General features: G+C 37.6%; 51 protein-coding genes, 3 tRNA genes, 3 pseudogenes and 1 other annotated feature (1 of these 58 running past the window's edge). Of the genes and pseudogenes, 28 read left to right on the top strand and 29 right to left on the bottom strand.

The genetic code is table 11. The annotated features are described in order from the left end of the window. The 13 genes and pseudogenes from A3I9_RS0103625 to mnmA all read right to left on the bottom strand — a co-directional run. A pseudogene (locus A3I9_RS0103625) lies at positions 1 to 476 on the bottom strand (primase C-terminal domain-containing protein); its annotated part reaches 336 nt to the left of the window's first position; the annotation flags it as partial. A gap of 168 nt (positions 477 to 644) precedes the next feature. After that, positions 645 to 1,160 carry a hypothetical protein gene (locus A3I9_RS0103615; protein ID WP_018377717.1) on the bottom strand — a complete coding sequence of 172 codons (516 nt, stop codon included), beginning with the start codon at positions 1,158 to 1,160 and terminating at the stop codon, positions 645 to 647. Positions 1,161 to 1,270: 110 nt separating this feature from the next. After that, positions 1,271 to 1,999, bottom strand: a complete 729-nt coding sequence (locus A3I9_RS0103610; RefSeq protein WP_018377716.1) for an ABC transporter ATP-binding protein — start codon at positions 1,997 to 1,999, stop codon at positions 1,271 to 1,273. Then, entirely contained in the window at positions 2,000 to 2,992 is a 993-nt protein-coding gene (locus tag A3I9_RS0103605) for an ABC transporter substrate-binding protein (protein ID WP_018377715.1), read from the bottom strand. It abuts the gene before it with no gap. A 13-nt stretch (positions 2,993 to 3,005) separates the two neighbouring features. Beyond that, positions 3,006 to 3,737 (bottom strand): ABC transporter permease, encoded by a 732-nt coding sequence (locus A3I9_RS0103600; protein ID WP_083903922.1) that lies wholly within the window; start codon positions 3,735 to 3,737, stop codon positions 3,006 to 3,008. A 4-nt stretch (positions 3,738 to 3,741) separates the two neighbouring features. Beyond that, complete coding sequence (locus tag A3I9_RS0103595; protein ID WP_018377713.1) at positions 3,742 to 4,020, bottom strand: thiamine-binding protein; 279 nt, start codon at positions 4,018 to 4,020, stop codon at positions 3,742 to 3,744. A 623-nt stretch (positions 4,021 to 4,643) separates the two neighbouring features. Then, on the bottom strand, positions 4,644 to 4,895 hold the full coding sequence (locus A3I9_RS0103590; RefSeq protein WP_018377712.1) for a Veg family protein: 252 nt from the start codon (positions 4,893 to 4,895) through the stop codon (positions 4,644 to 4,646). A 3-nt stretch (positions 4,896 to 4,898) separates the two neighbouring features. Further along, the gene (dnaB, locus tag A3I9_RS0103585; protein ID WP_018377711.1) at positions 4,899 to 6,251 is read right to left on the bottom strand and encodes a replicative DNA helicase; all 1,353 of its coding nucleotides are present in this window, start codon (positions 6,249 to 6,251) and stop codon (positions 4,899 to 4,901) included. Positions 6,252 to 6,281: 30 nt separating this feature from the next. Continuing rightward, complete coding sequence (gene rplI / locus A3I9_RS0103580; RefSeq protein ID WP_018377710.1) at positions 6,282 to 6,734, bottom strand: 50S ribosomal protein L9; 453 nt, start codon at positions 6,732 to 6,734, stop codon at positions 6,282 to 6,284. 9 nt (positions 6,735 to 6,743) lie between these two features. Beyond that, positions 6,744 to 8,702, bottom strand: coding sequence for a GGDEF domain-containing protein (locus A3I9_RS0103575; RefSeq protein ID WP_018377709.1), 1,959 nt, complete (start codon positions 8,700 to 8,702; stop codon positions 6,744 to 6,746). Between the two features lie 86 nt (positions 8,703 to 8,788). Continuing rightward, positions 8,789 to 10,702, bottom strand: a complete 1,914-nt coding sequence (mnmG, locus tag A3I9_RS0103570; RefSeq protein WP_018377708.1) for a tRNA uridine-5-carboxymethylaminomethyl(34) synthesis enzyme MnmG — start codon at positions 10,700 to 10,702, stop codon at positions 8,789 to 8,791. Positions 10,703 to 10,705: 3 nt separating this feature from the next. Then, the gene (locus A3I9_RS0103565) at positions 10,706 to 11,164 is read right to left on the bottom strand and encodes an NUDIX hydrolase (protein ID WP_018377707.1); all 459 of its coding nucleotides are present in this window, start codon (positions 11,162 to 11,164) and stop codon (positions 10,706 to 10,708) included. A 144-nt stretch (positions 11,165 to 11,308) separates the two neighbouring features. Continuing rightward, a complete protein-coding gene (gene mnmA, locus A3I9_RS0103560; protein WP_018377706.1) occupies positions 11,309 to 12,433 on the bottom strand; it encodes a tRNA 2-thiouridine(34) synthase MnmA in 1,125 nt (374 codons plus the stop codon). 237 nt (positions 12,434 to 12,670) lie between these two features. On the opposite strand from mnmA, the gene sdaAB reads away from it, so the two are divergent. From sdaAB to A3I9_RS0103535, 5 genes are all read left to right on the top strand, one after another. Then, positions 12,671 to 13,342 (top strand): L-serine ammonia-lyase, iron-sulfur-dependent subunit beta, encoded by a 672-nt coding sequence (gene sdaAB, locus A3I9_RS0103555; protein ID WP_018377705.1) that lies wholly within the window; start codon positions 12,671 to 12,673, stop codon positions 13,340 to 13,342. A gap of 11 nt (positions 13,343 to 13,353) precedes the next feature. After that, positions 13,354 to 14,232, top strand: coding sequence for an L-serine ammonia-lyase, iron-sulfur-dependent, subunit alpha (gene sdaAA / locus A3I9_RS0103550; protein WP_018377704.1), 879 nt, complete (start codon positions 13,354 to 13,356; stop codon positions 14,230 to 14,232). After that, a complete protein-coding gene (locus A3I9_RS0103545; RefSeq protein ID WP_018377703.1) occupies positions 14,229 to 14,801 on the top strand; it encodes a histidine phosphatase family protein in 573 nt (190 codons plus the stop codon). The genes sdaAA and A3I9_RS0103545 overlap by 4 nt, the downstream gene beginning before the upstream one ends. A 126-nt stretch (positions 14,802 to 14,927) precedes the next feature. Next, positions 14,928 to 15,530, top strand: a complete 603-nt coding sequence (locus tag A3I9_RS0103540; protein WP_018377702.1) for an NADPH-dependent FMN reductase — start codon at positions 14,928 to 14,930, stop codon at positions 15,528 to 15,530. 16 nt (positions 15,531 to 15,546) lie between these two features. Continuing rightward, on the top strand, positions 15,547 to 17,958 hold the full coding sequence (locus A3I9_RS0103535; protein WP_018377701.1) for a flavocytochrome c: 2,412 nt from the start codon (positions 15,547 to 15,549) through the stop codon (positions 17,956 to 17,958). Here A3I9_RS0103535 and A3I9_RS0103530 read toward each other — a convergent pair. The 9 genes from A3I9_RS0103530 to yfmF form a co-directional block, all read right to left on the bottom strand. Then, positions 17,909 to 18,439, bottom strand: a complete 531-nt coding sequence (locus A3I9_RS0103530; protein ID WP_018377700.1) for an Ig-like domain-containing protein — start codon at positions 18,437 to 18,439, stop codon at positions 17,909 to 17,911. The genes A3I9_RS0103535 and A3I9_RS0103530 overlap by 50 nt on opposite strands. Positions 18,440 to 18,656: 217 nt before the next feature. Next, on the bottom strand, positions 18,657 to 19,262 hold the full coding sequence (apf, locus tag A3I9_RS0103525) for an aggregation-promoting factor (RefSeq protein WP_018377699.1): 606 nt from the start codon (positions 19,260 to 19,262) through the stop codon (positions 18,657 to 18,659). 134 nt (positions 19,263 to 19,396) lie between these two features. Beyond that, positions 19,397 to 20,203: an energy-coupling factor transporter transmembrane component T family protein gene (locus A3I9_RS0103520; RefSeq protein WP_018377698.1), complete on the bottom strand. Its 807-nt coding sequence runs from the start codon at positions 20,201 to 20,203 to the stop codon at positions 19,397 to 19,399. Continuing rightward, on the bottom strand, positions 20,196 to 21,038 hold the full coding sequence (locus A3I9_RS0103515) for an energy-coupling factor transporter ATPase (RefSeq protein ID WP_018377697.1): 843 nt from the start codon (positions 21,036 to 21,038) through the stop codon (positions 20,196 to 20,198). Before A3I9_RS0103515 ends, A3I9_RS0103520 begins: the two co-directional genes overlap by 8 nt. Continuing rightward, on the bottom strand, positions 21,014 to 21,853 hold the full coding sequence (locus A3I9_RS0103510) for an energy-coupling factor ABC transporter ATP-binding protein (protein WP_018377696.1): 840 nt from the start codon (positions 21,851 to 21,853) through the stop codon (positions 21,014 to 21,016). Before A3I9_RS0103510 ends, A3I9_RS0103515 begins: the two co-directional genes overlap by 25 nt. Next, a complete protein-coding gene (gene pgsA, locus A3I9_RS0103505; protein ID WP_018377695.1) occupies positions 21,854 to 22,393 on the bottom strand; it encodes a CDP-diacylglycerol--glycerol-3-phosphate 3-phosphatidyltransferase in 540 nt (179 codons plus the stop codon). A 9-nt stretch (positions 22,394 to 22,402) separates the two neighbouring features. Beyond that, positions 22,403 to 23,239 (bottom strand): cytoskeleton protein RodZ, encoded by an 837-nt coding sequence (gene rodZ / locus A3I9_RS0103500; RefSeq protein ID WP_026217311.1) that lies wholly within the window; start codon positions 23,237 to 23,239, stop codon positions 22,403 to 22,405. 77 nt (positions 23,240 to 23,316) lie between these two features. Further along, the gene (gene yfmH / locus A3I9_RS0103495) at positions 23,317 to 24,612 is read right to left on the bottom strand and encodes an EF-P 5-aminopentanol modification-associated protein YfmH (protein WP_018377693.1); all 1,296 of its coding nucleotides are present in this window, start codon (positions 24,610 to 24,612) and stop codon (positions 23,317 to 23,319) included. Continuing rightward, complete coding sequence (yfmF, locus tag A3I9_RS0103490; protein ID WP_018377692.1) at positions 24,612 to 25,862, bottom strand: EF-P 5-aminopentanol modification-associated protein YfmF; 1,251 nt, start codon at positions 25,860 to 25,862, stop codon at positions 24,612 to 24,614. Before yfmF ends, yfmH begins: the two co-directional genes overlap by 1 nt. A 74-nt stretch (positions 25,863 to 25,936) precedes the next feature. Here yfmF and yaaA point away from each other — a divergent pair, with 74 nt between their 5' ends. Together yaaA and recF are read left to right on the top strand one after the other, a co-directional pair. Continuing rightward, positions 25,937 to 26,308 carry a S4 domain-containing protein YaaA gene (yaaA, locus tag A3I9_RS0103485; protein ID WP_018377691.1) on the top strand — a complete coding sequence of 124 codons (372 nt, stop codon included), beginning with the start codon at positions 25,937 to 25,939 and terminating at the stop codon, positions 26,306 to 26,308. Between the two features lies 1 nt (position 26,309). Continuing rightward, positions 26,310 to 27,407 (top strand): DNA replication/repair protein RecF, encoded by a 1,098-nt coding sequence (recF, locus tag A3I9_RS0103480; protein ID WP_018377690.1) that lies wholly within the window; start codon positions 26,310 to 26,312, stop codon positions 27,405 to 27,407. A 38-nt stretch (positions 27,408 to 27,445) separates the two neighbouring features. Here recF and guaB read toward each other — a convergent pair whose 3' ends face one another. Together guaB and trpS are read right to left on the bottom strand one after the other, a co-directional pair. Beyond that, complete coding sequence (guaB, locus tag A3I9_RS0103475) at positions 27,446 to 28,927, bottom strand: IMP dehydrogenase (protein WP_018377689.1); 1,482 nt, start codon at positions 28,925 to 28,927, stop codon at positions 27,446 to 27,448. Between the two features lie 674 nt (positions 28,928 to 29,601). Beyond that, complete coding sequence (gene trpS / locus A3I9_RS0103470) at positions 29,602 to 30,624, bottom strand: tryptophan--tRNA ligase (protein ID WP_018377688.1); 1,023 nt, start codon at positions 30,622 to 30,624, stop codon at positions 29,602 to 29,604. Between the two features lie 124 nt (positions 30,625 to 30,748). Then, positions 30,749 to 30,980: a binding site (T-box leader), on the bottom strand. 100 nt (positions 30,981 to 31,080) lie between these two features. On the opposite strand from trpS, the gene A3I9_RS0103465 reads away from it, so the two are divergent. The 3 genes from A3I9_RS0103465 to A3I9_RS0103455 all read left to right on the top strand — a co-directional run bounded on the left by A3I9_RS0103465 (position 31,081) and on the right by A3I9_RS0103455 (position 36,322). Continuing rightward, positions 31,081 to 31,953, top strand: a complete 873-nt coding sequence (locus A3I9_RS0103465; RefSeq protein WP_018377687.1) for a YitT family protein — start codon at positions 31,081 to 31,083, stop codon at positions 31,951 to 31,953. A 103-nt stretch (positions 31,954 to 32,056) separates the two neighbouring features. Next, the gene (locus A3I9_RS0103460; protein WP_018377686.1) at positions 32,057 to 33,676 is read left to right on the top strand and encodes an ABC-F family ATP-binding cassette domain-containing protein; all 1,620 of its coding nucleotides are present in this window, start codon (positions 32,057 to 32,059) and stop codon (positions 33,674 to 33,676) included. Positions 33,677 to 33,721: 45 nt separating this feature from the next. Next, entirely contained in the window at positions 33,722 to 36,322 is a 2,601-nt protein-coding gene (locus A3I9_RS0103455) for a YfhO family protein (RefSeq protein WP_018377685.1), read from the top strand. A 73-nt stretch (positions 36,323 to 36,395) separates the two neighbouring features. On the opposite strand, the gene A3I9_RS0103450 is transcribed toward A3I9_RS0103455, so the two are convergent. After that, positions 36,396 to 36,468, bottom strand: a tRNA-Asn gene (locus A3I9_RS0103450). A 5-nt stretch (positions 36,469 to 36,473) separates the two neighbouring features. Beyond that, positions 36,474 to 36,545: transfer RNA gene (locus A3I9_RS0103445), tRNA-Glu, on the bottom strand. A gap of 103 nt (positions 36,546 to 36,648) precedes the next feature. Here A3I9_RS0103445 and A3I9_RS0103440 point away from each other — a divergent pair. Continuing rightward, a tRNA-Arg gene (locus A3I9_RS0103440) sits at positions 36,649 to 36,722 on the top strand. A gap of 18 nt (positions 36,723 to 36,740) precedes the next feature. On the opposite strand, the gene A3I9_RS0103435 is transcribed toward A3I9_RS0103440, so the two are convergent. After that, complete coding sequence (locus A3I9_RS0103435; protein WP_018377684.1) at positions 36,741 to 37,409, bottom strand: YoaK family protein; 669 nt, start codon at positions 37,407 to 37,409, stop codon at positions 36,741 to 36,743. Between the two features lie 28 nt (positions 37,410 to 37,437). Next, positions 37,438 to 37,917 (bottom strand): 23S rRNA (pseudouridine(1915)-N(3))-methyltransferase RlmH, encoded by a 480-nt coding sequence (gene rlmH / locus A3I9_RS0103430; protein ID WP_026217310.1) that lies wholly within the window; start codon positions 37,915 to 37,917, stop codon positions 37,438 to 37,440. Positions 37,918 to 38,109: 192 nt separating this feature from the next. Here rlmH and A3I9_RS0103425 point away from each other — a divergent pair, with 192 nt between their 5' ends. Then, positions 38,110 to 39,303 (top strand): S1C family serine protease, encoded by a 1,194-nt coding sequence (locus A3I9_RS0103425; protein WP_018377682.1) that lies wholly within the window; start codon positions 38,110 to 38,112, stop codon positions 39,301 to 39,303. Positions 39,304 to 39,453: 150 nt separating this feature from the next. On the opposite strand, the pseudogene A3I9_RS13145 reads toward A3I9_RS0103425, so the two are convergent. Further along, positions 39,454 to 40,733: pseudogene (locus tag A3I9_RS13145) on the bottom strand (transposase). A gap of 145 nt (positions 40,734 to 40,878) precedes the next feature. Between A3I9_RS13145 and A3I9_RS0103410 the strand changes: the two are divergent. From A3I9_RS0103410 to ftsH, 16 genes and pseudogenes are all read left to right on the top strand, one after another. Next, positions 40,879 to 41,649, top strand: coding sequence for a ParB/RepB/Spo0J family partition protein (locus tag A3I9_RS0103410; protein ID WP_018377679.1), 771 nt, complete (start codon positions 40,879 to 40,881; stop codon positions 41,647 to 41,649). A gap of 190 nt (positions 41,650 to 41,839) precedes the next feature. After that, positions 41,840 to 43,216 carry a chromosomal replication initiator protein DnaA gene (gene dnaA / locus A3I9_RS0103405; RefSeq protein WP_018377678.1) on the top strand — a complete coding sequence of 459 codons (1,377 nt, stop codon included), beginning with the start codon at positions 41,840 to 41,842 and terminating at the stop codon, positions 43,214 to 43,216. Between the two features lie 151 nt (positions 43,217 to 43,367). Continuing rightward, positions 43,368 to 44,504: a DNA polymerase III subunit beta gene (gene dnaN / locus A3I9_RS0103400; protein WP_018377677.1), complete on the top strand. Its 1,137-nt coding sequence runs from the start codon at positions 43,368 to 43,370 to the stop codon at positions 44,502 to 44,504. 76 nt (positions 44,505 to 44,580) lie between these two features. Beyond that, entirely contained in the window at positions 44,581 to 44,778 is a 198-nt protein-coding gene (locus tag A3I9_RS0103395; RefSeq protein ID WP_018377676.1) for a DUF951 domain-containing protein, read from the top strand. A 121-nt stretch (positions 44,779 to 44,899) separates the two neighbouring features. After that, positions 44,900 to 45,301: a helix-turn-helix domain-containing protein gene (locus A3I9_RS0103390; RefSeq protein WP_018377675.1), complete on the top strand. Its 402-nt coding sequence runs from the start codon at positions 44,900 to 44,902 to the stop codon at positions 45,299 to 45,301. 84 nt (positions 45,302 to 45,385) lie between these two features. After that, on the top strand, positions 45,386 to 46,501 hold the full coding sequence (gene ychF, locus A3I9_RS0103385; RefSeq protein WP_018377674.1) for a redox-regulated ATPase YchF: 1,116 nt from the start codon (positions 45,386 to 45,388) through the stop codon (positions 46,499 to 46,501). Positions 46,502 to 46,573: 72 nt separating this feature from the next. Then, positions 46,574 to 47,143: an aminoacyl-tRNA hydrolase gene (pth, locus tag A3I9_RS0103380; RefSeq protein ID WP_018377673.1), complete on the top strand. Its 570-nt coding sequence runs from the start codon at positions 46,574 to 46,576 to the stop codon at positions 47,141 to 47,143. Then, positions 47,143 to 50,625: a transcription-repair coupling factor gene (gene mfd, locus A3I9_RS0103375; protein ID WP_018377672.1), complete on the top strand. Its 3,483-nt coding sequence runs from the start codon at positions 47,143 to 47,145 to the stop codon at positions 50,623 to 50,625. The genes pth and mfd overlap by 1 nt, the downstream gene beginning before the upstream one ends. A 139-nt stretch (positions 50,626 to 50,764) precedes the next feature. Next, positions 50,765 to 50,845: pseudogene (locus A3I9_RS13695) on the top strand (helix-turn-helix domain-containing protein); the annotation flags it as partial. 645 nt (positions 50,846 to 51,490) lie between these two features. After that, a complete protein-coding gene (locus tag A3I9_RS0103365; RefSeq protein ID WP_018377670.1) occupies positions 51,491 to 51,781 on the top strand; it encodes an RNA-binding S4 domain-containing protein in 291 nt (96 codons plus the stop codon). After that, on the top strand, positions 51,750 to 52,121 hold the full coding sequence (locus A3I9_RS0103360; protein ID WP_018377669.1) for a septum formation initiator family protein: 372 nt from the start codon (positions 51,750 to 51,752) through the stop codon (positions 52,119 to 52,121). The genes A3I9_RS0103365 and A3I9_RS0103360 overlap by 32 nt, the downstream gene beginning before the upstream one ends. After that, positions 52,118 to 52,231: an SP_0009 family protein gene (locus A3I9_RS13795; RefSeq protein WP_018377668.1), complete on the top strand. Its 114-nt coding sequence runs from the start codon at positions 52,118 to 52,120 to the stop codon at positions 52,229 to 52,231. Before A3I9_RS0103360 ends, A3I9_RS13795 begins: the two co-directional genes overlap by 4 nt. Positions 52,232 to 52,247: 16 nt before the next feature. Beyond that, entirely contained in the window at positions 52,248 to 53,528 is a 1,281-nt protein-coding gene (locus A3I9_RS0103350) for a serine hydrolase (protein ID WP_018377667.1), read from the top strand. Then, on the top strand, positions 53,525 to 54,799 hold the full coding sequence (gene tilS / locus A3I9_RS0103345) for a tRNA lysidine(34) synthetase TilS (RefSeq protein WP_018377666.1): 1,275 nt from the start codon (positions 53,525 to 53,527) through the stop codon (positions 54,797 to 54,799). Before A3I9_RS0103350 ends, tilS begins: the two co-directional genes overlap by 4 nt. A 6-nt stretch (positions 54,800 to 54,805) precedes the next feature. Continuing rightward, entirely contained in the window at positions 54,806 to 55,348 is a 543-nt protein-coding gene (hpt, locus tag A3I9_RS0103340; protein ID WP_018377665.1) for a hypoxanthine phosphoribosyltransferase, read from the top strand. A 20-nt stretch (positions 55,349 to 55,368) separates the two neighbouring features. Next, positions 55,369 to 57,327 (top strand): ATP-dependent zinc metalloprotease FtsH, encoded by a 1,959-nt coding sequence (gene ftsH, locus A3I9_RS0103335; RefSeq protein WP_018377664.1) that lies wholly within the window; start codon positions 55,369 to 55,371, stop codon positions 57,325 to 57,327. Positions 57,328 to 57,671 lie beyond the last annotated feature (344 nt).

Raw genomic sequence — 57,671 nt, 5'->3', positions numbered from 1 at the left:
GAATGAGTGGTCACGTAGGCTGGTTCTTCCAGGACAAAATAAGCCTGGTAGCCTCTCTCTGATTTCAGGATAAGCGTTGGCATAAATCCCAAATCAATGGCCGTTGTCAGAATATCTCCAGAGGTGATCTCATCAGCTGAAGAGGTCATATCAAAGTCAATGTAAAAGGTGCTAATCTGTCTTAGATTCTCTTCCGTATGGCCACGTGTAATCTGGCGTTTCTCGTCACTGTAGGTACCAAACCGATAAGCGTTGGGTGTCCAGTGAGTAAAACGATCCTGGTTCTCCATAATAGCTTCCATCGATGTTAGAACAAGACCACGTGCCTTAATCATATTGGCTTTAGAACGATAGGCGAAGATGGCTCCTCGATTCCCTTCTTCAGTTGAAGGTACCGGTTTGAGATGACTATTTCTGAATTTATAGTTTCTTAAACCCTCTTTTAAAATCAAGCGGTAAACATTATTTAAGTTCATCTGTTTCCTTACTATCCAACTAAAAACAAAAAGAATTTTATTAACAATATCAATAAGCTGAATAAGATTAATGTTAATAATAAAGGCATTCCATAAATGGTAAAACGCTTCTTATGGATTGGTTCTTCCATAAAGATTCTTTCATCTTGTGAATTAATACGGTTAACATCAAAATTCATCATTACAATTCTCCTCGATATTTGCCAGAGCGAAGCTATTGGGTAGTAACCTCTTAGGGTAAGGATTCCCTTTCTTCAGATTGCTTTTTAGATAAAAGCACGGTTTAACTGTTTGAACGTAGTCACTTCTTTTCCGCCCTCGTATCAGCTGTTTATAAGATAATGGAAGCCGCTTTTCAATCTCTTTGAATTTAAAACCTAAAGTCAAGTAGGTTGTGACAATTTTATGAACATATTCCTTGTATTCCTGGTTTCTAACTCTATGACGAATACTCTCATCCTCTAGCGTTATACTTTTCTGATACTGGATATATAATCCCCTCATCTGTTCAATCTTATTCTGCCAGTTAGGATTATAAGGTTGACCAGAGTATTTATTGATCAACTGATGAACAGGTTCTTTGAACTTCATCTGAACAAAATCAAATTCTCCTAAATCAGTCAGAGGATCGATAAAACCCAATGGATCACTTTCCAATAGTTTTTGATAAGCAAATTGATCCATTTCAAACCCTCCCTACAGTTTTAGGCAAACAAAAAAAGAGAGAACAGCAAATCTGTTCTCCCTCATAGGGATATATTTGATTAAATCTAAAAACTCTTACCACTTACTTCTTATTTCTTCAATCCTAATAGACCGAGAATCTCTTGTTTGTAATGAAGCTTTGCCATTTCAGGGTCTGCCACCTCTTTCCAATCCATGCTCAATTCTGCCACAATCTGTCCGGGTTTATGATTGAGAACATAGATACGGTCACTCAATTCCACCGCCTCATCAATGCTATGCGTAATTAAAAGAGTAGTTAACTTCAACTGCTTATGAATCCCTAAATACCAATCATGCAAGGTCATTTTAGTGATTTCATCCAAGGCACTAAATGCCTCATCCAAAAGAAAGATATCCTGTCCAAAAAGATAGGTTCGCAATAAGGCTATCCGCTGTCGCATTCCGCCACTTAGCTCATGGGGATAGGCATCACGCACATTGGACAGCCCAAATTCTTCCAAAAGGCCATCTGCCTGTTGGATAGCTTCTTTTTTCTTCACCCCACGCAAAATAAGTGGAAGAATAACATTTCCCAAAATGGTCTTGTGTTCCAGCAGCAAATCTTTTTGGAGCATGTAACTGACCTTGCCTCTGGGATTTTCCACCCCATCCACAAGAACCCTTCCCTCACGAACAGGCAAAATCCCCGCAATCAGATTAAAGAGGGTCGTTTTTCCCACGCCGCTAGGCCCTACAATGGAGACAAGCTCTCCCTCATTGACATAAAGAGTGATATTTTCTAGTGTTGCCACTTCGTCATAGGCAAAACGTACATTTTGCAATTCAATTTTTTTCATTTAATCTAAATAATCGTTTGAAAATCCTTGGTCTTTCAAATCACTTTCTAAGATTCCTTGTTCCTGTGCCCAAGCATAAAAGGCATTCCAACGGTCTGCATCAAACTCTCCCCATTTATCAGGGTTAGAAGCGTACTGACTGGACAAATATTTTTGAGAAGCCACGACAAACTCCTTTTGATTTTTCAATTCAGGAGCATGTTTGATGAGAATATCCGCACTTTCTTCTGGGTTCTCAATCGCAAATTGATACCCTTTCTTAATAGCTTTTAAGACCTTTTTCGCTTCATCAGGATTCTCTTTCAGATAGTCATTATTAGCAATAATGACAGGTGAATAGTAGTCAAATTCTTCCGCAAAATCCGTCAAGTAGAAGAAATTCGTCTTCATCCCTTCCTTTTCTGCCATGATACCATCCCAACCGTGGTAAATCCAAGCAGCATCAAACATTTTATTAGCAATCGGCGTGATAGAATTGGCATCGGTGTTTGGAACCTTTTCGACCTTTTCAAAATCACCGCCTTCTGCCTTGACCAAGGTTTCTAGCATTCCGAGTTCAATCGGGTCATTCCAAGTTCCATATTTTTTCCCCACCAAATCTTTAGGAGATTGGATATTGGCATCTGCATCTGAAATAATGCCAGAAGTATTATGCTCTACAACGGCCGCAACCGCTGTAATTCCTGCACCTTTTTCTAATTTCTTTGCCATTGAATCTTGGAAATAAATCGCAAAAGGTGCCTTGCCGTTAATGACCAAATCAGACGAACTATCCTCTGATGGTAATTTGATATCGACTTTCACCCCTTCGTCTTCAAAATAACCTTTTTCCAGCGCCACATAAAGACCTGTGTGATTGGTATTCGGTGTCCAATCAAGGATAAAATCAATCGTTTTTTCTTTCTTGGCATCTGTTGCAGTGCTCGCACAAGCTCCCAAGGTAAAAAGTGAGGCCGCCATCAAAGCAAGACCAGTTAATGTTACATTCTTCATTGTTTATTCCTTTTTATTTTGTTGTTGGTTTCCACTTAATGACCCATTTTTCACTCATTTGGACCAGTTTCATCGCAAGAAGACTAATGACTGAGATCCAGATGATAATAGCAAACATGGTGTCATATTGGAACAGCTTTTTGGACTGAATCATATAAACTCCTAGCCCCTCAAAACCACCTAGCCATTCCGAAACGACAGTAGTAATAAAAGCATAGGAAACACTGACCCGTAATCCAGCATAGAAATAAGGCAGAGCATTTGGTATCTTAAAATGCCACAAGACCTGCCAAGGTTTGGCCCCCATCAACTGAAAGAGCCTGAGCGTGTCCGCATCACATTGTCGAAATCCATCTAAGATATTAACAATAATAGGAAAGGTCGTGGTCAATATAATCAGAACAATTTTAGGTAAAATTCCATATCCCAACCATAATACTAAAATAGGAGCTAGTGCAATAGTAGGAATGGTCTGGATAATCACCAAAATCGGATAGAGCATCTCATTAACCCAACCAAATCGGTCCATGACAAGGGCCAACACACAAGCAATCACAACCCCTAGCGAAAGCCCCATTAAGGCCGTCTGCAAGGTAAAAAGACTATGTTGCCATAAGAGTTCTCGGTCACGTACAAAAGCCTGAACAATTTCAAGGGGAGTTGGTAATATGTACTTAGGTAAGAGTTTGAGAAATCCTGCGAGTTGCCAGATGACAAGTAACAGGACTATCCCCAAGCTACTCATCTGTTTACGAATGATATTTTTCAATTTTCTCCTCAATAGACAAAATCTGTCCGTAGTTTATTTTCACATTAGCAAAGATATTCTCAGCTTCACTGCCAGCCAGCTCAATCGCAGTCTTCAAGATAGGAAAGAGTTCCTCCCACTCTCCCTCAAGAACCGTTTCAAATGGTGTGACCACCTGCTTAACTGGCTGTTCCTGCAAATACGCAATGACTTTGTCAATCACAGCGATTCTGTCACTACTTGACAAGGGCAAAATCTGTAAGGCAATACTGGCTTTCATCTCATTTCTCCTTTCTTTGTTCATCAAAAAAGCACTTCTCCATATGGAAAAGTGCATAACAATAGTGTCATTCTTTATCGTTCCCTACGCTAGCATTACCTAGATCAGGTGCGGTCGAAGCTTACACTTCCTCTCAGACTGTACACAGACTCCCATATATTCACATCATAACGAAAAGGCTTGCAAAAGTCAAGTTAAACCTCTTTTCATGCATACAGCGATTTCTTCCCCCAAGGTCAATCATGAAGTGCCTAAAATATTCTTTGTTTACTCTCTAAATAAGTCCTCGGACTTAGCTAACTCTGATATACTTTAAGAGCTAGGCTCAAACAACCCACCGGATTGAACTCGCTTTTGAATTTTTAGACTTCTGGTCAACTCTTATTTTTTTCATTTTTAGGCAAGAGGCTTTGACAGTCTTCTGAATAACTTGCTCTTTCCCATTTTTAAGAACTGGTCTGAAACAGTCTCCTAGACTGTTTCAATCCCACTGACTTCATACTCTCTTTCTATTGCCTTTCACAGTTCCCCAAACTGTAGAAGCATAAAAAACAGTCCACCGGACTGAATACTCGCTTTCTCATTTCCAAACTCGTGAAAAAACAGTCCACCGGACTGTTTTTTTAATCTAGATAATGAATCAAAATCTTTTCTGTCAAAATATCTGAATAGGTATAAGACTCCACAAAGGTATTATTTGGATCCTCGAATTCCACAATAAAGAGAGATTGGTAAACTTCAATAATCCGGCCTTGTTTATTCTTCTCACGTTTTCGTCCATTTTCAAGGGTTAATTCAACTACTTTTCCCTCATGTTCCTTGATTGCTGCCTTAATATCCTTCATTTTCGCAACATCTGTAAATGCATCACTCATTGTTTAATTTTCCTCTCTCTTTGAAATACTTGAAAACTTATTGTACTCTTTCTGGAACATCAATTCCACAGACCCGCGCGCACCCGAACGGTTCTTCTCGATAATGACTTCCACTGTATTATTAGGGATACCTCCTTCTTCTTCACCATCATGGTAATAGTCATCCCGGTGGAGGAAGGCTACGATATCCGCATCCTGTTCAATAGACCCTGACTCCCGCAAGTCAGATAGCATCGGACGCTTGTCCTGACGTTGCTCAATTGAACGGGATAGCTGACTCAAGGCAATCACAGGAACTTTCAATTCTTTTGCCAAAACCTTTAACTGTCGTGAAATCTCAGAAACTTCTTGCTGGCGACTTTCACGACCATTTCCAGTAATCAATTGCAAATAGTCAATCAAAATCAAACCAAGATTTCCGGTTTCTTGTGCTAATTTTCGAGCCCGTGACCGAATTTCAGTGATTCGGATACCTGGCGTATCATCAATATAAATACTTGCTCGCGCCAAATTCGCCTGTGCAATCATCAACTTTTGCCATTCATCATCAGATAACTGACCAGTACGAATAGAGCGTGAATTGATCACTCCTTCAGAGGCCAACATCCGGTCTACTAAACTCTCCGCACCCATTTCTAGTGAGAAGATTGCGACTGTCTTACCGAGCTTTGTCCCAATATTTTGCGCAATATTTAAGGCAAAAGCAGTCTTACCAACCGCAGGACGAGCTGCTAAAATAATCAACTCTTCCTCATGAAAACCAGTTGTCATCGTATCCAAAGCTGGGTAGCCAGAGGCAATCCCAGTAATAGCAGACGTCTGTTGTGAACGAATTTCAAGGTTTTCAAAGTTCAGGTTAAGGACATCATCGATCTTTTTAAATCCAGAACGACTTGCTCCTTCACTAACATCAATTAAAGCCTTCTCAGCATTGGCAATAATGGTATCTGAATCATCTGCTCCATCATATGCTTGGTTGACAGACTCTGTCAACCGATCAATCAGCTTACGCAGATTGGATTTTTCAGCAACAATCTTCGCATAGTACTCTGCATTAGCCGACGTCGGAACAGAGTTAATGACCTCCGCCAAGTAACCGAGACCACCAATATTCTCGAGGTCTCCATGGCTATCCAAGTAGTTTCGCATGGTCGTTGCATCAATGGCTTCATTACGCTCTGACAAAGCGACCATAGCACTAAAAATTAGGCGATGTGCATACTTGAAAAAGTCCTCTGCCTCAATATATTCACGAACAAAGACAAGCTTGCTCTCATCAATGAAAATTGCACCTAGAACAGACTGCTCTGCCAAAATATCCTGTGGCTGCATCCGCAATTCACCTAATTCTGCCATCAACTCACCTCCCTGCTTAGATTGGCTTTTTTACATATCTTTAATTCGTAAATTGATTATACCTGTTACATCTTGATAGAGTTTTACTGGTACATCTACTAAACCAACGGCACGAATTGGATGCTCCAACTGAATGTGACGCTTATCGACCTTAATTCCAAACTGCTTGTCCAATTCTTCAGCAATTTTCTTGCTCGTAATTGAGCCAAAAGTCCGTCCATCTGGTCCAACTTTTTCTACAAATTCAACAAGAGTCGCTTCATCTGCTAATTTTGCTTTAATACTTTCAGCCTCTGCCACCATTTCAGCATGTGCTTTTTCTTTCGATTTTTGTTGACCGCGAAGCTCACTAATGGCTTGATTAGTCGCTTCTTTTGCCAATTTTTTCTTAATTAAGAAATTCTGAGCATACCCAGTTGGCACTTCTTTAATTTCCCCTTTTTTCCCTTGTCCCTTAACATCTGCTAAAAAAATAACTTTCATTTTTGTCTCCTATCCTTCTACTTCTTCTTGGATTTTTTCCAAAAGGCGATTTCTCACTTCTTGGATAGATTGATTAGGAACCTGTGCAGCAGCTAGATTAAAATGTCCGCCTCCGCCCATATTCTCCATAATTCGTTGTACATTCACCTGACTACGACTACGTGCAGAAATCGCCACATAGCCGCCGATATTTCTCGTCACTACAAAGACTGCTTCAATTCCAGCCATATCAAGCATTGCATCTGCGGCTTTACTTGGAATAATATTGTCATAAGAATTGAGATCATCTCCGCAAACAAGAATGATATTTTCTCGTACCCGAACACCACGTAAAATCAACTCATTGATTTGACGATATTCTTCAAAATCTGTTGCCATAAATTTATGAATCTCTAAGCTATCACTGCCACGCGTCCGTAAATAACTCGCAACATCAAATGTCCGACTTGTCACACGTGCTGTGAAATTCTTGGTATCCAACATAATTCCAGCCATTAATAGACTAGATTGCAATCGATTCAATTTATGGAATTTATCATTCTGAAACTGAATCAACTCTGTCACCAATTCACTGGCTGAACTTGCTCCACTCTCAATGTAAGTCAAAATAGAATTACTTGGAAAATCCGTATCTCGACGATGATGATCCACAACAACTACCTGACTAAATAGCTCATAGAGCTCTTTTGATAAGGTCAATCCAATCTTTGAATGGTCGACCATAATCAACAACGATTGGTCTGTCACGCGTTTCTTAGCTTCCTCAATTGTCATGAGATTCGAGCAATTCTCTTCTTTCAGCTTACGAATTGCCCGATCAATATCTGGAGCCAATTCATTTTCATTGTAAACAGTATAGGCATTGTTCATCACATTTTGAGCAAAATACTGCATCCCAACAGCTGATCCAAGTGCATCCATATCCATGTTTCGATGACCAACCACAAAAACAGCATCCACCGTTTTTAACTTATCAGAAACAGCTGTCATCATCGCTCTCGTACGAGTTCGTGTACGTCTCACAGCCGAGGCTGAGCCTCCACCAAAAAAGATTGGCTGCTTGCTTTCGTCATTTTCCTTGATAACCACTTGGTCTCCGCCTCGTACTTCAGCCATATTTAGATTCTGAAGGGCAACTTCCCCAATTTGTAAATGGTTATCATTGCCATAGGCAAGTCCCATGCTAAGAGTTAATGGCAGATCAAGATTTTTAGCTTCCTCACGAAACTTGTTGACAACAGAAAATTTCTCTTCAATCAACTTCTCCAAAATGGCATAATCTGTAAATAAGTAGAAACGATCCATCGTCCCACGACGATAATAAATCCCGTTTTCATGAGCAAATTCTGACACAAACTGAGCTAGGAAAGTATTCACCTGACTAATCTGTGAATCCGACAAACTGTCCTCCAACTCATCATAATTGTCCACAGAAATAATTCCAATAGTCGGTCGACTACCAATTAAATTAGACGTTGCAATATACTCTGTTGAAGCATCAAAAAAGTAAAACAATCCTTGGTTGTAGTCCACATGCACCGCATAACGTTTACCAGAAAAATTAGCATAATTCCGGTCTTCATCCAAGGCAACATCAACAATCTCGCGAAGCTTCTTTTGGTCAAACTCACCATTTTCTTGTGCGAAAATCAATTCCGCGTAGGGATTAAACCATTCAACATGGTTGTCTTCCTTACGAATTTTAATAACCCCAACAGGCATCTGATCTAAAAGCTGCATCAACCCTGAATTTGCTTGATCATTCAAGTATTCGATTTGGTCAATTTCACTAATTTCATAGGATTTTTTCTGAAAAACAAATAAACTAACCAAAGCAAGTAGGGTTAAAAATAAACTAATATGCAACATCACACTGTTAGGATACAAACCATTTACAATTGCTACTAAGCCAAATAAAATGAGACCAATCATGACGAAATGAATGGTTGAAAATCGAAATTTTTTCATTATAAACCTCTGCCTGCCATTCTACCACAAAATAGGTAAAAAAGCTAGTTGGCACACGTTTCTAGCGAGAATAAAAGACAGCTTTATTAGCTGTCTTTTGCTTGTTTTTTAGAAATAGAGCGGCTACGCCCTTCAAGATAAACCATCAAAATAGAAATATCTGCTGGATTGACCCCTGAAATCCGACTAGCTTGTCCAATGGTTTCAGGATTGATTTTCTTGAATTTTTGACGAGCTTCCGTTGCAATAGAATCAATGTCATCCCAGTCAATATCAGCAGGAATCCGTTTTTCTTCCATCCGTTTCATTTTAGCAACTTGATCGAGAGCCTTTTCGATGTATCCCTCATATTTGATCTCGGTTTCCAAAAGTTCCACCACCTTGGCATCTAAATCCTCTGCCACAGGGCCAATAAACTGAGTAACTACCTCATGAGTAATATCAGGGCGACGCATGAATTCTTTAGCTGTCAAGGCATCTGTCAAGGGTTTAAACCCCAATTTAGCAACTTTTTCATTCGTTTCCTTTACAGGTTTCAATTTAATAGTTGACAACCTTGTCAACTCATTGTCAAATTGATGTTTCTTGATTTCAAACTGTTGCCAGCGTTCATCATCTACCAGGCCAACTTCCCGACCAAGCGGTGTCAAGCGCATATCTGCATTGTCATGCCGTAAGATGAGACGGTACTCTGCCCGACTTGTCAATAGGCGGTAAGGTTCCAAGGTCCCCTTGGTTACTAAGTCATCAATCATGACACCAATATAAGCATCGCTTCGCTTCAAGATCAATTCAGGTTTGCCTTGCACCTTGAGTGCTGCGTTAATTCCAGCGACAATTCCCTGACCGGCAGCTTCTTCATAACCGGATGTTCCATTGGTTTGACCTGCTGTAAAGAGCCCTGAAATCAATTTTGTTTCTAAAGTAGCCCTCAGTTGATGAGGAAGAACAATGTCGTACTCAATCGCATATCCTGTCCGCATCATCTCCGCATTTTCAAGTCCCTTGATAGAATGCACCAAGTCACGTTGCACATCTTCCGGTAGACTAGTCGACAGTCCTTGGATATAGACTTCATCTGTATCACGGCCTTCTGGCTCTAAGAATAATTGATGCCGTTCCTTATCTGCAAAACGGACAATTTTGTCTTCAATAGATGGACAATAACGTGGACCTACCCCTTTCACAATACCTGAAAACATAGGTGCTCGGTGCAGATTGCTATTGATAATATCGTGGCTAGTCTGATTGGTATAAGTTAGCCAGCATGGGATTTGGTCTTGCAAGTAATCTTCATCTTTGGATAAGAATGAAAAATGATTTGGTTTTTCATCACCAGGTTGGATTTCTGTCACTTCATAATTGATAGAAGAAGCCTTGACACGGGGTGGCGTTCCAGTCTTGAAACGTCCAATTTCAAGCCCCAATTTCTTCAAATTATCAGCTAAAGTCACAGAGGCCAAACTATTATTTGGACCAGAAGAGTATTTGAGTTCTCCTAAGATAATCTCTCCACGCAAAGCGGTCCCCGTTGTAACAACAACCGCAGACGCTCCATATGTTTGACCTGTCGCCGTCACAACACCGATGACCTTGCCTTCTTCCACTAAGATATCATCAATCATGGTTTGACGAAGGGTCAAGTTTTCCTGGCGCTCTACTGTCTTTTTCATCTCACGCGAGTAAAGAGCCTTATCTGCTTGCGCCCGAAGAGCACGTACCGCAGGGCCTTTTCCTGTATTGAGCATCTTCATTTGGATGTAGGTTTTGTCAATATTTTTGGCCATTTCTCCACCAAGAGCATCAATCTCTCGAACAACGATTCCCTTAGCCGAACCCCCAATGGATGGATTACAAGGCATAAAGGCCAACATATCCAAATTGATGGTTGCAAGAAGCGTCTTACAACCCATCCGAGCTGCAGCGAGACCAGCCTCGACCCCTGCATGGCCTGCACCGATAACGATGACATCATAGGTTTCCACAAAATTCTCTGTCATTTTCTATAGTTCTCCGTCTTTATTGATAATATGTTGTAACTGACCATTCCAGTTTTGGAGGGCCGTTTTGAGAAATGGAGGCTGAACGTCTATCTTTTCTAACTCAGTGAAAGGCACCCATTCACAGGTACGCCGACCACCCCACTCTTCCATATAGGGATTTGGTTCTTCCAGAGGTTCAACCAAGTAGTGAAATTCTATCTGATGAAAGGCTCTTTCATCAATTGTGAAGTGATTTTCCACCACAAACGCTAACTCTTGAATAGCAACAGTGATGCCAATTTCTTCCTTGACTTCACGTTTGACTGCCTCTTCTGTTGTTTCACCAAACAAAATGGCGCCGCCAATCGAGTAATAGGTCCCTAAGGGTGACTTAGCTAGATAAATATGATTATCTCGCACTATCAAAGCTGTCGCTCGTACACCAAAACTACCCTGTTCATTCATCGTTCTGAAATCCATTTTCTCACCCCCTAAACACAAAAATAGCCAAAACTCTCGAAAACTGTACGCCAAAAAAGCATACAATTCCCATGAGCTTTGACCATCATGAATATTGTTAAGATTATTTTATCAAATTAACATTAAATGTCAATAGAATGGAGTTTAAATATACTGACAAGCCACTCCATCTTTATAAGCCATATCAATCATACCGCCACCTAGACATTCGTCTCCATCATAGAAAACAACTGCTTGACCTGGTGTAATGGCACGTTGGGGTTCATCAAAGATTACTTCGGCTTTATCACCAGTTACCTTTACAGTAACTTTACTATCTGGTTGACGGTATCGGAACTTCGCAGTACATTCAAAGTCTAATTCTTCTGGTGTTTCACGTGTAAAGTGTACTTGACTAGCCTGTAAAGAAGTTGACATGAGGGATTCATGATAGAATCCTTGTCCTACATAGAGGATATTTTGCGACAATTCCTTCCCTACTACAAACCAAGGAGCATTATCTCCTCCTTGTTGACCACCAATACCTAGTCCGCCACGTTGACCAATCGTATAATACATGAGTCCAGCATGCTCACCCATATCTCGACCATCAACAGTCATCATGCGACCTGGTTGCGCTGGTAGGTACTGGCTAAGAAATTCTTTGAAATTCTTTTCCCCAATGAAACAGATTCCTGTAGAATCTTTTTTCCTAGCCGTTGCTAGTCCTGCACGCTCTGCGATTTCACGAACTTCAGACTTTTGTAAATGTCCCAAGGGGAACATGGTTTTTTGCAGTTGTTCTTGTGATAGCTGGCTGAGAAAATAGGTCTGATCTTTCCCATTATCCACACCACGTAACATTCGTACTGTACCATCTTCATCACGCGCCACCTGTGCATAATGCCCAGTCGCTACATAATCCGCTCCCAAAGTCATAGCATAATCCAAGAAAGCCTTAAACTTGATTTCCTTATTACACATGACATCTGGATTTGGTGTACGACCAGCCCGGTATTCTGCCAAGAAATACTCAAATACGCGATCCCAGTATTCTTTTTCAAAGTTAACAGAATAGTAGGGAATCCCAATCTGATCCGCTACAGCTGCCACATCTTTGTAATCTTCTGTTGCCGTACAGAAGCCATTTTCATCTGTGTCATCCCAGTTTTTCATGAAAATGCCAATCACATCATAGCCCTGCTCTTTTAATAAAAGAGCCGTAACCGATGAATCGACACCTCCACTCATACCAACAACAACACGAGTTTTAGAGTTATCTACACTCATAATTTTCTCCCATCTTTTCGTAGAAATAACGATTTGAAGGTCGTATTTCAAAATTTGAATTTCAAAAAACGATTTGAAGGTCGATTTTGAAGGCGTACTTTGACGCACGTGCTATTATATCAAGATTTTATCAGAATTCCAACTAGATAAGAGTAAAGTTTTCATTTTTTATCCCCTAGTTTCCTACTTCGCTTTTTGTTATAATGAAAGCAAGAATTTCTATTATCGAGGAAAGTTATGACAAATCTAAAATTTCAGTCTGTATTTGATATTATTGGTCCTGTTATGATTGGTCCTTCTTCCAGTCATACAGCCGGAGCAGTACGAATTGGAAAAATCGTTGCCTCCATTTTTGGAGAAGACCCATCCGAAGTTGAATTTCAACTCTTTCACTCCTTCGCTAAGACTTACCGTGGACACGGAACAGATGTTGCCCTAGTTGCTGGTATTTTAGGTATGGATACCGATGATGCACGCATCCCAGATGCACTGGATATTGCTCGTGAGAAAGGGATTAAAGTTTATTGGAAAATCAATAAAGAAAGCAATACCCCTCACCCAAATACCACTCGCATCATTATTAAAAATGAGCACAAAACGATTTCCGCGACTGGTGTTTCTATCGGGGGAGGCAATATTCAAGTCACCGAACTGAATGGTTTTGCTGTTAATCTTAATATGAATACCCCTACCCTCATTATCGTCCACCAAGACATTCCAGGCATGATTGCCAAAGTCACTGATATCCTGTCAGAACACGGCATCAATATTGCTCAGATGAATGTTACGCGTGAAAAAGCAGGTGAAAAAGCGATTATGATTATTGAAGTTGATTCTCGTCAATGTGAAGAAGCTGTCCTACAGATCGAAAAAATCCCTCATCTGCATAATGTTAATTTCTTCAACTAGAAAGGATGCTCATGTTTTATTCTATAGAAGACCTACTTCAACAAGCACAAGAGCGATTTGAAGGCAATATTGCTGAATTAATGATTACGACTGAAATTGAAATGACAGGTCGAACACGTGACGAAATATTGACACTCATGTCAAGAAACTTGACAGTTATGCAAGACTCTATTTCAAATGGCCTTAGCGAGAGTAAATCTCTCTCTGGTTTGACAGGAGGCGACGCTGCAAAACTCGATCGCTATTTAAAGTCTGGCAACACCTTATCTGATACTAGTATCCTGACTGCTGCTAGAAATGCCATCGCTGTCAACGAATCAAATGCGAAAATGGGCTTGGTTTGTGCAACCCCTACCGCCGGGTCTGCTGGTTGTCTACCTGCTGTTTTAGGTGTCGCTACTGAAAAACTAGGATTAGATCATGAACAACAGCTAGAATTCCTATTTACTGCCGGTGCCTTTGGCTTAGTCATTGCCAATAACGCCTCTATATCTGGTGCAGAAGGAGGATGTCAAGCAGAGGTCGGATCAGCCGCAGCCATGTCAGCTGCAGCGCTGACAGTTGCAGCAGGAGGAAATGCCTTCCAAGCTAGCCAAGCAGTTTGCTTCGTCATCAAAAATATGTTGGGACTCATCTGCGATCCAGTTGCAGGACTAGTTGAAGTGCCGTGTGTCAAGCGAAATGCTATGGGAGCAAGTTATGCTTTGGTCGCTGCAGACATGGCTTTAGCTGGTATTGTATCTAAAATTCCAGCAGATGAAGTGATTCATGCAATGTACCAAGTTGGTTCAAGTTTACCAACGGCCTTTCGTGAAACAGCAGAAGGTGGCTTAGCAGCAACACCAACTGGAAGACGTCTAGCAAAAAAAATCTTTGGAGAAGATGCATGACCTTGACCACTATCTACTTCATTCGACATGCAGAACCTAACTCCCATAATCATGATGACTTCTTGCGTGAATTAACTGATAAAGGTTTACAGGATAGTAAAGAACTTGTCAACCTCTTTTCAGAAATCCTCATCGATGCTGTTTATTCCAGCCCCTATAAAAGGGCTGTTGATACTATTACCCCTCTTGCCCTATCTAAACAAAAATCCATTCATCTCGAAAATGATTTTCGAGAAAGAAAAATTACAGATAAATGGATTGAAGATTTTACTAGTTTCACTGCAAAACAATGGGCTGATTTTTCCTACCGATTAGAAGGTGGAGAATCTCTTTCCCAAGTCCAAAACAGAAATATCCAAGCTCTCGAGAAGGTTTTACAGGAACATAAAGGACACACTGTAGTCATCGGAACTCATGGCACAGCCCTTTCTACTATTATTCAATATTATCAGCCAACATTTGGACTTTCTGATTTTCAAAGAGTAAAACATTTATTTCCTTGGATTGTCTGCTTACAATTTAAAGGTTTATCATTTCAGTCGCTTTCTGAAATCCCTCTAAAACCTTAGATACTCTCTAAGGTTTTTTCTCTTCTTTAAAATATGTAAAAATTGACAAAAAATTATGAAAAGGCTTGCATTCCAGGCTTAATTGGTGTATAGTGAAGGCAAAAGAGATTGAGAGGTATTTCACAAATGAAATTAGTAGCTATTGTTGGAACAAACTCTGAACGTTCAACCAACCGAAAACTCCTTCGATTTATCGCAAAACACTTTGCGAATAAGGCAGAGATTGAGCTCTTAGAAATCAAAGACCTCCCTGCTTTTGATGAACCAGAAAATCGAGTAGCACCAGAAAAAGTAGAGGATTTTAGCCAAAAAATTCTAGCAGCTGACGGAGTCATCATCGCAACACCTGAATATGACCATACGATTCCTGCTCCTCTTTCCAGCGTGTTGGAATGGATTGCCTACACCAATCGAGCTCTCATTAACAAACCAACCATGATTGTTGGGGCTTCCCTAGGCTCACTCGGTACTTCACGTGCCCAAGCTCACCTACGGCAAATCTTAGATGCTCCTGAATTAAAGGCTCGTGTCATGCCGGGAACAGAATTTCTTTTAGGACACTCCGAACAAGTTCTAGATGACAATGGCAATCTAAATCATCCAGAAAAAGTAGCGGAATTAGAAGAGCATTTCGCAGAATTTCAAGCCTTTGTTAGTTTGACGAATCAGTTGGTCCAGCAGTCTGACACAGACCGAAAAAAGAGCTTCAAATGGGAAAATGGAAAATAAGAAAGGAGAATAAAAGATGAAATTAATCGCTATTGTTGGGACCAATGCCAAAAAATCCTACAATCGTAAGTTGCTACAGTTTATGAAAAAACACTTTGCTCAAAAAGCAGAGATTGAAGTGATGGAGATCGCTGATGTACCGATGTTTAATGAAACAGATGATCAAACACATACAACTGTCATACAAGCCTTCAATACAAAGATTTCAGAGGCAGATGGGGTTATTATTGCAACACCCGAACACAATCACTCCATCCCTTCTAGCTTAAATAGTTTACTCGAGTGGCTATCCTTTAACATTCATCCGCTAGATGGTAAACCTGTCATGATTGTAGGGGCTTCTTATGATGTACAAGGTTCCTCACGCGCCCAGCTCCACCTTCGTCAAGTGCTTGATGCACCCGGTGTAAATGCTATCGTCATGCCAGGTAGTGAGTTCTTATTAGGACGCGCTCATCAAGCCTTTGATGACAACGGAGACTTAAAACACGAAGGGACTGTTGATTTCCTAGACAGTTGCTTCTTCCGATTCCTGCGTTTTGTCAGCGTTGCAAATCAATTAAATCTCCCAGAGGAAGTGAAATTTGAACCAGGAACCTACCAAGTAACCACCGAAGGTCACAATGGTAAACTACCAATGGAGGTGACTCTATCTGAAGAACGTATTGAAAAGATTGACATCGACTCTTCTGGCGAATCTTCTGGTATTGCTGACATCGTCTTTACCCGTGTCCCCGCAGAAATTATTGAAGGACAAACTCTTAATGTGGACGCTGTATCAGGTGCTTCTGTCACCTCAAATGGTGTACTAGATGGTGTTGCCCGTGCGATTAAATTAGCCGGTGGCAATCCAGATGTCCTTCGCAAACGTCCAAAAGCCCCATCAGCCCTTGATACCGAAGACAAAGTTTATGAGACAGATGTTGTCGTTGTCGGTGGTGGTGGTGCAGGACTCTCTGCAGCAGCTACTGTTCTTCAAGCAGGAAAACAAGTCATCCTCGTTGAAAAATTCCCTGCTCTTGGTGGGGATACTGTCCGTGCAGGTGGACCTATCAATGCACCTTGGCCCGAATGGCAAAATAGTTTTGCAGCAAATCCTGGTGAAGCACACAATTTGCAAGAATTACACGACATTGACGAAACTACCATTGACCCTGAATTCTTAGAAGATTTCCGTGCCTTAAAAGTGGAGTTAGAAGAGTATCTAAAAAATCCAAACTATCTCTTTGACTCTACACTCCTCTATCGTATTCAGACCTATATCGGAGGCAAACGAAAAGATCTACAAGGTCGCGAAATTCATGGCAACTATGACTTGATTAAGATCTTAACCGAACGCGCTCTTGAATCTGTCAAATGGTTAGAAGAAGTTGGAGTTGAATTCGACCGCGAAGAAGTGACTATGCCAGTAGGGGCCCTCTGGCGCCGTGGACACAAACCAAAAGTACCAATGGGCTATGCCTTTATCTCCGTTCTTGATAAATACGTCCGCGAACAAGGAGGGACTATTCTAACAGACACTCCTGTTAAAGAACTAATCGTAGAAGATGGAACTGTCCGTGGTGTTATCGGAAAAGGTCGTAATGGACAAACGATTACCATCAAAGCAAAAGCTGTCATTCTAGCTTCTGGTGGTTTCGGAGCAAATACTAAAATGTTGCAACAATACAATACCTACTGGACAGAGATTGATGACGATATCAAAACCTCTAACTCACCAGCCATTACAGGGGACGGAATTGTCCTTGGACAAAGTCTTGGAGCTGATTTAGTTGGTATGGGGTTCAGCCAAATGATGCCCGTTTCTGACCCACAGACAGGAGCTCTCTTTTCAGGTCTACAAGTACCACCAGCCAACTTTATCATGGTCAACCAGGAGGGCAAACGGTTCGTTGATGAATATGGCAGTCGCGATAAACTATCACAAGCAGCAATTGACAATGGCGGCCTCTTCTATCTGATTGCTGATGATAATATTAAGAAAACAGCCTACAATACAAGCGATGAAAAAATTGAAGCACAGGTTGTAGCAGGAACTCTCTATCGTGCTGATACCTTAGAAGAATTAGCAGAAAAAATTGGTGTGAATGCAGATACTTTTGTAATGACTATTCAACGATACAATCAATACGTAGATGCAGGTTTTGACCCAGAATTTAATAAAGGAGGATTTGATTTGAAATGTGAAAAAGCTCCATTTTACGCAACGCCTCGGAAGCCTGCAGTTCACCATACCATGGGTGGTCTAAAAATCGATACCACTACCCATGTCATCCATACCAACGGCCAACCAATTGCTGGCTTATATGCTGCTGGAGAAGTCGCAGGAGGCCTTCATGCAGGTAACCGTCTAGGAGGAAATTCCCTCACTGATATCTTTACCTTTGGTCGCATTGCTGGTCAAACAGCAGTTGAAGAATGGTGTTAACCTCATTGTCATATATATTCAGAAAACTAACAGGAATAAATCTGTTAGTTTTTTTTTTACACAAAAATACCCCTAATCTTAATTCAGGGTATGGTATTCTTACAATAAGATCTGTATAAGTAATTTTAATTTGCGATCCAGAAATCACTTCACCATTTGCAACAAGATTTCCATCAGTATCTCTTAATTCAAATGTTTTTGTACCTACAAACTGAATCACTTTAGGTATTGTAACAACTGTTGTGTCCCCTTTTTTGACATCACTATTTGTTAAATCAAAGTCAGCATTAATTCTAAACTGTTGCCATTGATCAATCTCAGGTGGGGTTAATTCCTTTCCATTTCGGTCAGTAATATACATTTTAACAATTGTATTATTATGTTCATCGGCACTTACAGTATCCGTTTTTGTAAAGTATGTTCCGAATACGAAAACAATTGACAATAAAAGAAATCCGATTATATTTTTAATTTTATCCATATCATTCTCCTTTTTATAGAATAACAAAAAGCATATTTTTATTATCATTTTTATATTACTATATTAATAAAGGATTCGTCAACTATTTTTTATGTTGTAAAATATCATCTATTACGTACAATCACTTTTTTGCACTATTAAAAAAAGAAATTTTTAACTTTCAACTCATTTTCTCTTTTCTCAATTCAAAAAAAAAGAAGTCCTTCAGGACTTCTACTTAATACCAACCGTTTGCATTGTGGAATGCTAAAGCAGCAGTCCATGAACCATAGCGGCTAGCTACATAAGCGTCAGCTACACGTTCTTGATTTTCAGGAGAAAGATCTCCATTTAAATAAGTTATTGTCAACTGATAGCGACCATAGAATTGACCATTTTGAGCAGTGTAGGAACCACCCGACTCACGTCTAGCAATTTCTTCTTTGGCAGCTGCTTCTGTTACACTGGCATCCGATGAGCTTGTAACACTCGTCGTAGGAGTAGTCGGCTCTACTATCACAGGTGTTGCAGGAGTCACTGAATTTGTCGGCTCAGTAACCTCAACTGAAGTAGGCTCCTCGACCATTACCTCTTCTGCCATATTTTGGTTTTTTGTCATTTCTTTGCTGACTTCTAGCACCTGCCCTATCATGATAAGGTGTCTATTCTTAATCTGATTTAATTGAACCAAATCATCGACAGTGGTGTTAAATTTTAGCGCAATTTCTGATAGGGTATCTCCCGAAGCTACTGTGTACGTTTCTGCATTTACAATACTTGTTCCCAAAAAAGCAACAACCAGCAGTAAAGCTGCTAATACTTTTTTACCATTTGTGAATTTCATATAATATTTCCTTTCATATCACTAAGAACTATCATACTCCCTTTCTGTTACTGATAGTTTGTGAAATGATGACAAATATTACAATTAGGTTGAAATTAAACAAAAAAAGTACCGTTTCCGATACTTCCTTTATTCTATTTAGATACATTTGTTTTTAAAAAATAAAGGGCAAGTCCAAGACTAAACATAATGACGATTGCTAGGGTATCTGCCCATTTCCATTGCAACACACGGTATTTTGTTCGTCCATCTCCTCCTTGATAGCCACGAGCTTCCATTGCTGTTGCAAGGGCATCTGCCCGCTTGAAACTCGATGCAAATAAAGGAATTAAAATGGGAATGACAGAGCGAACCTTCTGAACAATATTTCCTTCATTAAAATCTACTCCACGAGCCCGTTGAGCGTTCATAATGCGCGTAGTATCATCCATCAGGGTTGGTACAAAACGTAAACTCATTGACAGCATCAGCCCGATTTCATGAACTGGTACCTTGAACCGCGCCAAAGGTGATAAGCCAGATTCCACACCATCTGCTAAACTCAATGGGGTCGTCGTCAAGGTTAGCAAGGTAGAAAAGAAGATAATTAAGACGAATCGAACGAAAATAATACCAGCCTGTTTTACTCCCTCCATAGTAATGGTAATAAACCACACACGAAACAATTCCGTATTTCCTGGAATAAAGAAGAGTTGAAAAAGTGTTGTAAAGAGGATAATCCCAATCATTGGCTTTAAGCCTTTGATAAAGAAACTCAATTTAATCTCTGATAAAAATACAAGTATCAGTACAAAGATAAAAAGAATCAGGTTAGTAACTAGATTATTAGCCCAAAAAATGATGAGCAAAAATAAGATCATTGCCAGTAATTTACTTCTTGGATCCAAACGATGGATGATAGAGTTTCCGGGTATGTAGCGACCTAAAATGAGCTTATCCATGGTCAACCACCTCCATAAATTCTTCTATCGTTACAGGAAGTTTACCAAATACAAAGCCACGCCGTTCTAAGTTAGCTGCAAATTTTGTAATCTTTGGGACTCCTAGTTGTATACTTTCCATAAAATCAACCTGTTGAAAAACTTCTGAAGGTTGACCAGCTTTCACAACTTTCCCTTTTTCTAGAACATAGACAAAATCAGCAAAATTAGCCACATCATCCATTAAATGTGTCACTAATACAATACTCATCCCCGATTGATGAAGCTCTTTAAATATTGCCATCAATTCCTTCCGACCTGCTGGATCGAGCCCTGCAGTTGGTTCGTCTAGAACTAGCACACTTGGTTCCATTGCCAAAATACCAGCAATCGCGACCCGTCGCATTTGACCACCAGAAAGTTCAAATGGACTGCGTTCAAACAATTCTTCATCGATTCCTACTAGTAGCAATTTTTCACGTGCCAGTTGTTCCGCTTCTTCTTTCGATATTCCAAAATTCTGTGGCCCAAAAGCCACATCCTTCAAGACTGTTTCTTCAAAGACCTGACTTTCAGGAAATTGAAAAACAAGTCCTACTTTCTTCCGCACCTGCTTGATATCTTTATTAATAGACGTTGACGTGATTAACATATCATCAATCAGCACCGTACCAGAAGTTGGGACATTCAAGCCATTTAGTAATTGTAAAATAGTTGATTTTCCAGAACCTGTGTGTCCAATCAAAGCAGTGTATGACCCATCTACAATCTCCAAATCCACACCAAAAAGAGCACGACCTTCAAAAGGTGTGTTCGCTTGGTAGGTGTAACTTACTTGTTGGAGAGTAATTCCCATAATGTCTCTTCTAATTCCTCTTCTGTATAATAACGAAGTGGTAAATCCACTCCTTTTTCACGCAATTGACTAACAAGTATGGTGGTAAACGGGTGATCTAAATCCAAGTCCTGTAAGTCAGGCCGTATAAATAATTCTTCCGGACGACTAATCGACTCTACTTGACCTTCTTTTAAGACAATCACTCGATCACTTAGGGCCACTTCATCCAAATCATGCGTAATCGAAATCACCGTCATATTGTAACGGTCTTTAATCTCTTTCACTGTCCGAATCAGTTCTAAACGTCCCTCAGGATCCAGCATACTAGTTGCCTCATCTAAGATGATAATATTAGGTCTGAGCGCCACAACGCCTGCAATCGCCACACGTTGCTTCTGTCCACCAGATAATCGAGCAGGCTCACGTTTTTTAAAATCAGACATACCGACTAATTTCAAAGCTTGTTCGACACGTTCTCGCATTTCTTCTAGTGGAATCCCCTGATTTTCTAATCCAAAAGCCACATCGTCTTCGACTGTTGCGCCAACAAATTGATTATCAGGATTTTGAAACACCATTCCAATCTGACGACGTTTTTCCCAAACGTTCTCTACTGTTAATTGATCACCAGTAATAAAAATATCACCAGATTCAGCTTCCAGTAAACCATCAATCAACCGAACAGTTGTTGATTTTCCAGACCCATTGTGACCAATGATGGATAACCATTCACCTTGTTTCACGTGAAACGAAACACCATTCAATGTGTAGTGATTATCGTTCGCGTCATATTTGTATCTTAAATTGTTTACTTCAATAATATTTTCTGTCATTTATTTAAAGGTATCTTTGAACAAGAAAGAAGCACCCTTGAAATAATCATATCCTGAGTATAGGGTGAAGAAAAGTGCAATATAGAGCAGGATTTGCCCAATTAAAGTAAAGTGGCAGAGTAAGAAAATAATAGCAAACATCTGTGAGAATGTCTTAATTTTTCCAGGCATCGCGGCCGCAAGAACAGTGCCACCAGTTTCTACTAAAAGTAAGCGAAGACCTGTTACAGCGAGCTCACGACAAACAATAACCGCTACAACCCAAGCTGGAGCCATCTTCAATTCAACCAGCATTATAAAAGCTGTCATGACTAGAATTTTATCAGCCATTGGATCTGCAAATTTACCAAAATTACTGACAACTTTCCATTTACGAGCCAAATAACCGTCAAGATAATCCGTGATACTTGCCACTGCAAAAATCACTGCCGCAAGAATATGAATTGCCTTTGTATTCCACATAGTGAGTAATAAAATAAACACTGGGATTACAAGAATACGACCGACTGTTAAGGCATTGGGGATATTTTCTTTTTTCATGATGTTCCTCTATTCAAATGTAAAGGTAATATAACCAGTCTGACTAGTTAATGGTGACGTGTCCAGTTCCTTGCCTGCAACTGTAACAGCAACACCTTTTACCACTCCAAGTGTCAAAGTGGATGATGTAACACCTTCAGGAATCGTTACGGTTACCTTGTTATTCTCCGGTGATAACGTTGCACCGCCTGCGATGTCTGTATCTGTCAAGCTAATCCAACTCGTCACATCTGTTACTGAGAATACAATTTCTATTGGATCAGCTGCCCCAGAAACTGTTACAGCTAAGTTTTCTCCACCACCAGTAACCGCTAATGCAGTGGCTGGTTCTTCTACACTGCTAGGTGTCGTTGTCGAACTCACTGTTGTTTCTGGAGTTGTAGATGATTCAGTGGAACTTTTCACTACACTATACGAAGACGATGGAGTAGGAATAGCTTGATTTTGGATGCGCTCAGCTACAATATAGGTGACAAAAACCAAAATGAGAATAGCTGCTAACAACAGATAAATCAATGGTAAATAGGACTTCTTTTGTTTTTTTCCTTTTCCAGCTCGACGAGAATCAAGTTCAAAGTCTGGCTCTTCTCCAACCTCATAATAGACGACCAAACGGTTCGTATCATATGCGTCTAATAGGACAGCAGCATCCAGTTCTAAAACTTCTGCATAACGTTGCAAAAAAGAACGTGTGTAGGTCTTATCTGGAATTGCTTCAAAATCATTGTATTCAAGTGCCTGAAGATACTTTGTCTGCACACCAATCATTCGTTGAACTTCTGATAAGTTCCAACCACGATTCTCACGCGCATCTCGCAAAACCTCTCCTATACTTTTTTGCCTCATAATGCCTCTCTCACATTCTTAATATTCAATACAATATTGTAACAAATTTCCAAGGAAATTTCGATGATTAATCCCTATTATTTTGGAAAAATCGTAAAATCAGTCATATCACAGTTTCCAATAAATCGTCGCCCTATCTCTATAATCTCTTCTAGCTCAATATCATCAAGTAAATCAGGTATATCAAACAAACAGCCTGAATCAAAAATAGAGGCAGTAAAATTACTTGCAAGGTTTTCTAAGGAATTTAACCCCCTTAAAAAATCACCATATGCCTCTCTTTTAACCAGTGCTAAGTGCTCCTCATTCACATCTGGATCAGATTCGAATTGTCGAATAGCTTTCCGTAATACGCTAGACAAGGCAATTGGTTCTGATGTATCCACTGTCAATACCCAAAAATGTGCCTGTTCACTCACACCGAGATGAAAAGATAGCGAAGCATCAATTTTACCTTGTTGATACAAATTTTGATAGCGTTTAGAGGTCCATCCACATAACATCGAAAATAATAAAGATAAAGAGAGACGGTACCGGAATAAATCCTCTTTTGCAATCGCATCCTTTCCTCGTATACCAATAGCTAATTTAGGACTAGCGACTTCTAAAGTTATTGTTCGATGTTCCAAGACAGGTTGGAGACTCATCGGAACTGCTTCTAGTAGTGAATTCTCATTTTGCCAATCAGAATAAATAGTTTGAATCTCTTGCCACATCTGTGTGATATCCACATCACCAACTACAAATAACACCATATTTTGAGGATGATAAAACAAACGAAACTGCTCATGCAATACATCTGGTGAAATCTCTTGAATAGAGAATCGACTACCAGCTATATCGTTTGCCAATGGTGTAGAAGGATATAAGCTAGCTAATATTTCTGCATAAAGGCGAGAGTCAGGATCGTCATAATACATATCAATTTCTTGACCAATAATTTCACGTTCGCGCTCAACAGACTCCTCTGAGACTGTCAATTCCTTAACTAAATCCCTTAACAAAATTAACCCTGTGCTGATGTTTTCTGTTGTTGAAAACAAATAGGTCGTTTGATACAGACCAGTATAGGCATTCGCGTAAGCTCCCATTTTTGAAAATTCTTGTAGAAAATCGGTCCCATTTTTTCCTTCGAACAGCTTATGTTCTAAAAAATGAGCAACACCAGCTGGATATGTGGATAGTTCTGAACTATTATTCAACTTTAAATGAGTGTGTGCAGCACCAAAATGTACCGAAAGAGTCACATATGTTTCGTGAAAATCTTTTCTGTTCTGTAAATATACTGTCAATCCATTTGTCAATTTACCTGTAAAAAGAGGAGATTCTAAATAGAAATAGTTGCTTTCTGTTAACCCATTGCTGTGTTTCATCAATCTACTCCTTCCATAAAATAAACTGCTTGCAACTTAATCCTTTGAGCTACCTTTATGACATCTTCCTTTCGAATAGCGTCAATCCCTTTTACCCAATTTTCAAAGTCTAGTTGTTGATCTTTATAAATCATTTGACGGTATTCTTGTTCAACCAAGGTAACAACTTTATCTTGAGTAATCGTTGCTGATTGAACCAACATCTGCTTTGTTAACTCTAACTCCTCATCTGTAAAACGACCAGTTTTCATATCTCGAATTTGCTTACGGATCAATCGCATTACCTTTACTCTATCCTGTTTATCAATGCCAGCATAGACACGTAAAAAACCAGAAGATGCATTCAAAGAACTACCAATTGTATAGGCGAGCCCCTCCTTTTCACGTACATTTAAAAATAATTTTGAGTGAGAGTCACTACCCAGTAAATTATTAAAAACCAATAAAGCAAAGTAGTTTACAGAGTTGTAAACCAATTGTAAATGATACGCTAATTCAAGGATTGACTGTCTGGAGACATTCTTCTCGATTTTTTCACGTGTGATGTTCGAAAAATCCTGCTGATAATCAAATTGAAGTTTCGGTCGTCGATAGGAAAATTCCCAAGCCAACATACAGTCTCTAACCATTGACTCATCCACTTTTCCCACAATAAAAATATCAATTTTATCTTTCTTTAACATATTTTGAAAAGCTTGAAAAGTTGATGCTGGAGTTTCTCTTTCAACTAATTCCAGTGTCCCTACTCTTGGGACTTTTAGATCTTCATCCTCAAAAAAAAGACGATTCAGTTCTATATCAGCATGGTAAAACTTATCCTCTACTTCTGCTTCTAGATAGGAGAGTAAATTTTTCTTTTCAATATCGAATAGTTGCTGCTCAAACATCTGATTTGTAGCTAAGGGGTGAAACAAAACAGACTGGATAAAGTACAACACTTGCTTTGTCAATGAAATATCATCCTTGACGTATTCATCACGAATATATTGAATCGTGATGTCAACCAAATGAGTCTTTCCTTGTCTTGATACACTTGTTGAAAATGTCATTCCGTAAAGATTTGCCAGCCTTTTACGAAAATCTTGAGAACTAGGATAGTCTTGATTGGCCATTTCAATCATATTTGCGACTAAAACACGACCAGCGACCGTCTCTTTAGACATGGGTGCTGCAAAGCGTATCTTGATGTAATTTGTTGTAAATTTATCTGTCGGAATAAAATGTAAATTTACTCCTTCTTGCAACTGCATAGCATACCTCGCTCAAACATTATAACCTTAATTATACCATTTTATGATATAATTATCCCTAAAGAGGTGAAACCATGGAATACAAATTATTTGACGACTACATCACACTACAATCTTTGCTCAAAACAACTGGAATCCTCCCCTCAGGTGGTGCAATTAAGAGTTACTTAGCTGAACATACGGTTCTTTTTAATGGTGAAAAAGAAGAGCGCAGAGGGAAAAAAATTCGGATTGGAGACCGAATTGAAATCCCCGCTCAAGGAGTGATCATTACACTAGTTGCTCCTTCTGAAGAGGAAAAAATTCAGCGTCAAGAAGATCTACAAGAAAAAGAACAGGTTGCAGCTTTAGTAAAAAAAATGAATCAGAATCTTAGAAAGACGACAAAGACAAAGAAACAAATTACTGAAACAAAGAAACGTCCTGTACGTTTCCCAGGTACCTAACATGTGGCTAGAATCTTTAACTATTCGACATTTTCGTAATTATGAAGAAGCGAATCTTAAATTTCACAATGGTCTGAATATCTTTTTAGGGCAAAACGCCCAAGGAAAAACAAATATCCTAGAGAGTATTTATTTTTTGGCACTAACAAGAAGTCATCGAACTCGTTCAGATAAAGATTTACTCCAGTTCAATCAAAAAAATGTAACTATACATGGAATCCTTCACCGCTCTTCTAGTAAACTTCCGCTTGACATAGAGTTGACAGAAAATGGACGTATCACCAAAATTAATCATCTGAAACAATCTCGGTTATCAGATTATATTGGACATATGAATGTCGTTCTCTTTGCTCCTGAAGATTTACAACTAATTAAAGGAGGACCTGCACTCCGTCGTAAATTTATTGATGTTGAACTAGGACAAATCAAACCCATTTACTTATCTGACCTTTCACAATATAATCATATTTTAAAACAGCGTAATACCTATTTAAAAAGCAGTGATAAAATTGATTTAACTTTTTTATCTGTTCTAGATCAACAGCTAGCTGAATATGGAAGCAAGGTCATTCATCATCGGATAGAGTTTCTTAAAAAATTAGAGCACTATGCACAAACAAAACATAGCAATATTTCACATCATTTAGAACAGTTAACGTTTTCTTACGACTCTTCAGTGAAGTTTACAGAAGGTGTAAACTTAGTTGACGATTTCTTGACAGAGTTGGAAAGAAGTAAGAAACGTGATCTTTTCAAAAAAAATACTGGTGTCGGTCCTCACCGAGATGACATTCATTTTTTTATCAATGGCATCAATGCACATTATGGAAGTCAAGGACAACACCGTAGTCTGGTACTCTCCCTTAAATTAGCTGAAATCGAATTAATGAAAGAAATGACACGTGAATATCCAATTTTACTCCTAGATGATGTTATGAGTGAGTTAGACAACAATCGTCAAATACAATTATTAGAAACGATTTCTGAAAAAATTCAAACTTTTATCACTACTACATCATTAAACCATTTACATACTCTTCCTGAACAATTAAAAATTTTCCATGTGACCAACGGGAAAATTATAGAAGAAGAGCGATAAAAGTGTAAAAGAGCACCATCAAAGTGCTCTTTTTGTTATTATTGAACAGAATAGTTCGGTGCTTCATTTGTAATTTGTACATCGTGAGGATGACTTTCTTTCAAACCAGCTCCTGACATCTCGATAAATTGTGCATTATCATGTAGTTCTTGTAAGTTTGCTGCACCAACATACCCCATACCTGAACGGATACCTCCAAGCATTTGGAAGACAATATCGGCTGCTGCACCTTTGTAGGCCACGCGTCCTTCAATACCTTCTGGAACAAGTTTATTGGCTTCGTTGACAGAACCTTGGAAGTAGCGATCGCTAGAACCTTTCTTCATAGCAGCGATAGACCCCATACCACGATAGGTTTTAAACTTACGACCCTGGAAAATTTCTGTCTCACCAGGTGCTTCATCTGTACCTGCAAACATAGAACCAAGCATAACTGCATTTCCACCTGCTGCTAATGCCTTAACAATGTCACCTGAATACTTGATACCACCATCAGCAATAATCGTTTTACCATATTCACGCGCAACTGCAGCTGCATCATAGATAGCTGTTACCTGTGGTACACCCACACCAGCGATTACACGGGTTGTACAGATAGATCCTGGTCCAATACCAACCTTAACAACGTCTACACCTGCATCATAAAGAGCACGAGCACCAGAAGCTGTTGCAATATTTCCAGCAATCAAAGTACGATCAGGGAAGTGAGCACGAATTTCAGCAATTTTACGTAATACACCAGCTGAATGACCATGTGCAGTATCAATCACAATCGCATCAGCTCCGGCTTCGAAAAGGGCTTCAGCACGTTCAAATGTATCTGACGTGACACCGACAGCACCTGCAACTAACAAGCGTCCAAATTCATCCTTAGCAGCATTTGGAAATTCGATTACTTTTTCAATATCTTTGATGGTAATCAAACCAGCTAAACGACCATTTGCATCTACCAAAGGTAATTTCTCGATGCGGTGTTCATGAAGAATTTTTTCAGCTGTTGCAAGATCTGTTCCAACTGGTGCTGTTACCAATTCATCACTGGTCATATGAGCAGAAAGCGGTGCATCGTAATCTGAGATAAATCGCATATCACGGTTCGTAATAATACCAACCAATTTACGATTTTCAAGAGTTTCAACAATCGGCACACCTGAAATACGATAGCGCTGCATCAACTCTTCTGCTTCATGAACTTTATGATTTGGTGTTAAGAAAAATGGATCAATAATCACACCATTCTCTGAACGTTTTACCTTACGAACTTCTTCGGCCTGTTCAGCAATTGACATGTTTTTGTGAATAACACCAAGACCACCGGCACGAGCAATGGCAATTGCCATCTTGCTATCCGTAACAGTGTCCATAGCCGCAGTAATGATTGGAATATTTAATGTCAAATTCTTGGCCAATTTTGTCTGTAAATTGACATCATTTGGCAATACGTGACTCTCTGCTGGAATCAACAATACATCATCAAAGGTAAAACCTTTTTTCAAAAATTTAGTGTCCCAATTTGACATTTAACATTCCTCTTTTCTACATAATAGGGATTTTGTTTATTTATCATACCATTTTCATATGATTTGTCAACTAAAACCGAATAAAATATCTGTAATTTGCTACATTTATTTTGATTAATTTGATATCACGACTGTTTTAAGTTTTAAAGATATTTTTGTACGTTTTTAGAAAGTTTAATCTTGGCAAACATTAAAAATCAACCTGTGATGGTCTCCGTTAGTAGTCTTAAGAATAGGGTCTTGTCATAAGCAAAAATTTCCTATCAATTTGAGAACACAATCTGTTGCTTGGTGTTTAATAACCTCTTCCATCATTCGAATAGATAAATTATACGAAATAAAGTTTACAACATTTACACTATTTATCAACTATATTGACAAACAATGTAAATTAATCGTAACTACATTAATTAATATTCCTATAGTTGTTACTAAACAAAAAGCATTAAAAATGAGAACTATTTATAACAAACATCGATGAGCATAGTCGTAGATTTTCTTCATAAGGTTTCAAAAACAAAAGGATTTTTAGCTTAGAAAATCTATAATCCCATCTGATTTTCTAATAAATTGTATATAAAAACGAACAGAGACTCTCTTTCAAAATAGAAGAGATAATCTTTGTTCGTTTTTTATTTTAGCATCCAAAGTTTGGTCTAAACCTCTTTACTATCTTAAAAATAGCAAATTCCCATAGCTTCTTTCACCTCAGAAAGTGTCTGACTGGCAGCGACACGCGCATCCTCACTGCCTCTTTTTAGCATAGCAAACACTTCTCCCATGTCTTTGGCATATTCCAAACGTCGTTCACGAATTGGAGCTAGTTCACGTTCTAAGATGTCAAGTAAATAGCGCTTCGTTTTCACGTCTCCCAAACCACCTCGCTGGTAATGATCTTTCATCGCTTCAATTTCAACTCGATCTTCCTCGCGACCGAAGATATCAAGATAATGGAAAACCATGTTTCCTTCAATTTTCCCTGGATCTTCAACTCGGATATGGTTAGGATCAGTATACATGCTCATGACTTTCTTACGAACCGTATCTGCATCATCCGATAGATAGATACCATTTCCAAGTGATTTAGACATCTTGGCATTGCCATCAAGTCCTGGCAGACGACCTGCTTTCTCATTAGTAGGATAAATTCCTTCTGGCTCTACCAAAACATCACAGTTATAGGTATGATTGAAGCTACGAGCAATCTCTCGTGTTTGCTCAATCATAGGCTTTTGGTCATTCCCAACAGGAACGAAATTTGCTTTAAAGGCTGTGATATCCGCTGCCTGTGAAATAGGATAAACCAAGAAGCCTGTTGGGATTGATTCTCCGAAACCTTTTTGAGCAATCTCAGTTTTTACGGTAGGATTGCGCTCCAAGCGCGCCAAAGAAACCAAATTCATATAGTACATGGTCAATTCTGCTAGCTCAGGAATCTGGCTTTGGATAAAAATGGTTGACTTAGCTGGGTCAAGACCAACTGACAAGTAGTCTAAAGCAACATTACCAATAGACTCTCTGATGGCAGCTGATTCTTTAGCATGGTCGGTAAGAGCTTGTTGGTCTGCTAAGAAAACAAACATCTTGTATTTGTCCTCGTTCTGCAAAAGAACGCGATTTTTCAAACTTCCTACATAGTGACCTAAGTGCAATTTTCCAGTTGGACGGTCTCCTGTTAAAATAATTGGTTTTGTCATTTTTTCTCCTTTACATAAAATTGACAGAATTGTCAATTTTTTTACATTAATCTTCTTTTATTAAATAGTAATCCTATATCGATATGATTCTCTGCCTAAAAATAAAAACCCCACGCTAAAATAGCGTGAGGGCATGATCATTTGATACGCGGTACCACCTCAATTGACAATGTGTTGACATTCACTTTACACCATTGTCATCTTCGTAGTACGATAAGGGGTACCACTCCTGAAACTTATTGGTTTGTTTCACATGAAACATCAGCCCATTTCATCCCACTAATTATTGGTTTACAGCTACCACCAACTCTCTAAAAATTAGTTTGGAACTACTCTTTCTGATTCCTATTCATTGTAAAATTTTTAAAGGAGAAAGTCAAGTCATTTCTACTTGACGCCTAGCGCATATTCAGCGATAATATGGAGTATACAATATTGAGAATGGAGGAATGAAAAATGTTAAAAAATAAAATAAAAGACCTTTCTTTTGTGACACTTGGTTCGTTTATAGCTTCTATAGGCTATAATACCATGTTTGTTGAAAATAAAATTGCTTCTGGAGGGGTCGGAGGGCTTGCCATTAGTTTAAAAGAACTTTTAGGATGGAATCCTTCTTTATTTGTTCTTTATATCAATATTCCTCTCTTGATAATCTGTTGGTTTTTTCTAGGAAAATCTGTTTTCTTTAAAACACTTTACGGTTCTTGGATTTACCCGATTTTTATTAATTTGACGGATACACTCCCAACTGTTACCCACAATCCTCTTCTAGCTGCAATCTTTGGGGCAATTGTTACTGGTTTTGGTATAGGACTAGTCTTTCTAGGAAATTCGTCAACTGGGGGAACTGGTATTATCGTACAGGTTCTCAATAAATACACACCGCTTCCTTTTGGGTTACTAGTTGGACTTGTGGATGGATTGATTGTAACAATTGGTTTTCTCGCATTTGATACAGATACAGTTTTATATTCAATTATTTCTTTAATCACTATCACTTATATTATTAACCTCATGATGGCGGGCTCAGATTCACTAAGAAATATTATGGTTATTTCTCAGAAACATCAAGCTATTAAGGAATATATTACAACTGTGGCAGACCGTGGTGTTACTGAGTTTCCAATTTTAGGTGGCTACACTGGTAAAGAAAAACGGATGCTGATGACTATTCTCTCACGTCCTGAATTACAACATATTGAAAATGAGATTTTAAATATTGATGACACAGCCTTTATTATTGTAATGCCTGCTACCCAAGTTCGTGGAAGAGGATTCAGTTTGCAAAAGAATTATAAATTGGATGAGGATATCCTACTTCCAATGTAGTAACATTGAAAAATCACTAATTTTCTAGTAAAATAGTAATAATGAAATATACACAAAAGAGGATGGCAAACATCCTCTTTAAACAAAACACTTAGGAGAAAATATGCTTACAGTTTCTGATGTATCGCTTCGTTTCAGCGATCGCAAATTATTTGACGATGTTAATATCAAATTTACAGAAGGAAATACCTATGGTCTCATCGGTGCTAACGGTGCCGGAAAATCAACGTTCCTTAAAATTTTAGCAGGTGATATTGAACCAACAACTGGGCATATCACTCTAGGACCTGACGAACGTCTTTCTGTTCTTCGCCAAAACCACTTTGACTACGAAGATGAACGAGTGATTGATGTTGTTATCATGGGAAATGAGAAACTTTACAACATCATGAAAGAAAAAGATGCCATTTACATGAAAGAAGATTTTTCTGATGAAGATGGTGTTCGCGCTGCTGAATTAGAAGGGGAGTTTGCTGAACTTGGCGGCTGGGAAGCTGAAAGTGAAGCCTCTCAGCTCTTACAAAACCTCTATATCCCTGAAGAACTCCACTACCAAAATATGAGTGAACTAACAAATGGGGACAAGGTAAAAGTCCTTCTTGCTAAAGCTTTGTTTGGTAAACCAGATGTTCTTCTTTTAGACGAGCCAACCAATGGTTTGGATATTCAATCAATCACTTGGTTGGAGAATTTCCTGATTGACTTTGAAAATACAGTGATCGTTGTATCTCATGACCGTCACTTCTTGAATAAAGTGTGTACGCATATGGCTGACCTAGACTTTGGTAAAATCAAACTCTATGTCGGAAACTACGATTTCTGGAAGCAATCATCCGAATTGGCTGCACGTTTACAAGCTGACCGCAATGCTAAAGCAGAAGAAAAAATTAAAGAGTTACAAGACTTTATTGCACGTTTCTCTGCTAACGCATCCAAGTCAAAACAAGCAACATCCCGTAAAAAAATGCTGGATAAAATTGAATTGGAAGAAATTGTACCATCAAGTCGAAAATATCCATTTATCAACTTTGCAGCTGGGCGTGAAATCGGTAATGATTTACTCCGTGTTGAAAACTTGAAAGTGGTCATGGATGGAGAAACAATTCTAGAAAATATTAGTTTCATCCTTCGTCCAGGCGATAAGACTGCGCTTATCGGACAAAATGATATTCAGACTACAGCGCTCATTCGAGCATTGATGGGAGATATTGAATATGAAGGAACGATTAAATGGGGCGTAACAACTAGCCAATCCTATCTGCCAAAAGATAATAGCCGTGATTTTGCAAGTGGAGAATCTATCCTAGATTGGCTTCGTCAATTTGCTGAAAAAGGTGAAGATGACGATACTTTCTTGCGTGGTTTCTTAGGCCGTATGCTCTTTTCTGGTGATGAAGTTTACAAGTCTGTCAATGTCTTGTCAGGTGGCGAAAAAGTGCGCGTGATGCTATCAAAACTCATGCTCCTCAAGTCAAATGTCCTAATCTTAGATGATCCAACAAATCACTTGGATTTAGAATCAATTTCTAGTTTAAATGATGGTCTAAAAAACTTTAAGGAATCGCTAATCTTTGCTAGCCATGACCATGAATTTATACAAACTTTGGCAAATCACATCATCGTTATTTCCAAAAATGGTGTTATTGACCGTATTGATGAAACGTATGATGAATTCTTAGAAAACAGTGAAGTACAAGCAAAAGTACAAGAACTTTGGAAATAATAAGCAAAGGCGACCTCAATCGCCTTTTCTTTCAAATAAAATGATATGAAACATTTACAACACTATCGCCAGCAAATTATGACACTTAGTCTAGGTTTTTTGCTGCCATTTGCAATCATAACAATACTCTTAGCTTTAAAAGGAATTTGGTGGGGAGGTGACACCAGCATCCTAGCTAGTGATAGTTTTCATCAATATGTTATTTTTAATCAAGTATTACGAAATGCTTTACATGGTGATGGTTCACTATTGTATACTTTTACTAGTGGTCTTGGCTTGAATTTTTATGCCCTATCCTCTTACTATCTAGGTTCCTTCCTATCACCATTCGTATTTTTCTTTGATGTAAAGTCTATGCCGGATGCTATGTACTTGTTAACCATTGTCAAGTTTGGATTGATAGGACTGTCAAGCTCATTTAGCCTTTCTTCCATTTACAAAACTTTACATCGGTGGTTCATCCTGATTTTATCTACTAGCTTTGCACTAATGAGTTTTGCTACCAGTCAATTGGAAATTAACATTTGGTTAGATGTATTTATCCTAATTCCACTCATTTTATTAGGGTTATATCGATTAATCGTCCAAGAAAAATCAATCTTGTATTTTTTATCCTTGATGGTTCTCTTTATTCAAAATTATTATTTTGGGTATATGTCTGCTGTCTTTTTAGTATGTTGGGCCTTGGTCATCATTTCTTGGGATTTTAAAAAAAGAATCAAAAGATTTATTGATTTTACAATTGTGTCAATTTGTGCAACCTTATCCAGTATGATTATGCTCCTTCCAACCATTCTTGATTTACAAACACATGGTGAAACCTTTACAGATGTTGTCAAGTTTAAAACTGAAAATTCTTGGTATCTTGATTTGTTTGCTAAAAACTTAATTGGGAGTTACGATACGACTAAATTTGGAGCTATCCCTATGATTTATGTTGGGCTTATTCCACTGGTATTGACACTTCTCTTCTTTACAATATCGTCAATCAACTGGAAAGTAAAATTGACTCATATAGGATTGATTACATTTCTAATTGCAAGTTTTTACTTAGAACCACTGGATTTATTTTGGCAGGGGATGCATGCTCCAAATATGTTTCTCCATCGCTATGCCTGGATTTTTTCAACTATAGTTATTTATATAGCCGCTGAAACGTTAGTACGAATCAGAGAGATTAAAAGTCTTTCTGTTGTTCTCATTTTTTTGTTTATGTTAGTTGGTTTTTCTGCAACCTTTCTCTTCAAGGATCACTATTCATTTTTAGAAAATATCCATTTTTTCCTTACTATTGAATTTCTACTAGCCTATTTCATTCTTTGGTTTCTCTTTATAAAAAATAGACTCACTCTTCCAATTTTCTCATTAGTAAGTTTGGGATTTGTATTAGTTGAATTATCTATCCATACAAGTTATCAGATAAATGGCCTAGGAAATGAATGGAATTTTCCAAGTCGTTTCAATTACGATCAGCAATTGACAGAGATTGACAGAATTGTAAAGTATTCTAAAAAACTCACAACTGCTTTCTATCGAATGGAACAACTACAACCTCAAACAGGAAACGACAGCATGAAATGCAATTATAACGGTATTTCACAATTTTCATCTATTCGGAATCGTTCATCCAGTTCTACATTAGATAAATTAGGTTTTCGTTCGGACGGTACCAATTTAAATTTACGCTATCAAAATAATACCCTACTGGCAGATAGTTTATTTGCTATTAAGTACAACATCACAAACTCAGAATTATCAAAATACGGGTTTAGCTCTGTAAAAACAATTGATGACCTTCACCTATATCAAAATGCTAATAGCAATCAGCTGGCACTGTTAACCGAGGGAGTTTACAATGATGTCAATTTCTCAAATTTGACATTAGATAATCAGACTAGCTTTTTAAATCAGTTAACTGGACTTCACTTAAATTATTATTCTAAACTCAATCCGACATCTTTTAAAAACGGTACAGTATTAAATAACCGAGTTACTGTTAATGCTGCAGAAGGTGATGAGGTTGCACGTGTTCATTACAATTTAACTGTTCCTGCAAATACTCAACTTTACGTGAGTATTCCCAATATTTCTCTTACAAATGAACATAGTAATGATGTACAATTGACTGTCAACAATGTGTCAACAATCTTTACAACTGATAATGCATTTTCATTTTTTGATGCTGGCTATTTTAATCAGGAAAAAGAAATCAATCTAACTATCAGTTTCCCAGGAAATCGTCAAGTTTCGTTTGATGCGCCAGTATTTTATCGTTTAAATACTCAGTCATTTCAACAAGCAGTTGATATTTTGAAGCACAAATCTATATTGGTCAAAACAAAAGCAAATACGGTTAGTATACATTATGATACCGCTAAAGAGTCATCTATATTTGTTACCTTGCCCTTTGATAAAGGGTGGACTGCTAGTCAAAATGGAGAAAAAATAAGTATACAGCGGGCTCAAAAAGGTTTTATGAAGATAGATGTCAAAGCCGGAAAAGGGACCATAAAAATGACATTCATACCCCAAGGATTAAAAATTGGAATGGTTTTATTTCCTTCAGGCATTCTATTATACACTTTCTATTATCTTGTAAAACAAAAAAGACTGAAGACTTTCTCAAGAAGAATAGAAAAGTCATAAATACACAAAACAGACTGGATTTCAGTCTGTTTTGTGTACATAATAAAAAAAGCACCCTTAAGATGCTCCTCTACTCCGCCAACAGGGCTCGAACCTGTGACATCATGATTAACAGTCATGCGCTCTACCAACTGAGCTATGGCGGATGATATAGTCCGTACGGGATTCGAACCCGTGTTACCGCCGTGAAAAGGCGGTGTCTTAACCCCTTGACCAACGGACCAAATAAGACATTTCTTAGTATAATATAGATTGGATACTTTGTCAAGACTTTTTGTTTCTTGACATTCAGTAATCTTTGCGTTAGAATAAAATGGTTAGAGCGTGGTTCCATAGCTCAGCTGGATAGAGCATTCGCCTTCTAAGCGAACGGTCGCAGGTTCGAATCCTGCTGGAATCATAACAGTCTTAGGTTTTCCTAAGACTTTTTTTCATACCATAATTGAATATTAATATAAAGTAAAGGAATCAGAACAAAAGAAAGAGCATACTCACCTAATAATAAAGAAAGTCTTGTTGAAATAATCACTCCAAACATAAAGCTTAAGATAATAAAAAAGATATTTCTTCCTCTTTTTTGTAAATCCTTATCCTTTTCCATCATTCCCATGAACCAAAGATAGGCAGCATTTTTTACATTTCCTGTCATCATCACATTGGCATAAGAAGCCCCTCTTAATTTTCGGAAGGTCTCCACTTGGATAGAAGCTACAAACGCTAATATCGCCATTGTAAAGCCATTTGGAAAAACAGGGGTTAGAATAACAGCTAAGATAACTAAAATCGTCATCATGACACTACTGCCAAAATGCCAAGAATAAGGACTTTTTAAAAACCATTTCCGTGCTAAATAAGTAAAGAATTGTCCTAAAACAAAAAATAAAATAGGAATTGTAAAATTAAAAACCTGATTCAAGTCTCCTAGAGCTAAATAATAAGCCCAAGAAATCACATTTCCAGATTGTACACCAGCAAACCGTCCTCCCTGTGTAACAAAAGTAAAAGCATTCAAATAACCACTAATAAATGTAAGAAAGGTCGCTACTCGCAAACCTTCAAATACTCGATAATGTTTTTTTCGTGACATGTTTATTCTCCCATTGTTTCACATGAAACTATTTATGATAAGGACTTCCTTGTTGAATCATAAATGCTCGATATATCTGTTCTATCAAAACGAGGCGCATCAACTGATGAGGAAGGGTAAACTGCCCAAAACTCATTAGTAAATTTGCTCTTTGTTTCACTGATGGTGCCAGTCCCAAACTGCCACCAATCACAAATGTAATATCTGAAAAACCTTTTACAGTCGTCTCTTGCAGCATCTTGGCAAATAGTTCAGATGGAAATTGTTTCCCCTCGATAGCCAGTGCGATTACAAATTCACGTTCTCCTATTTTAGAAAGAATCCTATCCGCTTCTTTCTCTAGGATTTTTTGATTTTCAGCATCTGACGCCTGATCAGGTGTTTTTTCATCAGCTAATTCGACAATCTCCAACTTTGTAAACCGTGTCAGCCGTTTGCTGTATTCTGCAATTCCCTCTTTTAAATATTTTTCTTTCAATTTTCCGACTGTTATCATTTTAATTTTCATAAAAATATTGTATCATATCCACAAGGGAATCAACATACATTTTTCTAATTTTGACTTAAAAATCAGGGTTTTTGCACATTGTTTTAAAAGTTATCCACAGTTTGTGGATTATTTTTTGAAAAATTTAAGTTATAATTAAGAAAAAAAAATTACAATACAGTTAACAATAACACAAATAAAAAAGGGGTACTCATGAAAAAAATTGTAAAATTGTCTCTTATCCTATTACTCGGTTTTTTAGGAGGAGTGGCAGGAAATCTTGTCTCTTCTTTTGTAACAAATGCTAATTCTCAAACCCAGACAAATTCTTCCACAAAAACAGATTCTAATCAAACAAATGTTAGTTCTGTCTCTTATGACAATCAGACTTCAACAACTGAGGCAGTAAAAAAAGTTCAAGAAGCAGTTGTTTCTGTCATGAATTATCAAACTTCAACAAATCAGCTTAATTCCATTTTCGGTGAAACATCTACAGAGTCTAATGAATTACAATTAGCTGGTGAGGGATCTGGTGTCATTTACAAAAAAGATGGCAAATATGCCTACATAGTAACTAACACCCATGTAGTGGCAGACGCAAAAGAAATTGAAATCCAACTCTATTCTGGAGAAAAAGTCAAAGCTGAATTAGTCGGTTCCGATACATATTCAGATATTGCTGTTTTAAAAATTGCAGCAGATAAGGTACCGACAGTTGCAGAATTTGCTAATTCAGATTCTATTAATGTAGGAGAAGTAGCTATCGCTATTGGTAGTCCGCTCGGTGCTAATTATGCTAACTCCGTCACTCAAGGAATTGTTTCAAGTCTCAGTCGAAATGTTACATCAAAATCAAAAGATGGTGAAACAGTCTCAACAAATGCTATCCAAACAGATACAGCAGTCAATCCAGGTAACTCAGGTGGGCCTCTCATTAATATTCAAGGTCAAGTCATTGGCATTACATCTAGTAAAATTACTTCCTTTGGAGCAACGTCAAGTGTCTCTGTAGAAGGTATGAGTTTTGCTATTCCTTCTAACGATGCTGTTTCTATCATTGCGAAATTAGAAAAAGATGGAAAAGTAATTCGTCCTGCTCTTGGTATCCGTATGGCCAATATTTCCGATTTGTCTTCTAGTCAATTAGAACGAGCAGGTGTTGATAGCAAAATTACCAGTGGTGTATTAGTTGTTTCTACTGAATCTGGTTTACCAGCAGAAGGAATCTTGAAACAGTACGATGTCATTACTGCTATTGATGGAACAAAAATTAAAACAAGTAGTGATTTACAAAGTGCATTGTACAAAAATGATATTGGAGATACAATTGAAGTAACTGTACAACGAAATGGGAAAGAAGTCACAGAAAAAATCAAACTAACCCATACAACTGAAGATTTATCTTAATCTGTCAAACTGAGGCTGGGACAAAAAGATTTTTAGGTTAGAAAATCTATACCAATAAATCTACTTTTCTAATAAAATGTACATAAAAACGAACAAAGATACTCTTTAGATATATAGGAGATAGCCTTTGTTCGTTTTTTGTTTTATTGTTCAGAGTTTGTCCCAGCCTCTAGCAGACCGAAGACAAACTTCATTTTGGAGTTTGTCTTTTCTTGTATTTTGAACAAAAAGTGTGTACGGGTTGAAAAAATCTGACTGATAACCCTATTTTCGGCAAAATAAAAAGGCCTTCCCGCCAATCGTTTTACCAATTTTTTGATATTTAAGTATGCCAAAGTCAGCCCAACCTTGTTTTCTATTTTGGACTTGCCTCTCTCTCGTGTGTATCTAAGGTTGTGGTATTCTTTAGCCGTGCCAAAGAGCCTCTCAATCGTCTCTTTACGTTTCTGATACCGCTCCCTCATCCCTTTTTGGTGACGGATGTCCTCACAGGTTTCAAGATAATTCTTCCAGATATGTCGTGTGACGGTCTTCTGATGATCTTTATTTTGGGTGCAGATGCTTAGTAAGGGACAGGTCTGACAATGCTTAGAATCACTCTTATATTCACGGTAACCCTCTCGAGTCGTTATGCGATACGGTAGAACCTGATTCTCTGGGCAAAGATAACAATCATAGTAAACATCCTAAACAAAGGCGTTCGGTCGTAACATCCCCTTCTTTCCTCTTGGCCTAGTATATGGAAACAAAGGGGGAATAGCCTTATCCAATAAAAACTTAGCGATGCTTGGATTCTTGTAACCAGAGTCAGCGATAATGACCTGAGGCTTGAAAGGTTCAATCTTGGCAAAGAGGGCTTTTTTTGCGTGTTTCTTCCAATCCTGCTTGATTTCAACCGCTAGTTGTTCACTCATGAAGGCTGCCTGATGAGCTATGACTTGGTTCTGGTATTTTCGATTATTGGCCGCTGCTGTGAGATGAGTGCCGTCTACGAAAATCTCAGAAGGGTCTACCAAGCCAGCGGTTACTGCTTGTTGTAGGACATGCCTAAAGATGTATTCAATGAGAGCCTTTTCTTGGAAACGTCTTGTATAGTTCTTTCCATAGGTTGTAAAATGAGGCACCCGATCATCTAAAGATAGCCCCAAGAACCAACGATAAGCGACGTTAACTTGAATCTCTTTTATGGTCTGACGCATGGAGTGAATCCCATAGAAACATTGCAGGAGAGGGATTTTAACCAATAAGACAGGATCTAAACTAGGGCGACCATTATCCAAGCAGTAGCTATCTTCGACTAAGTCATAGATAAAGGAAAAGTCGATGATAACATCTACCTGACGCAGGAAATGATCCTCAGACACCAGTTCTTCGAGGGCATAAAAACCAACTTGTCGACGATTATAGTTAGGATTTTCCTTATGAAACATAACGCTTCCTCACAAAGCCTTTTCTTTTAGTATACTCCTATTTCAACTAAAAAGCCCTTAGAAACATGTGCTCTAAGGACTTTGTCTTCAATCTGACTAGCTTTACAACATTGTAAAGCTAGTTTTTTTTTGTTAAAATAAGGCCATGGAAGAATTTAAATATATCCCCCTTTCTCAAATCATTGCTAATCCTTATCAGCCTCGACAAGAATTCAATCAACTGAAATTGGAAGAATTGGCTCAATCCATCAAAGAAAATGGTATTATTCAACCTTTAATTGTCAGAAAATCTTCTATTGTAGGTTATGAATTGCTAGCTGGAGAAAGACGACTCCGAGCAAGCCAAATAGCTGGATTAGACGAAGTACCAGTCCTTGTCAAAAACTTATCAGATGATGAGATGCGCTACCAGTCCATTATTGAAAATCTCCAACGTGCAGATTTAAATCCAATAGAAGAGGCCCAATCCTATAAAAAATTGATTGAAACTGGCCTAACTCACGAAGAAATCGCACATATTATGGGAAAATCCCGTCCATACATCACAAATTCTCTGCGTTTATTGAATTTATCACAACCTGTTCAAACAGCGATTAAAAATGGACAGATTTCACAGGGGCACGCGCGCCTACTCATCTCTTATTCAGCTGAAAAACAAGAAAAGTGGCTAGCACATATTATTCAAAATGAACTGAGTGTACGAACACTTGAAAAAGAACTTTCTGCTCCCAAAAAGAAAAGAAACACCGTACAAAATTCTTTTCTGCTAGAAGAAGAAAAACGATTAAAAAAAATGCTTGGCCTTCCTATTCATATTACAGAGCATAAAAATGGAACAGGTACTATTCAAATTGATTTCAAAAATATAGAAGAGTATGAGAAAATTATCCACAGTCTAAAAAACAACTGTGAATAGGAAAAAATTATAAACGGATTTATACACAGGAAATATTTCTAAAAAGCTTTGATTTCATCAGAGTATAGATGTTATTCACATTCTGTGGAAAACTTCCTTCCACAATGTGGAAAAATTTATAAGTTGTGGAAAACTTTTTAAAAGTATGGTACACTAGAATGACTGAATACAAAGAGAAAGGAGAAGAGTGATGGAACAAGAACAGCTATTTTGGCAACGTGTATTACAATTAGCACATGAAAATTTAAAGCAATCCGCCTATGATTTTTTTGTTTCAGATGCCAAATTAATAGCCGTAGATGGAAATAAAGCTATTATTTATCTCGACAGTCCAGTTAAAAAACTTTTCTGGGAAGAAAATTTGAAAATGGTCATTTTAACTGCTGGGTTTGAAATCTTTAACGAACAGTTAAAAACAGACTATCAATTTTCAACTGATGAATCGCCATTTCTTCGCAACGAACAAATGCATCCTCAACAGCAATTTTCTCAAATTGCAGAACCGAGTTATAGAGAAAGCACTTATAATCAGAAACCAGTACATCCTGATATCAAACCCCAGTATACCTTTGATAACTTTGTTCAAGGTGACAATAATCAATGGGCCAAAGCGGCTGCTTTAGCAGTCTCTGATAATTTAGGAGAGCTCTATAATCCTTTATTTATCTTTGGGGGCCCAGGTCTTGGAAAAACTCACTTATTAAATGCTATTGGTAATAAAGTGCTCGACGATAAGCCAACAGCACAAATAAAATATGTTTCTTCTGAAACCTTTATCAATGAATTTTTAGAACATCTCCGATTGAATGACATGGATAATTTTAAGAAAACTTATCGCAACTTGGACTTACTTCTCATTGATGATATTCAATCTTTACGAAATAAAGCTTCTACGCAGGAAGAATTTTTCCATACCTTTAACGCTCTTCATGAAAACAGTAAACAGATTGTTTTAACAAGTGACCGAAACCCGGATTACTTGGATAACTTAGAGGAACGTCTTGTTACGCGCTTTAAATGGGGATTAACGAGTGAGATTACTCCTCCTGACTTTGAAACACGTATTGCTATTTTAAGGAATAAATGTGAAGGATACCCTTACGAGTTTACAAATGATACATTAGCTTACTTAGCGGGGCAATTTAATTCTAATATACGAGATCTAGAAGGAGCTTTAAAAGATATTCATCTCCTAGCTACGATGCGGAAATTAACAGAAATTACAGTAGATGTAGCAGCAGAAGCCATTCGCTCACGGAAACAAACGAATCCGCAAAACATGGTCATTTCTATCGAAAAAATCCAACATGAAGTAGGAACTTTCTATGGTGTTAGTGTAAAAGAACTCAAAGGAGCAAAGCGGGTGCAAAATATCGTTCACGCAAGACAAGTAGCGATGTATCTGGCGCGTGAATTAACAGATAACTCCCTTCCAAAAATCGGAAAAGAGTTCGGAAACCGAGACCATACGACCGTCATGCATGCTTATAATAAAATCAAAAGTATGTTAGCTGATGACGATAATCTTGAAATCGAATTAACCACGATTCGAAATAAAATTCGCTAGTGTGGACAACTTTTAAAAAAAGGAAGGATTTTTCCACAAGTTGTGAACAAGTTAGATTCCTTGTTCTGATAAGCTTTAGCGGTTTTATCCACAAGATTCACAAGTACTACTATTACTACTAACCTTATTATCTATAAATAAAGGAGAATCCATGATTCAATTTTCTATTAATAAAACTGTTTTTTTACAGGCTTTAAATACAACTAAAAGAGCTATTAGCCATAAAAATGCCATTCCAGTACTTTCAACTGTAAAAATAGAAGTCACAACCGAAGGAATTGCTTTAACAGGTTCCAATGGGCAAATTTCTATCGAAAACTTTATTTCTGTCCAAGATGAAAATGCAGGCCTTCTTATTTCTTCAACAGGTGCTATTCTATTAGAAGCTACTTTCTTTATCAATGTGGTCTCTAGTCTACCAGATGTGGTTGTTGAGTTTACAGAGATTGAACAAAAACAAGTGGTGTTAACGAGTGGAAAATCAGAAATCACTCTGAAAGGAAAAGAAGCAGAGCAATATCCTCGACTTCAAGAAGTTCCTACCTCTAACCCTCTTGTATTAGAAACAAAAGTCCTTAAAGAAATTATTAACGAAACAGCCTTTGCAGCTTCGACGCAGGAAAGTCGCCCAATTTTAACAGGTGTTCACTTTGTTTTGACAGATAATACCTCTTTAAAGACTGTTGCTACAGATTCTCACCGAATGAGCCAAAGAATATTAACATTAGAAAAATCTGGGGATAACTTTGATGTAGTGATTCCAAGTCGCTCTCTTCGTGAATTTACAGCCGTATTCTCAGACGAAATTGAAACAGTTGAGGTATTCTTCTCAAATAATCAATTGCTCTTTAGAAGTGAGCATATTAGCTTCTACACGCGCTTATTGGAAGGAACGTATCCTGATACAGATCGATTGATCCCAACTAGTTTCAACACTACTGTAGTATTTGATACGGCTAATCTCCGATATGCAATGGAGCGGGCCCGTCTTTTGTCCAATGCAACACAAAATGGTACAGTGAAGCTTGAAATTACAGGTGGTGTGGTTTCTGCCCATGTAAACTCTCCAGAGGTTGGACGGGTAAATGAAGAACTTGAGATACTTTCTGTAACGGGAGAAGACTTGGTGATTAGCTTCAATCCAACTTATTTGATTGAAGCTTTGAAAGCTATTGGCAATGAACAAGTTAAGATTAGTTTCATTTCTCCAATTCGTCCATTTACTCTCTTACCAAATGCTGAACAAGAAGATTTTGTTCAACTCATCACCCCAGTTCGTACAAACTAATCTAATCCTTTCTTGAAAAAGATTTCACTTTGTGAAGTCTTTTCTTTTTTGATATAATCAAAAAAAGGAGAAAAACATGTATCAATTAGGATCCCTTGTAGAGATGAAAAAGCCCCATGCCTGCACCATTAAATCAACTGGTAAAAAAGCCAACGAATGGAAAATTGTCCGTATGGGGGCAGATATTAAAATTCAATGTACCAATTGCGACCATATTGTTATGATGAGCCGTCATGATTTTGAACGGAAGATAAAAAAAGTTCTGCAACCGTAGAAACCTTATTCTATTTAGCTTTTCTAGCAGTTGCGCAACGGTTAGTTGCGATAGAAAGTGCTAGTCTGCACTTACATTCTTGATTATAATAAGGTTAGAAAGAAGAAAGGTGGTTACGGTGATGACTGTATTTGCAGAACAATTAAAAAAATTTCGTCAAGAGAAAAACATCTCACAAGAAGAGTTGGCTAAACAGTTATTTATTTCACGTCAGGCCATTTCTAAGTGGGAGAACGGAGATGCAACACCAGATTTGGATAATTTGGTCAAACTATCTGAGATTTTTACTGTTAGCCTGAATGAATTGGTTAATGGTAAAAAGTCTGTTCCTACCAAAGAAGAAGATGATGACAATTTACATATTCTAAAAGGACGTGAATATGTGATGAATCCTAAAACTGGAAAGTATGAGAAGAGAGACGGATTAGCCATTTTTATCGATCTTATTTCAGAATACTGGTGGCTCATCTTTTTTGTGCCTCTCTTTGTGATGTGGATAAAAATATTAATCGATTTATTTTAGTGGCTCTTGCTATTCAGCAAGCTTTTTTCTCATTTTTTTGGTATAATACTCATGATTGAATTGAGAATGGAGAAACAAAAAAACATGGCTTTAACAGCAGGTATCGTTGGTTTACCAAACGTTGGGAAATCAACCCTATTTAATGCGATTACAAAGGCTGGTGCAGAAGCTGCGAACTATCCTTTTGCGACCATTGACCCAAATGTAGGGATGGTTGAAGTACCAGATGAGCGTTTACAGAAATTGACAGAGTTGATTACACCGAAAAAAACAGTCCCAACAACCTTTGAGTTTACAGATATTGCAGGGATTGTGAAAGGTGCTTCAAAAGGGGAAGGCCTCGGAAATAAATTCTTGGCCAATATCCGCGAGGTAGATGCTATTGTTCACGTCGTTCGTGCTTTTGATGATGAAAATGTCATGCGTGAGCAAGGACGTGAGGATGCCTTTGTAGATCCACTAGCAGATATCGAAACAATCAACCTCGAATTGATTTTGGCAGACCTTGAGAGTGTCAATAAACGCTATGCGCGTGTGGAGAAAATGGCACGTACACAAAAAGATAAGGATTCTGTTGCAGAATTTAATATTCTTCAAAAAATCAAACCTGTTCTTGAAGATGGTAAATCAGCTCGTACGATTGACTTTACCGATGATGAGCAAAAGATTGTGAAACAACTTTTCCTTTTGACAACTAAACCAGTTTTGTATGTGGCCAATGTTGATGAAGACAAGGTTGCTGAACCAGATGAGATTTCTTACGTGCAGCAAATCCGTGAATTTGCGGCGACTGAAAATGCTGAAGTAGTTGTGATCTCAGCGCGTGCTGAAGAAGAAATTTCAGAGCTTGATGACGAAGATAAAGCAGAATTTTTAGAAGCTATTGGTTTAACAGAGTCAGGTGTAGACAAGTTAACCCGTGCTGCTTACCACCTGCTTGGTCTTGGAACTTACTTTACAGCTGGTGAAAAAGAAGTGCGCGCTTGGACCTTTAAACGTGGTATCAAGGCACCTCAGGCAGCAGGGATTATCCATTCAGACTTTGAGCGTGGATTTATTCGTGCTGTAACTATGAGTTATGATGACTTGATGAAGTATGGTTCTGAAAAAGCTGTGAAAGAAGCTGGACGCCTGCGTGAAGAAGGAAAAGAATATGTCGTTCAAGATGGCGATATTATGGAATTCCGTTTCAATGTATAAGAGTAGATTTTAGAATAAAAGAGGTTGGAAAAATTTTTTCCAGCCCTTTTGGTCTTTTAGAAAGAGGAAAAAATGGTAAAACTAATTGTTGGATTAGGAAATCCAGGTTCAAAATACAAAGATACAAAGCATAATATTGGCTTTATGGTGATTGACAAGATTGCTACAAAACTTGACATTACCTTTACAGAGGATAAAATTTTTAAAGCTGAAGTGGGTTCTAGTTTTATAAATGGTGAAAAAATTTACTTTGTCAAGCCGATAACTTTTATGAATAAATCAGGAGAAGCTGTTCATGCTCTCTTGTCTTATTATGGTTTAGATGTTTCAGATTTACTGGTCATCTATGATGATTTAGATATGGAAGTAGGGAAAATTCGTTTTCGACAAAAGGGTTCTGCAGGTGGGCATAATGGGATAAAATCGATTATTGCGCATATTGGGACACAGGAATTTGATCGTGTTAAAGTAGGGATTGGCCGTCCGGCACCTAAGATGACTGTCATCAACCATGTCATGAGTTCTTTCCAAGGCGATGATGCGATTTTGATTGCAGAGGCAATTGATAAAGTTGACAATGCTGTCAATTATTATTTACAGGAAGAGGACTTTGAAAAAGTAATGAGAAGGTTCAATGGATAATGAATATTATTGAAATACTCCAACAAAACCAACAAATTCAAAAGTGGCAATCCCAATTAAATCAATCCACTAGACAATTGATATTAGGATTATCTAATACAAGTAAGGCACTTGTCATGGCGAGTGCTTTTGATAGTTTGAGTGAAAAAATCTTAATTTTAACTTCTACCCAAAATGAAGCAGAGAGAATAGTCGCTAATTTATCTGATTTACTTGGGGAGGAACATGTTTACAATTTCTTTACAGATGATAGTCCATTGGCAGAGTTTGTTTTTTCATCAAAAGACCGCACGCAATCAAGAATAGAAAGCTTAAATTTTTTAGTAGATAAGAAAAAAAATGGAGTTTTAGTTGCCAGTTTTGCGGCAACGAAGATTTTACTTCCCAATCCTGAGCAGTATCGAGCATCTACGTTGACTTTAGAGGTTGGTCAAGAAATAGATCCTCAAAATCTTATCCAAATCCTTTTAGCAATAGGATATAAGAAAGTATCGCGTGTTCTATCGCAAGGGGAGTTTAGCCTTCGAGGAGATATTCTAGATATTTTTGATTTTAACAGTGAATTTCCACATAGATTGGAATTCTTTGGAGATGAAATTGATAGTCTCCGTACCTTTGATAGTGACACACAAAAATCATTAGAAACGATTGAGATGTTTACAGTTTCTCCAGCTTCTGAGATAATCTTGACACCAGATGATTATAAGCGGGCAGAGAAAAATTTAACAAAATTCATTGATGAAAGTTCAAATGAAGAGCAAATTTCTTATTTACGAGAAGTTTTATCTGATATAAAAACTGGTTACCGACATCCAGATATCCGAAAATTTTTATCCATTCTTTACGAAAAAGAATGGACACTATTAGATTATCTTCCAAAATACTCTCCAATCTTTTTAGATGATTTTCATAAGATGATGGATAGCCATGCGAAGTTTGAAAAGGAAGTTGCTGAATTGTTGACAAGTGATTTACAAAGTAGTAAATCTCCAGCAAGTCTATCCTACTTTTCTGATTCTTACTCAGCAATTCGGAAGTACCAACCAGCTACCTTTTTCTCTACTTTTCAAAAGGGACTTGGGAATCTCAAATTTGATGCAACCTATTCCTTTAATCAACATTCCATGCAGGAATTTTTTAATCAAATTTCCTTGTTAAAAGAAGAATTAGACCGCTATAAAAAATCAGACTATACGGTTATTGTACAAGCCAACTCATCATCTTCTTTACAAAGTTTACAGAATACTTTACAGGAATACCAGATTGAACTTCCGTATCGTGAGGCGAATGAATTACAAATTGGTCAAATCCAACTGACGATTGGAAATCTTAGTGTCGGTTTTCAGTTTTTAGATGAGAAAATTGCCTTAATCACAGAAAGTGAAATTTTCCATAAAAAAATCAAACGAAAAATTCGCCGTAAACAGGTGTCAAATGCAGAACGCCTACGGAATTACAATGAGTTGGAAAAAGGAGATTATGTCGTCCACCACATTCATGGTATTGGCCAATTTCTAGGGATTGAGACCATTGAAATATCAGGTGTTCATCGAGATTATATTACGATTCAGTACCAAAATTCAGATCGGATTTCTTTACCCGTTGAACAAATTGATGGACTGTCTAAATATGTGGCCTCAGATGGAAAGACACCTAAATTAAATAAATTAAATGATGGTCGTTTCCAAAAAAGTAAGCAAAAAGTTCAAAAGCAGGTAGAGGATATTGCCGATGACTTGATTAAATTATACGCTGAACGTAGTCAACTAAAAGGTTTTGCTTTCTCACCAGATGATGAAAATCAACTGGAATTTGACAATCATTTTACTTATGTTGAAACAGAAGACCAGCTTCGTTCCATTGATGAAGTGAAAAAAGACATGGAAAAAGCATTTCCAATGGACCGCTTATTAGTAGGAGATGTTGGTTTTGGAAAAACAGAAGTTGCTATGCGGGCAGCTTTCAAAGCAGTAAATGATGGAAAACAAGTAGCTATTCTTGTTCCAACGACAGTTTTGGCGCAGCAGCATTATGAAAACTTCATTGAACGATTTGCAGATTTTCCTGTAAACATTGGTGTTCTCAGTCGTTTTAGAACGAAATCTGAACAAGCAATGACTTTAGAAAAATTAAAAAAGGGTCAACTAGATATTATTATTGGTACACATCGCTTGTTGTCAAAAGATGTCATATTTGCAGATTTAGGTTTATTGGTGATTGATGAGGAGCAACGTTTTGGTGTCAAGCATAAGGAAACATTGAAAGAACTCAAGAAAAAAATAGATGTTCTGACACTGACAGCTACTCCAATCCCTAGAACCTTGCACATGTCTATGCTTGGAATTCGTGATTTATCAGTTATTGAAACGCCTCCTACAAACCGTTACCCAGTCCAAACCTATGTATTAGAAACAAATGAAACTGTCATTCGTGATGGGATTTTACGTGAAATAGATCGTGGTGGTCAAGTTTACTATCTTTACAATAAAGTTGACACGATTGAAAAGAAGGTTTCAGAACTACGAGAGTTAGTTCCTGAAGCCAGTATCGGATTCGTCCATGGTCAAATGTCTGAAATTCAATTGGAAAATACGCTCTACGCCTTCATTGAAGGAGAGTATGATGTATTGGTTACGACAACGATTATTGAAACTGGCGTTGATATTCCAAATGCCAATACTCTATTCGTTGAAAATGCGGACTACATGGGACTGTCAACCTTGTATCAACTTAGAGGACGAGTCGGACGTTCAAGTCGTATCGCCTATGCCTATTTGATGTATCGACCAGATAAAAGTTTGACAGAGGTTTCTGAAAAACGGTTAGAAGCCATTAAAGGCTTTACTGAATTGGGGTCAGGTTTTAAAATTGCTATGCAGGATTTATCCATTCGTGGAGCTGGAAATCTGCTAGGGGCAGCACAGAGTGGATTTATTGATTCAGTTGGTTATGAATTGTATTCTCAACTTCTTGAAACAGCTATTTTAGAAAAACAAGGAAAGGTTCAAAAAAGGCTGAAGTCTAATACGGAAATCAACTTACAGATTGATGCATATTTACCAAGTGATTATATTGATGATCAACGAGAAAAAATTGAAATTTACAAACGTATCAAGGATATTGACAGTCGTGTCAATTATGAAGAATTACAAGACGAGCTGATAGATCGCTTCGGAGAATATCCAGATGCAGTTGCTTATTTGTTAGAAATCGGCTTGTTAAAATCTTTCTTAGATCAGTTATTTGCTAAATCAGTTGAATTGAAACAACAACAAGTTTTCGTTACTTTCGAACCCACAGCAGGACAATATTATCTAACTCAAGATTATTTTAAAGCCCTATCTGCAACAACATTAAAAGCGCGTATCTCTGAACAAAATGGCCAAATGCAAGTTATTTTTGATGTGCGTCATCAGAAAGATTTTACAATCTTAGAGGAATTGATGACTTTTGCTGAAACCTTACTATCCTTAAAAAAGTAATCTTTGTCAAAGACTTTTGATAAAGAAAATGCTAGCTTGATAAATAGATTGTATGGTAAACTAGTGGCTAAAAGATTAGATTAACATCATCAAGGAGGTCGAAATGGAGTTACATCATCGTTAAGTTGATTTACGGAAAAGTAAAAAATTTTCTCAGGAAGAATTAGCAGAGAAACTTTATGTTTCACGTCAAACAATTTCTTTCGCAGTAGCTGATTGACGTTTCTTGCCCCCCTATTGTCATAGCGAAACGTCTAATCATCTTTGTGAGGATGCGTCAACGAAATTGCATTCCTCGAATGACCAATTTCTGACTTATCGCCTGGGAACTTGGAAAAACGTATCCAGACCTCAAGTCACTCTTATTGATCGTTACATTTTTCGATGTCTCCTTGGATAATGTAATCAAAGGAGATGTTGATATCATGAAACATCAGGTTGACAAATCACAGTTCAAAAAGTGGATGATAGCTACTGGTTTAGCTTTTTTCGCTCATTCATCTCTTCAGCCACTTGGACGCTTTTATCAAATAGAGAATTTTCAAATTCTAAATTTCATATTGTTATTGCCCATATTTTATTGTTTGTAATGAAAAAACATAAGTTACAGACCTATAGCCAAATTCTTGATTTTGTGAACACTAAAGAAAAAAGTGACTTTTCTTGGTTAAGAGAGGGAACGCTTGTAGTCATTGTAATGTTTATACTTTGGTTCCTAATTATTTTAGTACAGTTTATCGGAATATTACTATTTTACTAAGAGAGCATAAGCTCTCTTTTTCTATGACATTTTGGTAACAAAACCTGTCTGCTCTGCTATTTTTCAAAAAAAGTGGTAAAATAGAAGAGATTGTGAGGTAAAAACATGAGACTAGATAAATACTTAAAAGTATCCCGAATTATTAAGCGACGTACGATTGCAAAAGAAGTGGCTGATAAGGGAAGAATCAAGGTAAATGGAATCTTGGCTAAATCATCAACAGATTTGAAAAATGGAGATGAAGTAGAAATTCGTTTTGGAAATAAATTACTTACTGTAAAAGTATTGGAAATGAAAGATTCTACTAAAAAAGAAGATGCATTGAAAATGTATGAAATTTTAAGCGAAATCAGGATTGCAGAAAATGAAGAAAACGAATATTCTACAAATCAATAATCAATATATCCAACAAGAATTAGCAAAACGAAAAAAAAATGAAGATGATCATCGTCAAAAAACTCGTTTTATGGGATTAATTTTAGTGTTAGTTGTATTTTTATTTATATTACCAACCTATAACTTGGTACAAAGTTATAATTCTTTACAAGAAAAGAAAGCACAACTAGTTAAACTAGAAGAACAATATCATCAGTTAGTAAGAGAAGAAAAAATTGAATCTTCTTTACTAACAAAACTAAAGGACAAGGAATATGCAGCTAAGTACATTCGAGCTAAGTGGCAATTTTCTAAAGAGGGCGAGTTTATTTACAATATTCCAGGTTTATTACCAAAATGACAGATACGATATTAGAAACAGTTAGGAAATTTTTAGAGTTCTCTGATGAAAAATTAGAAGAATTATCTAAAAAAAATAGAGAATTGAAATTAGAAAAAGAAGAAAAATAAGTAGGGAGGAGGGAACATGAAGAAATATTTAGCTGTCTTGTTGTTACCAGTTTTATTATCAACTACAAAAGTAGATAGTACAGAAATTGATTTTTATCTGAGTAATCAAGCAAATTACCAATTGAATTATCGACAATACGACGCACACTTTACTCAAGTTCCAGCCAATCCTAATGTGTTTACAACAATGGATACCTATATTGACAGCAACTTGACACAAAAAAAAGGGACAGTAGCACCAAATGAAGCATTTGAAATTATAGGTAGTCAAGTAAATGATCAGAATCAAGTAGTATTTGAATTAGCAAACCATTGTTTTGTATTGGCAGATTCATCCGTTATCTATGATGATGTTGTTCTAGAATCGACCATTAATGAGCAAAAGATGTGGCTGAAAAAAGGTTTTATAGTCTATTCAAGTCCTATTGGGAACAAAAGAAAAGCAATCAAAACGACACTTCAAGCATATCAGCCAGTAATGATTGCCGAAGTGGTGAGAACCCATACTGGAGAATTTGCAAAAGTTGATGGTCTTGGATGGATTGACATTTCGTATATAGCAATCGAAGATAATCGCATAGAAGCTGTTCAAGAATTATTGAATCAAAAATATACTTCTGAAAATATTGGCATTTTTGTAAAGCAATTAGCCACACAAAAGATAGCTGGTGTACATCAAGATAAAATGATGTATGCAGCAAGTGTCAGTAAGTTACCTGTACTTTATTATACCCAAGAAAGAATAAATGTAGGCGACTTTAAGTTGACAGAAGGTTTACAGTATGTTGACAAAGTTACAGGTTTTAAAGGAAGTTATTCTGCTGAAGGGAGCGGTTCTCTGTCAAAAATTGCAGATAATCGACATTATCGTATTGACGAATTGATTGACAAGATAGCTAAAGAATCCGACAATGCAGCAAGTAATGTATTGGCTTACTATATGACCAATCAGTTTGATTCAAGTTTTTACCAAACTATTTCAAAAATTGGAGGTCGCCACTGGGATATGTCTTCACGCCAAGCTTCTGCTCAAATGGCTGGCTTAATGATGGAGGCAATTTACTATCAAAATGGCTATGTATTAAACAGTTTACAATCAACTAATTTTGATAATCAGAGAATTGCTCGAGATATACCAGTTGTTGTAGCTCATAAAATTGGGGATGCGTATGATTTTAAACACGATGTTGGTTTAGTCTTTTCAGAATCACCTTTTGTACTATCTATTTTTACAGATCATTCAGATTATGACATGATTTCGCAAATAGCAAATGATATCTATGGAATATTAAAATGAAGGATAAATTTTTAAAAGTGGCACAAGAGGGTCACTTTTTTGATAAACATAAAAAAATATTAGTGGCAGTATCAGCAGGCAGAGATTCGATGTGTCTTTTACACTGTTTACTTGTAAATAGAGAAAGTCTGCAGATAGAAATTGCCGTAGCTCATGTGAATTATGGTTTACGGGAGGAATCAAAGCTTGAAGAAGAATTTTTGATGAATTTTTGCGAGCAGTTACAACTTCCTTTTTACTCAACTATTTATGATGAACCAGTATTTTCAGAAAAAAAAGGTAGAGATTTTCGGTATTCTTTCTTTAAAGAAACGATGGAGCATGAAGGTTATACTTGTTTGGTTACAGCTCACCATGCCGATGATCAAGCCGAAACTGTTTTTATGCGTCTTTTAAGGGGAAGTAGGCTACAACATCTTAGTGGAATTCGGACTGTACAACCGTTTGGCAAGGGGGAACTAATCCGTCCTCTTCTCAGTTTTAAAAAGTCAGAATTAGTAACGCCTACTAACTACTTTGAAGATAGTAGTAATCATTCTCACATTTATTTGCGAAATCGCGTTAGAAATCAGTATATTCCACTCTTAGAAAAAGAAAATCCTCAATTTACACGGCATCTTATTGAATTGAGCCAAGAAAGTCAACGACTATATCAGGCTTTAAAAGATTTAACAGCTGATTTAGATATTACAAATGTAGCATTTTTTAAAAAACAAACTTTAGCGGTTCAAAGTTTTTTACTGCAGTTGTATTTGGAAAAATTTCCAGATTTAAACATATCCAAATCTCAATTTGATGAGTTGCTGCATATTATTCAAACAAAAGCAAATTATCAACATTCTCTTAAAAATGATTATTTTTTTGTAAAAAATTATGAACAATTCCTCGTTACCAAAATCCTTCCGAAGACGGATGTTGTTTTGGATGATTACGTGATAGAATCAGATGGTGTATTTGAATACGGAGCATATCTTTTTTCTTTGAATGAGAAGCTACTGGATGCTACCCAAATTATTAATGTGGAAAAAGATGTTCCTATTTGTTTGAGACAGAAAAAAAATGGAGATCGAATTTTACTAAATGGCTTTTCAAAAAAGGTCAGTCGTTATTTTATTGATCAAAAAATCCCTGTCGATACACGAGAAAAAGTATTCATCATTGAGCAAGGAAAAAAAATTCTCGGAATCACGAATATTGCGACCAGTGATTTGAGTAAATCACTCAAAAATGATATAATGAAAAGCACATTATATATAAAAATGAAAGAGTAGAACGCCATGTTAGAAAATGATATTAAGAAAATTCTTATTTCACAAGAAGAGATTGTTGAAAAAAGCAAAGAGCTTGGTCAACGATTAACGGAAGAATATGATGGTAAAAATCCATTGTTGGTTGGAATCTTAAAGGGTTCTATCCCTTTTATGGCGGAACTTATCAAGCATATTGATACGCACATCGAAACAGAATTTATGGTAGTTTCTAGTTATCATGGTGGTACGGAAAGTAGCGGATCTGTCAAAATTATTAAAGATTTAGATACAGATGTGGCAGGAAGAGATGTTATTTTTATTGAAGATATCATTGATACAGGCCGTACATTGAAGGAATTAAAAGAACTATTTGAATTCCGTCAAGCCGGTTCGATTCGAATTGCAACCATGTTAGATAAACCAGAAGGGCGTGTGGTTGAGATAGATGCAGATTATACTTGCTTCACAATTCCAAACGAATTTGTGGTAGGATTTGGATTGGATTACAATGAAAATTATCGAAATCTTCCATATGTTGGGGTCTTGAAGGAAGAGATTTATTCTAATTAGGAAAAGGTCATTAATTTTTTATGAACAATCAAAAAAATAAGGGATTTATTCGAAATCCCTTTCTCATCATTTTACTGCTAGCAACTTTGATTACAGGTTATCAATTTTTTAGCGCAGGAAGTCAAGTTGCAACGCAAGAAATCAGTTATTCTGAACTTGTTTCAGAACTTAAATCTGGTAATGTAAAAGAAATTACATACCAACCAAATAGTAGTATCATTGACATTAAAGGTAAGTATAAAGAGGCTAAAAAAGGTAAAAATGAAATTGCTTCATCCATCCGCTTGTTCCAAGTCTCAGATACGACTACCTATAAAGAATTTTCTACTATTATATTGGCATCAGATTCGACTTTATCAACTTTACAAGATTTGGCGGACCAAAAGAAAGTTGATGTCAAAATCATTCCGGAAAGTTCAAATAGTCTGTGGTTGAGTATCCTTATTAATATTGTTCCATTTGGAATCGTATTGATATTCTTCATGATGATGATGAACCAAGGTGGAAATGGCGCACGTGGTGCGATGAACTTTGGACGGAATAAAGCAAAAGCTCTTGAAAAGAACAATATAAAGATTCGATTCTCAGATGTAGCTGGTGCTGAAGAAGAAAAACAAGAATTGGTTGAAGTAGTGGAATTTTTAAAAGATCCAAAACGCTTTACCAAACTTGGTGCTCGTATCCCAGCAGGTGTTCTTCTTGAAGGCCCTCCAGGGACTGGTAAAACACTCCTTGCTAAAGCTGTCGCAGGGGAAGCGGGTGTACCATTCTTCTCTATTTCTGGTTCGGATTTCGTAGAAATGTTTGTCGGTGTTGGTGCGAGCCGTGTTCGTTCTCTTTTTGAAGATGCGAAGAAAGCTGCTCCTGCCATTATCTTTATCGATGAAATCGATGCTGTCGGTCGTCAACGTGGTGTCGGCATGGGTGGTGGAAACGATGAACGTGAACAAACCCTCAACCAACTCTTGATTGAGATGGATGGATTTGAAGGAAATGAAGGCATTATTGTGATTGCGGCAACTAACCGCAGCGATGTTCTTGACCCAGCCCTTCTTCGTCCAGGTCGTTTTGACCGTAAGGTTTTGGTTGGTCGTCCAGATGTAAAAGGCCGAGAAGCAATCCTTAAAGTACATGCTAAAAATAAACCATTAGCAGAAGATGTTGATTTGAAATTAGTTGCGCAACAAACTCCAGGTTTTGTTGGTGCAGATTTAGAAAATGTCCTTAACGAAGCAGCCTTAGTGGCAGCTCGTCGCAATAAGACGAAAATTGATGCTTCTGATATTGATGAAGCAGAAGACCGTGTGATTGCTGGTCCTTCTAAGAAAGACCGTCAAGTTTCTCAACGTGAGCGCGAAATGGTGGCTTATCATGAAGCAGGTCACACTATCGTCGGTTTAGTCTTGTCAAATGCGCGTGAAGTTCATAAGGTTACAATTGTACCACGTGGCCGTGCAGGTGGTTACATGATTGCCCTTCCTAAAGAAGATCAAATGCTTCTGTCTAAGGATGACATGAAGGAACAATTAGCGGGGCTGATGGGTGGCCGTGTCGCAGAAGAAATTATTTTCAATGTCCAAACAACTGGTGCCTCAAACGACTTTGAACAGGCAACTCAAATGGCGCGTGCCATGGTGGCAGAATATGGTATGAGTGATAAAATGGGACCAATGCAGTATGAAGGAAATCATGCGATGTTTGGTGGCTATACTACTCAAAAACATATTTCTGAACAAACTGCTTATGAATTAGATAATGAAGTTCGAAATCTCCTTAATGAAGCTCGCAATAAGGCAGCTGAAATTATTCAAGATAATCGTGAAACTCATAAATTGATAGCAGAAGCTCTTTTGAAATATGAAACACTCGATAGCGTTCAAATCAAATCTCTTTATGAGACTGGTCAAATGCCCGATGTAGATGATGAAGATGATCCACACCCCTTAAGTTATCACGAAGTGAGAGAAAAGACCTTATAAGAAAATAGGAAAAGTTCCGGAATAAAAAAATTCCGGGCTTTTTTTAAAAGAAGAAGGACAAAAATGTCCTGTACGAACCCTTATGTAGGAAGTAGACTAGAGAGGAAGGAGTGGAAAGATGGAATTTAAGACAATCTATTCAAAGGTAAGCGGGATAGTGGAGAAAGCCCGGAAGGAATACTACGTGAAGTCATGGGAGCACGAGGATTGGGAACAAGAAGGGATGCTGGTATTGTATGAATTACTATCAAGCGATGCAAGCATCACGGAAGACATGAGTCGCTTATATGTGTACTATAAGGTTAAGTTCCGGAATCACGTAAAAGACAAGATACGGCGCCAAG

Origin of the sequence: Streptococcus ovis DSM 16829, assembly GCF_000380125.1 — a bacterium.
In the GTDB taxonomy this organism is placed as follows: Bacteria; Bacillota; Bacilli; order Lactobacillales; family Streptococcaceae; genus Streptococcus; species Streptococcus ovis.
Note: the sequence above shows the minus strand (reverse complement) of the source record. Positions and strands in the feature narration are given on the sequence as shown.

Excerpts from the sequence above, each read along its gene's own strand:
- A3I9_RS13795 (WP_018377668.1), top strand. The coding sequence starts at position 52,118 with ATGACAGATACGATATTAGAAACAGTTAGGAAATTTTTAGAGTTCTCT.
- yfmF (WP_018377692.1), bottom strand. The coding sequence starts at position 25,862 with ATGCAGTTGCAAGAAGGAGTAAATTTACATTTTATTCCGACAGATAAA.
- yaaA (WP_018377691.1), top strand. The coding sequence starts at position 25,937 with ATGGAATACAAATTATTTGACGACTACATCACACTACAATCTTTGCTC.
- A3I9_RS0103515 (WP_018377697.1), bottom strand. The coding sequence starts at position 21,038 with ATGGGAATTACTCTCCAACAAGTAAGTTACACCTACCAAGCGAACACA.
- A3I9_RS0103540 (WP_018377702.1), top strand. The coding sequence starts at position 14,928 with ATGAAATTAGTAGCTATTGTTGGAACAAACTCTGAACGTTCAACCAAC.
- A3I9_RS0103600 (WP_083903922.1), bottom strand. The coding sequence starts at position 3,737 with ATGAGTAGCTTGGGGATAGTCCTGTTACTTGTCATCTGGCAACTCGCA.
- yfmH (WP_018377693.1), bottom strand. The coding sequence starts at position 24,612 with ATGAAACACAGCAATGGGTTAACAGAAAGCAACTATTTCTATTTAGAA.
- A3I9_RS0103365 (WP_018377670.1), top strand. The coding sequence starts at position 51,491 with ATGAGACTAGATAAATACTTAAAAGTATCCCGAATTATTAAGCGACGT.
- A3I9_RS0103575 (WP_018377709.1), bottom strand. The coding sequence starts at position 8,702 with ATGAAAAAATTTCGATTTTCAACCATTCATTTCGTCATGATTGGTCTC.
- A3I9_RS0103530 (WP_018377700.1), bottom strand. The coding sequence starts at position 18,439 with ATGGATAAAATTAAAAATATAATCGGATTTCTTTTATTGTCAATTGTT.
- A3I9_RS0103595 (WP_018377713.1), bottom strand. The coding sequence starts at position 4,020 with ATGAAAGCCAGTATTGCCTTACAGATTTTGCCCTTGTCAAGTAGTGAC.
- A3I9_RS0103410 (WP_018377679.1), top strand. The coding sequence starts at position 40,879 with ATGGAAGAATTTAAATATATCCCCCTTTCTCAAATCATTGCTAATCCT.
- pth (WP_018377673.1), top strand. The coding sequence starts at position 46,574 with ATGGTAAAACTAATTGTTGGATTAGGAAATCCAGGTTCAAAATACAAA.
- mnmG (WP_018377708.1), bottom strand. The coding sequence starts at position 10,702 with ATGACAGAGAATTTTGTGGAAACCTATGATGTCATCGTTATCGGTGCA.
- apf (WP_018377699.1), bottom strand. The coding sequence starts at position 19,262 with ATGAAATTCACAAATGGTAAAAAAGTATTAGCAGCTTTACTGCTGGTT.
- A3I9_RS0103465 (WP_018377687.1), top strand. The coding sequence starts at position 31,081 with ATGTTAAAAAATAAAATAAAAGACCTTTCTTTTGTGACACTTGGTTCG.
- A3I9_RS0103395 (WP_018377676.1), top strand. The coding sequence starts at position 44,581 with ATGTATCAATTAGGATCCCTTGTAGAGATGAAAAAGCCCCATGCCTGC.
- A3I9_RS0103615 (WP_018377717.1), bottom strand. The coding sequence starts at position 1,160 with ATGGATCAATTTGCTTATCAAAAACTATTGGAAAGTGATCCATTGGGT.
- mfd (WP_018377672.1), top strand. The coding sequence starts at position 47,143 with ATGAATATTATTGAAATACTCCAACAAAACCAACAAATTCAAAAGTGG.
- pgsA (WP_018377695.1), bottom strand. The coding sequence starts at position 22,393 with ATGAAAAAAGAAAATATCCCCAATGCCTTAACAGTCGGTCGTATTCTT.
- A3I9_RS0103425 (WP_018377682.1), top strand. The coding sequence starts at position 38,110 with ATGAAAAAAATTGTAAAATTGTCTCTTATCCTATTACTCGGTTTTTTA.
- hpt (WP_018377665.1), top strand. The coding sequence starts at position 54,806 with ATGTTAGAAAATGATATTAAGAAAATTCTTATTTCACAAGAAGAGATT.
- rplI (WP_018377710.1), bottom strand. The coding sequence starts at position 6,734 with ATGAAAGTTATTTTTTTAGCAGATGTTAAGGGACAAGGGAAAAAAGGG.
- A3I9_RS0103455 (WP_018377685.1), top strand. The coding sequence starts at position 33,722 with ATGAAACATTTACAACACTATCGCCAGCAAATTATGACACTTAGTCTA.
- sdaAB (WP_018377705.1), top strand. The coding sequence starts at position 12,671 with ATGACAAATCTAAAATTTCAGTCTGTATTTGATATTATTGGTCCTGTT.
- sdaAA (WP_018377704.1), top strand. The coding sequence starts at position 13,354 with ATGTTTTATTCTATAGAAGACCTACTTCAACAAGCACAAGAGCGATTT.
- trpS (WP_018377688.1), bottom strand. The coding sequence starts at position 30,624 with ATGACAAAACCAATTATTTTAACAGGAGACCGTCCAACTGGAAAATTG.
- A3I9_RS0103605 (WP_018377715.1), bottom strand. The coding sequence starts at position 2,992 with ATGAAGAATGTAACATTAACTGGTCTTGCTTTGATGGCGGCCTCACTT.
- A3I9_RS0103350 (WP_018377667.1), top strand. The coding sequence starts at position 52,248 with ATGAAGAAATATTTAGCTGTCTTGTTGTTACCAGTTTTATTATCAACT.
- rlmH (WP_026217310.1), bottom strand. The coding sequence starts at position 37,917 with ATGAAAATTAAAATGATAACAGTCGGAAAATTGAAAGAAAAATATTTA.
- A3I9_RS0103610 (WP_018377716.1), bottom strand. The coding sequence starts at position 1,999 with ATGAAAAAAATTGAATTGCAAAATGTACGTTTTGCCTATGACGAAGTG.
- A3I9_RS0103360 (WP_018377669.1), top strand. The coding sequence starts at position 51,750 with ATGAAGAAAACGAATATTCTACAAATCAATAATCAATATATCCAACAA.
- dnaA (WP_018377678.1), top strand. The coding sequence starts at position 41,840 with ATGGAACAAGAACAGCTATTTTGGCAACGTGTATTACAATTAGCACAT.
- A3I9_RS0103390 (WP_018377675.1), top strand. The coding sequence starts at position 44,900 with ATGACTGTATTTGCAGAACAATTAAAAAAATTTCGTCAAGAGAAAAAC.
- tilS (WP_018377666.1), top strand. The coding sequence starts at position 53,525 with ATGAAGGATAAATTTTTAAAAGTGGCACAAGAGGGTCACTTTTTTGAT.
- rodZ (WP_026217311.1), bottom strand. The coding sequence starts at position 23,239 with ATGAGGCAAAAAAGTATAGGAGAGGTTTTGCGAGATGCGCGTGAGAAT.
- A3I9_RS0103435 (WP_018377684.1), bottom strand. The coding sequence starts at position 37,409 with ATGTCACGAAAAAAACATTATCGAGTATTTGAAGGTTTGCGAGTAGCG.
- A3I9_RS0103565 (WP_018377707.1), bottom strand. The coding sequence starts at position 11,164 with ATGGATTTCAGAACGATGAATGAACAGGGTAGTTTTGGTGTACGAGCG.
- dnaB (WP_018377711.1), bottom strand. The coding sequence starts at position 6,251 with ATGGCAGAATTAGGTGAATTGCGGATGCAGCCACAGGATATTTTGGCA.
- A3I9_RS0103535 (WP_018377701.1), top strand. The coding sequence starts at position 15,547 with ATGAAATTAATCGCTATTGTTGGGACCAATGCCAAAAAATCCTACAAT.
- recF (WP_018377690.1), top strand. The coding sequence starts at position 26,310 with ATGTGGCTAGAATCTTTAACTATTCGACATTTTCGTAATTATGAAGAA.
- ftsH (WP_018377664.1), top strand. The coding sequence starts at position 55,369 with ATGAACAATCAAAAAAATAAGGGATTTATTCGAAATCCCTTTCTCATC.
- ychF (WP_018377674.1), top strand. The coding sequence starts at position 45,386 with ATGGCTTTAACAGCAGGTATCGTTGGTTTACCAAACGTTGGGAAATCA.
- A3I9_RS0103460 (WP_018377686.1), top strand. The coding sequence starts at position 32,057 with ATGCTTACAGTTTCTGATGTATCGCTTCGTTTCAGCGATCGCAAATTA.
- A3I9_RS0103590 (WP_018377712.1), bottom strand. The coding sequence starts at position 4,895 with ATGAGTGATGCATTTACAGATGTTGCGAAAATGAAGGATATTAAGGCA.
- guaB (WP_018377689.1), bottom strand. The coding sequence starts at position 28,927 with ATGTCAAATTGGGACACTAAATTTTTGAAAAAAGGTTTTACCTTTGAT.
- A3I9_RS0103545 (WP_018377703.1), top strand. The coding sequence starts at position 14,229 with ATGACCTTGACCACTATCTACTTCATTCGACATGCAGAACCTAACTCC.
- dnaN (WP_018377677.1), top strand. The coding sequence starts at position 43,368 with ATGATTCAATTTTCTATTAATAAAACTGTTTTTTTACAGGCTTTAAAT.
- A3I9_RS0103520 (WP_018377698.1), bottom strand. The coding sequence starts at position 20,203 with ATGGATAAGCTCATTTTAGGTCGCTACATACCCGGAAACTCTATCATC.
- mnmA (WP_018377706.1), bottom strand. The coding sequence starts at position 12,433 with ATGAGTGTAGATAACTCTAAAACTCGTGTTGTTGTTGGTATGAGTGGA.
- A3I9_RS0103510 (WP_018377696.1), bottom strand. The coding sequence starts at position 21,853 with ATGACAGAAAATATTATTGAAGTAAACAATTTAAGATACAAATATGAC.